At 67.5% G+C, this 56245-nt stretch carries 54 protein-coding genes and 1 tRNA gene (2 of these 55 running past the window's edge); 26 read left to right on the forward strand and 29 right to left on the reverse strand.

Annotation, left to right across the window (positions count from 1 at the left end):
* From ABIB29_RS08620 to ABIB29_RS08640, 5 genes are all read right to left on the reverse strand, one after another.
* Positions 1 to 468, reverse strand: partial view of a heavy metal translocating P-type ATPase gene (locus ABIB29_RS08620; protein ID WP_502915581.1) — the start only. The gene continues 1644 nt to the left of window position 1, outside the view; 468 of the gene's 2112 nt are visible here — the first part of the coding sequence; its start codon is at positions 466 to 468; the stop codon falls past the left edge of the window.
* An 87-nt stretch (positions 469 to 555) separates the two neighbouring features.
* Entirely contained in the window at positions 556 to 2058 is a 1503-nt protein-coding gene (locus tag ABIB29_RS08625; protein WP_354171872.1) for a multicopper oxidase family protein, read from the reverse strand.
* Entirely contained in the window at positions 2058 to 2348 is a 291-nt protein-coding gene (locus ABIB29_RS08630) for an SHOCT domain-containing protein (protein ID WP_354171873.1), read from the reverse strand. Before ABIB29_RS08630 ends, ABIB29_RS08625 begins: the two co-directional genes overlap by 1 nt.
* A 113-nt stretch (positions 2349 to 2461) precedes the next feature.
* Positions 2462 to 3835: a DNA repair protein RadA gene (gene radA / locus ABIB29_RS08635; protein ID WP_354171875.1), complete on the reverse strand. Its 1374-nt coding sequence runs from the start codon at positions 3833 to 3835 to the stop codon at positions 2462 to 2464.
* Positions 3836 to 3886: 51 nt separating this feature from the next.
* The gene (locus tag ABIB29_RS08640) at positions 3887 to 5014 is read right to left on the reverse strand and encodes an FUSC family protein (RefSeq protein ID WP_354171876.1); all 1128 of its coding nucleotides are present in this window, start codon (positions 5012 to 5014) and stop codon (positions 3887 to 3889) included.
* Between the two features lie 254 nt (positions 5015 to 5268).
* Between ABIB29_RS08640 and pstS the strand changes: the two genes are divergently transcribed.
* The 4 genes from pstS to pstB all read left to right on the forward strand — a co-directional run bounded on the left by pstS (position 5269) and on the right by pstB (position 9408).
* Complete coding sequence (pstS, locus tag ABIB29_RS08645; RefSeq protein WP_354171878.1) at positions 5269 to 6387, forward strand: phosphate ABC transporter substrate-binding protein PstS; 1119 nt, start codon at positions 5269 to 5271, stop codon at positions 6385 to 6387.
* A 142-nt stretch (positions 6388 to 6529) separates the two neighbouring features.
* A complete protein-coding gene (gene pstC / locus ABIB29_RS08650) occupies positions 6530 to 7462 on the forward strand; it encodes a phosphate ABC transporter permease subunit PstC (protein ID WP_354171880.1) in 933 nt (310 codons plus the stop codon).
* The gene (pstA, locus tag ABIB29_RS08655) at positions 7463 to 8572 is read left to right on the forward strand and encodes a phosphate ABC transporter permease PstA (RefSeq protein WP_354171881.1); all 1110 of its coding nucleotides are present in this window, start codon (positions 7463 to 7465) and stop codon (positions 8570 to 8572) included. It abuts the gene before it with no gap.
* Between the two features lie 56 nt (positions 8573 to 8628).
* A complete protein-coding gene (pstB, locus tag ABIB29_RS08660; protein WP_354171883.1) occupies positions 8629 to 9408 on the forward strand; it encodes a phosphate ABC transporter ATP-binding protein PstB in 780 nt (259 codons plus the stop codon).
* A 92-nt stretch (positions 9409 to 9500) separates the two neighbouring features.
* Here pstB and ABIB29_RS08665 read toward each other — a convergent pair whose 3' ends face one another.
* From ABIB29_RS08665 to ABIB29_RS08675, 3 genes are all read right to left on the reverse strand, one after another.
* Positions 9501 to 10514: an inorganic phosphate transporter gene (locus ABIB29_RS08665; RefSeq protein WP_354172036.1), complete on the reverse strand. Its 1014-nt coding sequence runs from the start codon at positions 10512 to 10514 to the stop codon at positions 9501 to 9503.
* Positions 10515 to 10518: 4 nt separating this feature from the next.
* Positions 10519 to 11136 carry a DUF47 domain-containing protein gene (locus tag ABIB29_RS08670; protein WP_354171885.1) on the reverse strand — a complete coding sequence of 206 codons (618 nt, stop codon included), beginning with the start codon at positions 11134 to 11136 and terminating at the stop codon, positions 10519 to 10521.
* Between the two features lie 408 nt (positions 11137 to 11544).
* Positions 11545 to 12201: a hypothetical protein gene (locus ABIB29_RS08675; protein WP_354171887.1), complete on the reverse strand. Its 657-nt coding sequence runs from the start codon at positions 12199 to 12201 to the stop codon at positions 11545 to 11547.
* 234 nt (positions 12202 to 12435) lie between these two features.
* Between ABIB29_RS08675 and ABIB29_RS08680 the strand changes: the two genes are divergently transcribed.
* Positions 12436 to 12508, forward strand: a tRNA-Lys gene (locus ABIB29_RS08680).
* 81 nt (positions 12509 to 12589) lie between these two features.
* Here the strand turns inward: ABIB29_RS08680 and ABIB29_RS08685 are convergent.
* From ABIB29_RS08685 to ABIB29_RS08695, 3 genes are read right to left on the reverse strand one after another with little or no spacing between them, the layout of a single operon-like run.
* Positions 12590 to 14119 (reverse strand): carboxyl transferase domain-containing protein, encoded by a 1530-nt coding sequence (locus tag ABIB29_RS08685; protein WP_354171889.1) that lies wholly within the window; start codon positions 14117 to 14119, stop codon positions 12590 to 12592.
* Between the two features lie 2 nt (positions 14120 to 14121).
* A complete protein-coding gene (locus ABIB29_RS08690; RefSeq protein ID WP_354171891.1) occupies positions 14122 to 15354 on the reverse strand; it encodes a CaiB/BaiF CoA transferase family protein in 1233 nt (410 codons plus the stop codon).
* Between the two features lie 47 nt (positions 15355 to 15401).
* Positions 15402 to 16814 carry an SLC13 family permease gene (locus tag ABIB29_RS08695; RefSeq protein ID WP_354171893.1) on the reverse strand — a complete coding sequence of 471 codons (1413 nt, stop codon included), beginning with the start codon at positions 16812 to 16814 and terminating at the stop codon, positions 15402 to 15404.
* Positions 16815 to 16938: 124 nt separating this feature from the next.
* Between ABIB29_RS08695 and ABIB29_RS08700 the strand changes: the two genes are divergently transcribed.
* From ABIB29_RS08700 to ABIB29_RS08710, 3 genes are read left to right on the forward strand one after another with little or no spacing between them, the layout of a single operon-like run.
* Positions 16939 to 17646 carry a FadR/GntR family transcriptional regulator gene (locus ABIB29_RS08700; protein WP_354171894.1) on the forward strand — a complete coding sequence of 236 codons (708 nt, stop codon included), beginning with the start codon at positions 16939 to 16941 and terminating at the stop codon, positions 17644 to 17646.
* A gap of 54 nt (positions 17647 to 17700) precedes the next feature.
* Entirely contained in the window at positions 17701 to 18210 is a 510-nt protein-coding gene (locus ABIB29_RS08705) for a MarR family winged helix-turn-helix transcriptional regulator (protein ID WP_354171895.1), read from the forward strand.
* Positions 18211 to 18260: 50 nt separating this feature from the next.
* Positions 18261 to 18521 carry a hypothetical protein gene (locus ABIB29_RS08710; RefSeq protein ID WP_354171897.1) on the forward strand — a complete coding sequence of 87 codons (261 nt, stop codon included), beginning with the start codon at positions 18261 to 18263 and terminating at the stop codon, positions 18519 to 18521.
* A 184-nt stretch (positions 18522 to 18705) separates the two neighbouring features.
* Here ABIB29_RS08710 and ABIB29_RS08715 read toward each other — a convergent pair whose 3' ends face one another.
* Positions 18706 to 19878 carry a GGDEF domain-containing protein gene (locus tag ABIB29_RS08715; protein ID WP_354171899.1) on the reverse strand — a complete coding sequence of 391 codons (1173 nt, stop codon included), beginning with the start codon at positions 19876 to 19878 and terminating at the stop codon, positions 18706 to 18708.
* A 180-nt stretch (positions 19879 to 20058) separates the two neighbouring features.
* On the opposite strand from ABIB29_RS08715, the gene ABIB29_RS08720 reads away from it, so the two are divergent.
* The gene (locus ABIB29_RS08720) at positions 20059 to 21081 is read left to right on the forward strand and encodes a PHP domain-containing protein (RefSeq protein ID WP_354171901.1); all 1023 of its coding nucleotides are present in this window, start codon (positions 20059 to 20061) and stop codon (positions 21079 to 21081) included.
* A 128-nt stretch (positions 21082 to 21209) separates the two neighbouring features.
* Here ABIB29_RS08720 and ABIB29_RS08725 read toward each other — a convergent pair whose 3' ends face one another.
* Both ABIB29_RS08725 and ABIB29_RS08730 read right to left on the reverse strand, forming a co-directional pair.
* The gene (locus ABIB29_RS08725; RefSeq protein WP_502915584.1) at positions 21210 to 24239 is read right to left on the reverse strand and encodes an alpha-amylase family glycosyl hydrolase; all 3030 of its coding nucleotides are present in this window, start codon (positions 24237 to 24239) and stop codon (positions 21210 to 21212) included.
* A 318-nt stretch (positions 24240 to 24557) separates the two neighbouring features.
* On the reverse strand, positions 24558 to 25655 hold the full coding sequence (locus ABIB29_RS08730) for a lactonase family protein (protein WP_354171903.1): 1098 nt from the start codon (positions 25653 to 25655) through the stop codon (positions 24558 to 24560).
* A 62-nt stretch (positions 25656 to 25717) separates the two neighbouring features.
* Here ABIB29_RS08730 and ABIB29_RS08735 point away from each other — a divergent pair, with 62 nt between their 5' ends.
* On the forward strand, positions 25718 to 26551 hold the full coding sequence (locus ABIB29_RS08735; protein WP_354171905.1) for a putative protein N(5)-glutamine methyltransferase: 834 nt from the start codon (positions 25718 to 25720) through the stop codon (positions 26549 to 26551).
* Here the strand turns inward: ABIB29_RS08735 and ABIB29_RS08740 are convergent, their stop codons facing one another.
* The 5 genes from ABIB29_RS08740 to ABIB29_RS08760 all read right to left on the reverse strand — a co-directional run bounded on the left by ABIB29_RS08740 (position 26552) and on the right by ABIB29_RS08760 (position 29722).
* Positions 26552 to 27040: a YtxH domain-containing protein gene (locus ABIB29_RS08740; RefSeq protein WP_354171906.1), complete on the reverse strand. Its 489-nt coding sequence runs from the start codon at positions 27038 to 27040 to the stop codon at positions 26552 to 26554.
* A gap of 122 nt (positions 27041 to 27162) precedes the next feature.
* Entirely contained in the window at positions 27163 to 27426 is a 264-nt protein-coding gene (locus ABIB29_RS08745; protein WP_307457956.1) for a GlsB/YeaQ/YmgE family stress response membrane protein, read from the reverse strand.
* A gap of 199 nt (positions 27427 to 27625) precedes the next feature.
* A complete protein-coding gene (locus ABIB29_RS08750) occupies positions 27626 to 28597 on the reverse strand; it encodes an aldo/keto reductase (RefSeq protein WP_354171908.1) in 972 nt (323 codons plus the stop codon).
* 18 nt (positions 28598 to 28615) lie between these two features.
* The gene (locus tag ABIB29_RS08755) at positions 28616 to 28825 is read right to left on the reverse strand and encodes a dodecin (protein ID WP_056428140.1); all 210 of its coding nucleotides are present in this window, start codon (positions 28823 to 28825) and stop codon (positions 28616 to 28618) included.
* Between the two features lie 96 nt (positions 28826 to 28921).
* Entirely contained in the window at positions 28922 to 29722 is an 801-nt protein-coding gene (locus ABIB29_RS08760) for an SGNH/GDSL hydrolase family protein (protein WP_354172040.1), read from the reverse strand.
* 271 nt (positions 29723 to 29993) lie between these two features.
* On the opposite strand from ABIB29_RS08760, the gene ABIB29_RS08765 reads away from it, so the two are divergent.
* Complete coding sequence (locus tag ABIB29_RS08765) at positions 29994 to 30251, forward strand: metal-sensitive transcriptional regulator (RefSeq protein ID WP_018774886.1); 258 nt, start codon at positions 29994 to 29996, stop codon at positions 30249 to 30251.
* Positions 30252 to 30306: 55 nt separating this feature from the next.
* Here the strand turns inward: ABIB29_RS08765 and ABIB29_RS08770 are convergent, their stop codons facing one another.
* Entirely contained in the window at positions 30307 to 31017 is a 711-nt protein-coding gene (locus ABIB29_RS08770) for a FadR/GntR family transcriptional regulator (protein WP_354171910.1), read from the reverse strand.
* Between the two features lie 144 nt (positions 31018 to 31161).
* Between ABIB29_RS08770 and ABIB29_RS08775 the strand changes: the two genes are divergently transcribed.
* From ABIB29_RS08775 to ABIB29_RS08810, 8 genes are all read left to right on the forward strand, one after another.
* A complete protein-coding gene (locus ABIB29_RS08775) occupies positions 31162 to 32685 on the forward strand; it encodes a four-carbon acid sugar kinase family protein (RefSeq protein ID WP_354171912.1) in 1524 nt (507 codons plus the stop codon).
* Positions 32686 to 32716: 31 nt separating this feature from the next.
* Complete coding sequence (locus ABIB29_RS08780; protein WP_354171914.1) at positions 32717 to 33610, forward strand: NAD(P)-dependent oxidoreductase; 894 nt, start codon at positions 32717 to 32719, stop codon at positions 33608 to 33610.
* 115 nt (positions 33611 to 33725) lie between these two features.
* Positions 33726 to 35144, forward strand: a complete 1419-nt coding sequence (locus ABIB29_RS08785; RefSeq protein ID WP_354171916.1) for a GntP family transporter — start codon at positions 33726 to 33728, stop codon at positions 35142 to 35144.
* Positions 35144 to 36037, forward strand: coding sequence for a class II fructose-bisphosphate aldolase (locus tag ABIB29_RS08790; RefSeq protein WP_354171918.1), 894 nt, complete (start codon positions 35144 to 35146; stop codon positions 36035 to 36037). The genes ABIB29_RS08785 and ABIB29_RS08790 overlap by 1 nt, the downstream gene beginning before the upstream one ends.
* 180 nt (positions 36038 to 36217) lie before the next feature.
* Positions 36218 to 37555, forward strand: a complete 1338-nt coding sequence (locus ABIB29_RS08795) for an acyltransferase family protein (RefSeq protein ID WP_354171919.1) — start codon at positions 36218 to 36220, stop codon at positions 37553 to 37555.
* Positions 37552 to 37896: a GNAT family N-acetyltransferase gene (locus ABIB29_RS08800; RefSeq protein WP_354171921.1), complete on the forward strand. Its 345-nt coding sequence runs from the start codon at positions 37552 to 37554 to the stop codon at positions 37894 to 37896. The genes ABIB29_RS08795 and ABIB29_RS08800 overlap by 4 nt, the downstream gene beginning before the upstream one ends.
* A gap of 119 nt (positions 37897 to 38015) precedes the next feature.
* Complete coding sequence (locus ABIB29_RS08805; RefSeq protein WP_354171923.1) at positions 38016 to 38762, forward strand: hypothetical protein; 747 nt, start codon at positions 38016 to 38018, stop codon at positions 38760 to 38762.
* A gap of 29 nt (positions 38763 to 38791) precedes the next feature.
* Positions 38792 to 39574, forward strand: coding sequence for an SDR family NAD(P)-dependent oxidoreductase (locus tag ABIB29_RS08810; protein WP_354171925.1), 783 nt, complete (start codon positions 38792 to 38794; stop codon positions 39572 to 39574).
* A 214-nt stretch (positions 39575 to 39788) separates the two neighbouring features.
* Here ABIB29_RS08810 and ABIB29_RS08815 read toward each other — a convergent pair whose 3' ends face one another.
* Positions 39789 to 41402, reverse strand: a complete 1614-nt coding sequence (locus ABIB29_RS08815) for an MFS transporter (protein WP_354171927.1) — start codon at positions 41400 to 41402, stop codon at positions 39789 to 39791.
* 399 nt (positions 41403 to 41801) lie between these two features.
* Here ABIB29_RS08815 and ABIB29_RS08820 point away from each other — a divergent pair, with 399 nt between their 5' ends.
* Both ABIB29_RS08820 and ABIB29_RS08825 read left to right on the forward strand, forming a co-directional pair.
* The gene (locus ABIB29_RS08820) at positions 41802 to 42035 is read left to right on the forward strand and encodes a hypothetical protein (RefSeq protein ID WP_354171929.1); all 234 of its coding nucleotides are present in this window, start codon (positions 41802 to 41804) and stop codon (positions 42033 to 42035) included.
* A 96-nt stretch (positions 42036 to 42131) separates the two neighbouring features.
* On the forward strand, positions 42132 to 42389 hold the full coding sequence (locus ABIB29_RS08825; RefSeq protein WP_354171931.1) for a hypothetical protein: 258 nt from the start codon (positions 42132 to 42134) through the stop codon (positions 42387 to 42389).
* A gap of 88 nt (positions 42390 to 42477) precedes the next feature.
* Here the strand turns inward: ABIB29_RS08825 and ABIB29_RS08830 are convergent, their stop codons facing one another.
* Positions 42478 to 45027: an ATP-dependent DNA ligase gene (locus ABIB29_RS08830; protein ID WP_502915585.1), complete on the reverse strand. Its 2550-nt coding sequence runs from the start codon at positions 45025 to 45027 to the stop codon at positions 42478 to 42480.
* A gap of 82 nt (positions 45028 to 45109) precedes the next feature.
* Between ABIB29_RS08830 and ku the strand changes: the two genes are divergently transcribed.
* Positions 45110 to 46102 (forward strand): non-homologous end joining protein Ku, encoded by a 993-nt coding sequence (ku, locus tag ABIB29_RS08835; RefSeq protein WP_354171935.1) that lies wholly within the window; start codon positions 45110 to 45112, stop codon positions 46100 to 46102.
* A 32-nt stretch (positions 46103 to 46134) separates the two neighbouring features.
* Here ku and ABIB29_RS08840 read toward each other — a convergent pair whose 3' ends face one another.
* The 7 genes from ABIB29_RS08840 to ABIB29_RS08870 form a co-directional block, all read right to left on the reverse strand.
* Positions 46135 to 46422, reverse strand: a complete 288-nt coding sequence (locus ABIB29_RS08840) for a DUF7218 family protein (RefSeq protein ID WP_354171936.1) — start codon at positions 46420 to 46422, stop codon at positions 46135 to 46137.
* 2 nt (positions 46423 to 46424) lie between these two features.
* On the reverse strand, positions 46425 to 46808 hold the full coding sequence (locus ABIB29_RS08845; RefSeq protein ID WP_354171938.1) for an SRPBCC family protein: 384 nt from the start codon (positions 46806 to 46808) through the stop codon (positions 46425 to 46427).
* A gap of 214 nt (positions 46809 to 47022) precedes the next feature.
* Complete coding sequence (locus ABIB29_RS08850) at positions 47023 to 47301, reverse strand: HPr family phosphocarrier protein (RefSeq protein ID WP_056428072.1); 279 nt, start codon at positions 47299 to 47301, stop codon at positions 47023 to 47025.
* A 56-nt stretch (positions 47302 to 47357) separates the two neighbouring features.
* The gene (locus tag ABIB29_RS08855; protein WP_354171940.1) at positions 47358 to 49406 is read right to left on the reverse strand and encodes a PTS fructose transporter subunit IIABC; all 2049 of its coding nucleotides are present in this window, start codon (positions 49404 to 49406) and stop codon (positions 47358 to 47360) included.
* A 2-nt stretch (positions 49407 to 49408) separates the two neighbouring features.
* Positions 49409 to 50395 (reverse strand): 1-phosphofructokinase family hexose kinase, encoded by a 987-nt coding sequence (locus ABIB29_RS08860; RefSeq protein WP_354171942.1) that lies wholly within the window; start codon positions 50393 to 50395, stop codon positions 49409 to 49411.
* Positions 50392 to 51195, reverse strand: a complete 804-nt coding sequence (locus ABIB29_RS08865; protein ID WP_354171944.1) for a DeoR/GlpR family DNA-binding transcription regulator — start codon at positions 51193 to 51195, stop codon at positions 50392 to 50394. Before ABIB29_RS08865 ends, ABIB29_RS08860 begins: the two co-directional genes overlap by 4 nt.
* 574 nt (positions 51196 to 51769) lie before the next feature.
* Complete coding sequence (locus ABIB29_RS08870; protein ID WP_354171945.1) at positions 51770 to 52033, reverse strand: DUF6458 family protein; 264 nt, start codon at positions 52031 to 52033, stop codon at positions 51770 to 51772.
* A 368-nt stretch (positions 52034 to 52401) separates the two neighbouring features.
* On the opposite strand from ABIB29_RS08870, the gene ABIB29_RS08875 reads away from it, so the two are divergent.
* The 4 genes from ABIB29_RS08875 to ABIB29_RS08890 all read left to right on the forward strand — a co-directional run.
* Positions 52402 to 53622 (forward strand): beta-ketoacyl-[acyl-carrier-protein] synthase family protein, encoded by a 1221-nt coding sequence (locus ABIB29_RS08875; RefSeq protein ID WP_354171947.1) that lies wholly within the window; start codon positions 52402 to 52404, stop codon positions 53620 to 53622.
* A 9-nt stretch (positions 53623 to 53631) separates the two neighbouring features.
* Positions 53632 to 54276: an alpha/beta hydrolase gene (locus ABIB29_RS08880; protein WP_354171949.1), complete on the forward strand. Its 645-nt coding sequence runs from the start codon at positions 53632 to 53634 to the stop codon at positions 54274 to 54276.
* Positions 54277 to 54790: 514 nt separating this feature from the next.
* Positions 54791 to 55528 (forward strand): HAD family hydrolase, encoded by a 738-nt coding sequence (locus tag ABIB29_RS08885; protein ID WP_354171951.1) that lies wholly within the window; start codon positions 54791 to 54793, stop codon positions 55526 to 55528.
* Positions 55529 to 55614: 86 nt separating this feature from the next.
* Positions 55615 to 56245, forward strand: partial view of a glycoside hydrolase family 65 protein gene (locus tag ABIB29_RS08890; protein ID WP_354171953.1) — the start only. The gene runs 1700 nt beyond the window's last position; 631 of the gene's 2331 nt are visible here — the first part of the coding sequence; its start codon is at positions 55615 to 55617; its stop codon lies off the right edge, out of view.

Genomic DNA, 56245 nt, shown 5'->3' on the forward strand with positions numbered 1-56245 from the left:
GGCCAGTTCCCACCAGAAGTCGAGGTCGAAGCCGCCGATCCCCAGGGTGGTCACCCAGGAGGCGGTGAAGGCGACGGTAATGGCCATGGCGATCAGCAGCATCATCCCTGGTTTGCGGCTTTTCAGCTCATGCAGGCCGCCCTTGAGGAACGGCTGGCCGCCGTAGAAGAAGATGACAGTTCCCAGTACCGGAGGGATCCAGGCGGAGCCGGGAAACACCGGTGGCTGGTAGCCGAGCAGGTGGCCGATCATGGGGCTGAAGAAGACCACCGGGACGGCCAGGGCAAGGGTCAGCCAGAACCTGTTCTTGAACATCGCGACGCTGTGCCCGGCATGCTGCCCGTCGCTGTGGACCATGTGCTCGTCGTCCTGCCGGGTTGTCCCGTGGGGCTGGGGGCCGCTGTGTTCCTCGTGCGGGTGGTTCATTTGCTGGCCGCCAACGGCCTGGCTGGTGTGCCGGTGTTCCATGATGTGCGCTCCTGGGCAGGGTCATCGATGTGTGGAGTCAACTTCACCATACCCCTGGGGGGTATGCTTTGCAAGGTGTTTCTCCGGTCAGCGGACCTCGATCACGCCCATCATGCCGAGGTCCTCGTGGTCCAGGATGTGGCAGTGGTAGACCGAGCGGCCGCTGAAGTCGCGGAAGGCGATCCTCACAGTGGCGCGGCCGTTCGCCGGCACGTTCACCACGTCCCGCATCGCCACGGAGCCGACGTCCTGCCCGTTGTCGCTGATCAGCTGCATCGGCCACACATGCAGGTGGAAGGGGTGGTCCATGGGGCTGGTGTTGACGAGTGTCCATTCCTCCACGGTTCCGGCCGCGGCGGTCGTGTCCGTGCGGGACTCGCTGTATTCGCGGCCGTTGATGGTGAACCGCATCATGCCGCCCATCCCCCCGCCCATGCGTCCCGATCCCGCGCCCATGGACAGGACAAGCTGCCGGCGTGCGGCAACGGCGGCAGTGCGCAGGTCCTCCGGGGCCGGCCGGGACGGGACGGAGCCCGGCGGTGCTGCGGAGGCGCCGCTGACCCGGAAGGTCGCCAGCGCGTCTGCTCCGCGGCCGGGGACCGGCCCGCGCCCCATCACTCCCGGCATGCCGCCGCGGTCATAGCGGAGGGCCTGCAACACGGATTCACCGGCGGCGGCGGTCACCAGCAGGTCCGCCCGGTTGCCCGGCGCCAGCAGGAGTTCGTCCACGGTTTCGGGTTGGGCGGACCGCCCCGAGTCCATGCCGAGCAACTGCAGCTGCTGGCCGTCCAGCCGGAGCCGGAGATAGCGGGCCACGCAGGTATTGATGATCCGCCACCGTTCCCGGGCGCCCGGCTGGGCCGTAAGGAGGGGGTTGCGCTGCCCGTTGAGCAGGAGCAGTTCACCCTCCCGGCCGGCCATGCGTTCCATCGGCGACACGGCGGCGATGTTCCCGGCGCTGTCCAGGGTGGTGTCCGAGACCAGCAGAACCCGTTCCGTGCCCACCGGGATGGCTTCAGGATCTTCGACGATGATTGCCCCGAAGAGCCCGGCGAAGAGCTGGTCTGCGACCATGCCATGGTGGTGCGGGTGGTACCAGTACACGCCCGGCGGGTGGTCCGAAGGCAGCTTGTAACGGTAGTCAAAACCTTGTCCGGGCAGGACCTCAACAAATACATTGTCGCCATCGGCCTGCGGGGACACGTGGAGGCCGTGGACGTGCAGGTTGGTCGGTTCGTTGAGGCTGTTCTCGAGCCGGACGCTGAGCTCATCGCCGGGCCGCAGACGCAGGGTGGGGCCAGGGACGGTGCCGTTGTAGCAGAGGGCCCTGGCCTGGCGGCCGCCGAGCTCCACCCGTCCGGGGGCGGCGTCCAGGGTGAGCTGCAGCCGGCCGTCTGCGCTGCGGAGTTCGGCGGGACCGTGCAGCTCGGGGCCCTGCGCGGGCGCAGCGCCCCCGCCGTTCCCCCCGCCCACGCCAGCCGGCTGCTGCGCGGAAGCCAGGGACCACCACAGCCCGGCGCCGCCCGCCACGGTGGCCGCCGCGCCCAGGCCGCCCACCAGCAGGGCGTTGCGGCGGCTGATCGGCCGCATTACGGCTCCTCGCCGAGTACTTTCACATTCTCGCGGTATTGTTCCGCGGTGAGCTCGCCCCTGGCGAACCGTTCATCGAGGATCAGCCGCGCCTGGCTCTTGCCGCCCGGTGGAGTTCCGGGTGGGCCATAGGGCGGGCCGCCGTAGGGTCCATAGTGGGCCGGACCGCCGCGGTTGGATCCGCCGGTGAAGAGGCGGACCGCGAGCAGCACCAGCACTGCGATCCCGACGAGCAACAGCAGCCCCCAAAGCCACATCCAGCCGAAGCCGTCTCCGTAGTAACCCATCATGGCCTGATCCCTTCGCCGGTAGCCGTTCCTGACCCCAATTTTCCGCCGGATACCCGGCCCGGGCTAGGGTCCTAAGTCGCCTTTCGGGCAGAACTCAGGGAACCAGGGCAGCCTCAGCTGATCAGCAGGCTCAGCGCTTCTGTCAGGTGACCCACTTCCCGCACCGAGAAGCCCGCCGGCACCGGGCCCGGGCCGTTCGGGCTGGCGGGCACCACGGCATGGGTGAACCCCAGCCGGTGGGCTTCATGGATCCGCTGGTTGATGCCGGGCACCGGGCGGACCTCACCGGCGAGCCCCACTTCGCCAAAGGCGATGAGCCGCTGCGGCAGGGGCTTTTTGGCCTTCGCCGAGGCCACGGCCAGTGCGACGGCGAGGTCTGTGGCAGGCTCGCTGAGCTTCACGCCGCCCACGGTTGCCACGTAGGAATCGTCCTTGTTCAGCAGGCAGCCGGCCCGCTGCTGGAGCACGGCCAGCAGCATGGCCACCCGGGAACTGTCCAGCCCGCTCGTGGCCCGGCGCGGCTGTGAGCTGGAACTTTCGGCCAGCAGGGACTGCACCTCGGCCAGCAGCGGGCGGCGCCCCTCCAGGGTCACCGTGATGCAGGTGCCGGAGACCGGCTCCTTGGTCCGGGAGACAAACAGCCCGCTCGGATCGGCCAGGCCCACAATCCCGTCCTCGTTCAGGTCGAAGCAGCCGACATCGTCCGTGGGGCCGTAACGGTTCTTGACCGCCCGCAGCAGGCGCAGCCGGGAGTGGCGTTCGCCTTCGAACTGGCACACCACATCCACCAGGTGCTCCAGCAGCCGGGGACCGGCGATGGAGCCGTCCTTGGTCACGTGCCCCACCAGCAGCGTGGTCATGTTGCGGCGTTTGGCCGCGGCGATCAGGGAGGCGGCGACCTCCCGGACCTGCGAGACGCCGCCGGCGCTGCCTTCCACGTCGGCGCTGCTCAGGGTCTGCACGGAGTCCACGATCAGCAGCCGCGGCTCGAGCTTCTCGACCTGGCCCAGGGCCTGGCCGAGGTCCGTTTCGGCGGAGAGGTACAGGGATTCCGCGACGGCGTCGATCCGGTCCGCGCGGAGCTTGACCTGCGCGGCGGACTCCTCGCCCGTGATGTAGAGGACGTCCTGCGCGGTGCGGGCAAACTTGGCGGCGACGTCCAGCAGCAGGGTGGACTTGCCGACCCCGGGTTCGCCCGCGAGCAGGATTACGGCGCCCGGGACCAGCCCGCCGCCGAGCACGCGGTCCAGTTCGTCCACGCCGGTGGGCAGGAACGCCGCCGTGGTGGCGTCGACCTCCGCGATCCGGCGGGCCGGCTCCAGTACCGTGGTGGCCGCCGTCGTGCGCGCTACGGCGCCGCCGGTTTCCTCCACGGTGCCCCAGGCCTGGCACTCACCGCAGCGGCCCACCCACTTGGCCGTGGTCCAGCCGCATTCGGCGCATTTGTAGCCCGGCGCCTTGGTAGCCCGGGAAGTCTTGGTAGCCATTGCTCCACCCTATCGGCGCCCGCCGACAGGCACGCTCCCGCGCCGCCGCAGCTACAGCGGAGGAAGGATGTCCCGGGCTTCCCGGGAGTCGACGCCGGCTGCCTCCAGCAGGTCCACCATCAGCGGGCGGAACAGCATGACCACGGTTTCGCCCTCGAGCCGCTGCACGTCCAGCAGCCGCGGGTGCAGCCGTCCGGCGATTTCGCGCAGTTCCGTCCGGGCCGTCCGCAGGTGCGCGCGGCGGACGCCGTCGTGCACTTCCGCCAGGCCCAGGGAGAGTTCGTCGACCGCGTCGGCCGTGTCCTGCAGGACGTCGGCGATGTTCTGGGTGGCGTCGTCGGACAGCGCCGCATGGTTGATGGCGCTGGTCAGGCGGCGGGCAAAGACGCGGCTGTTACGCAGGGCGAGGTCGATGTAGTCCAGCGACTGCTCCATCTGGTCCAGCTCGTCCCGGTGCCGGCGGTAGGCGGGCGCCAGGGTGGCGACTTCGCCGGAGGCCCGCAGGGACTGGCGCATGGCATCGATGAGGGGCTGGCAGTTCCGCCCGCGGATGAGCGCATGCCAGGCCTGGGTGGAGTCGCTGTAGCTCAGCGCTGAGGCGCATTCGCGCAGGACCTCGGCGAGCTCGTGCAGGATCTTCTTGACGTCGTTTCGGGGTTCCCGGCGCGGATCCTTCGGGATCAGGACCGTCACGAGCAGGGCGAACACGCCGCCCACGATGGCGTCAATGCTGCGGGTGAACGGCCCCCCGGCCGGCGCCGGCAGAAGGACCACCAGCAGGGACTGCAGCCCCAACTGGGTGGTAAAAATGGTGCCGCTGTCCAGGAACCTCGCCAGCAGGATCGAGAACAGCAGCACGACGGCGGCCTGCCACATCCCGGCGCCCAGCCAGTGCAGGAGCAGGTCCCCGACCACAATGCCGATGGTGCATCCCAGGCCAACCTCGATCACGCGGCGCAGCCGGGGGTCCCGGGAAAAGCCCAGGGAGATCAGGGAGGACGTGGCGGCGAAGAGCGGGCCGCTGTGGCCCAGCACGTACTCGGCGAACGCGTAGGCGCCGACGGCGCAGGCGGTCATCTGGATGGCCGGCACGAGGGAGTTCCGGCTCCGGACCAGGCCGGTGCGGACGCGGCCGCGCAGGAATCGGGCGCTTGCGGAAAGTCCAATAGCGGGGGCCATGCGCTTTAGTCTATTGGCCGTTGCGCCGGCGGCTCGTCTGCGGGATCCACTACGGCTGTGACGTGCCTAACGCAATGGCGCCCCGGCGCATGTAAGCCAATGTCCCGGCGTCGTTAACCCTTCGTTCATCTTGGTCGGACATTCTCTTCATCTGGGGCACCTAGATTCAATGAAGGTACAAACCGTACGCATCCATGCCCGGTCTTCTCCGGCCCGGCACGCATTCAGAAAATCCCTGGAAGGGGTACATCTAAGTGAAGGCACTCCGCTTCGGCCGCCACGCGGCTATCGCTGTCATCTCAGCCGGCGCTCTCGCGCTGACCGCCTGTGGCTCGGACAACGCAACGGGCACCGCTCCTGCCGCCCCCGCGGCGTCCGGTGCACAGGTTTCGGGCACGCTGACTGGCATCGGCTCCTCCGCACAGGGTGCCGCCATGGACGCATGGAAGACCAACTTCGCCTCCGCGAACCAGGGCGCCACCGTGCAGTACTCCCCGGACGGTTCCGGTGCAGGCCGCAAGGCACTCCTGGACGGATCCGCCCAGTTCGGCGGCTCCGATGCCTACCTCAAGGACGAAGAGTACGCCAGCTCCACCACCCAGTGCGGCCCCGACGGCGCCGTCAACCTCCCGGTCTACATCTCCCCGATCGCCGTGGCCTTCAACCTGCCCGACGTCAAGGAACTGAACCTCGACGCCGTCACGGTCGCCAAGATCTTCCGCGGCGAGATCGCCACCTGGAACGACCCCGCGATCGCTGCCCTGAACCCCGACGCCACGCTCCCGGACCTCGCGGTCACCCCGGTGAACCGCTCGGATGACTCCGGCACCACCACCAACTTCACCGAGTACCTGGCCGCCGCAGCCCCCGAGGCATGGACCGACAAGGCCTCCGGTGTATGGCCGGCCGCCCTCCAGGGCGAGAACGCCAAGGGCACCTCCGGTGTGGTCAAGACCGTCACCGACACCCCGGGCGCCGTGACCTACGCCGATGACTCCGCCGTGAGCGGCAAGCTGGGCGTCGCGCAGATCAAGGTGGGCGAAACCTTCACGAAGATCTCGGCCGAGGCTGCCGCCAAGGCAGTCGATGCCGGCAAGCCGGTTGAAGGCCGCAACGCCAACGACCTCTCCATCAAGCTGGACCGCACCACCACCATTGAAGGCGCGTACCCGATCGTGCTGGTTTCCTTCCACGTCGTCTGCAGCACCTACGCCGACCAGAAGACCGTGGACCTCGTGAAGGCTTTCGAGAGCTACGTCGTCTCCGACGCCGGCCAGACCGCGGCCGCTGATGCCGCCAAGTCCGCTCCGCTGTCCAAGACCCTGCAGGACAAGGCCCTCAAGTCCATTGAATCCATCAAGGTAAAGTCCTAGGGATCCCTAACGCTGACAGGCATAGTGGAAACACTCGCCTGTTACTGGTTCCCTGTCCCGGTCCGGCTGTCACCGACGGCCACACCGGGGCAGGGAACCAATGTGTTTGTCCGAAGTACACAAAGATCTGAAGGATCGTGAAGTGACCACCACCTCCCTGACCACGTCCCGGGGCGCAGGCCGCGCCGGCGATAAGGTCTTTTCCGCAGCCACCTTGGCCGCTGGGTGCCTGATCCTGGCCGTGCTCTTCGGAGTAGCGCTCTTTCTCCTCATCCAGGCATTCCCCGCCCTTGTGGCCTCCCCGGACGAGATCCAGGGCGGCGAAGGCTTCTTCGCCTACATCTGGCCGATCGTCATTGGCACCCTGATCGCGGCCGTCATCGCCCTCGTGATCGCGACGCCGGTCGCGATCGGCGTCGCGCTCTTCATCTCGCACTTCGCCCCGCGCAAGCTCGCTTCCGGCCTGGGCTACGTGATCGACCTGCTGGCCGCGATCCCCTCCGTGGTCTACGGTGCCTGGGGCGCCGCTTTCCTGGCCAAGGAGATCTCACCTGCCTACAACTGGCTGGCCAACAACATGGGCTGGCTGCCGATCTTCCAGGGCCCGGCCTCGGCCACGGGAAAGACCATCCTGACCGCGGGAATCGTGCTGTCCGTCATGATCCTGCCCATCATCACGTCGCTGAGCCGGGAGATCTTCCTGCAGACCCCCAAGCTGCACGAAGAAGCCGCCCTGGCCCTCGGGGCAACCCGCTGGGAAATGATCCGGATGGCCGTGCTGCCCTTCGGCCGCCCCGGAATCATCAGTGCCGTCATGCTGGGCCTGGGCCGCGCCCTCGGCGAGACCATGGCCGTCGCGCTCGTGCTGTCCTCGGGCGCGCTGACCGCGAGCCTCATCCAGTCCGGCAACCAGACCATCGCCGCCGAAATCGCACTGAACTTCCCTGAGGCCAGCGGCCTGAAGGTCAACACGCTGATTGCCGCCGGCCTGGTCCTGTTCGTCATCACCCTCGGCGTAAACATGGTCGCGCGCTGGATCATCAGCCGGCACAAAGAATTCTCGGGAGCCAACTAAATGACCGCCACCCTGACCCCCGTCAAGAAGCGCTCGGCCCTCACCAAGGGCCAGCTCCCGAAGTGGGCCCCCTACCTGGTTCTCGGCATCGCCCTGGTGCTCGGCGCAGCGGTCCTGGCGCTGATCGGCTTCAACGCCCTCGGCTGGGGACTCGTCTCGGCGATCATCTTCGCCGTCGGCCTCGTCGGCTGGAGCGCCGCCGTGGAGGGCTCACGCCGCGCCAAGGACAAACTGGCCACCTGCCTTGTGGTGGGCGCGTTCCTCGTTGCGCTGCTGCCCCTGTTCTCCGTGATCTGGACGGTCCTGGTCAACGGCCTGCCGGGACTCACGGACCCCGGCTTCCTTTCCACCTCGATGAACGGCGTCACTGGGGCCTTTGACAACAAAACCGTCGAGGAGGGCGCCCCGGTGGTCGGCGGCATCTTCCACGCCCTGATCGGCACGATGCTGATCACCGCGATGGCGACCGTAATCTCGGTGCCGGTGGGCCTGCTCACCGCCATCTACCTCGTGGAGTACGGCAACGACCGCCCGCTGTCCCGCGCCATCACGTTCTTCGTGGACGTCATGACCGGCATCCCCTCGATCGTGGCCGGCCTGTTTGCGGCGGCGTTCTTCTTCGCCGTCGTCGGACCGGGCACCAAAACCGGTGCCGTCGCCGCTGTCGCGCTCTCTGTGCTGATGATCCCCGTGGTGGTCCGCTCCAGCGAGGAAATGCTCAAGATCGTCCCGAACGAACTCCGCGAGGCGGCCTACGCCCTGGGCGTGCGCAAGTGGCGGACCATCCTCAAGGTGGTCATCCCGACGGCGATCTCCGGCATCGCTTCCGGCGTCACCCTCGCGATCGCCCGGGTGATCGGCGAAACGGCCCCGATCCTGGTCACCGCGGGCTTCGCCACCTCGATCAACTACAACGTGTTCAGCGGCTGGATGGCCTCATTGCCTACCTTCATCTACACGCAGATCCTCAACCCCACCTCGCCGTCCAACCCGGACCCGTCCTCCCAGCGGGCCTGGGGAGCCGCCCTGGTCCTCATCATCCTGGTGATGCTGCTCAACCTCGGCGCCCGCCTTATTGCCCGCATGTTCGCCCCCAAGACCGGCCGCTAACCCGGTACCGGGGACCCAAATCTTCAGCCCGTACCTCCAGCAAGTGAAGGAACATCATGTCTAAGCGCATCGACGTCAAGGACCTGAACGTCTACTACGGAAAATTCCTGGCCGTCGAAGACGTCAACATCAACATCGACGCCAAGTCCGTCACGGCCTTCATCGGGCCCTCCGGCTGCGGCAAGTCCACCTTTTTGCGCACCCTGAACCGGATGCATGAGGTGATCCCCGGCGCCCGCGTCGAGGGTGAAGTGCTGCTCGACGGCGACAACCTGTACGGCCCCGGCGTGGACCCGGTCACCGTCCGTGCGCAGATCGGAATGGTGTTCCAGCGTCCCAACCCGTTCCCCACGATGTCCATCCGCGACAACGTGCTGGCCGGCGTGAAGCTCAACAACCAGAAAATCTCCAAGGGTGAGGCCGACGTGCTGGTGGAACGCTCCCTGCAGGGCGCCAACCTCTGGAACGAGGTCAAGGACCGGCTGGCCAAGCCGGGCTCCGGGTTGTCCGGCGGCCAGCAGCAGCGGCTGTGCATCGCCCGGGCCATCGCCGTGGAGCCGCAGGTCATCCTGATGGACGAGCCGTGCTCCGCGCTGGACCCGATCTCCACGCTGGCCATTGAGGACCTCATCAACGAGCTCAAGGACCAGTACACCGTGGTGATCGTGACCCACAACATGCAGCAGGCCGCCCGTGTGTCGAGCAAGACGGCGTTCTTCAACATCGCGGGCACCGGAAAGCCGGGCCGGCTGATCGAATACGGTGACACCCACACCATGTTCAGCAACCCGACCCAGAAGGCCACCGAGGACTACGTCTCCGGCCGCTTCGGATAATCCCTCTGCCCATCGGTTGCTCCGCAACTGCCGTTTTGAGCCCTAAAAAGGGGCACTTGTGGAGCAGTCGATGGGGTCAACCGGCGGGGCCGCTAGAGCTCCGCGAGCGGTGACAGGGACAGTCCCAGTACAAACGCCACTGCCGCGGTGACCGCCGGCGTGATCACCCAGAACGTCAGCACGCGGATCACCACCTTCCGGTTGGTGGCGGGGAAACCCTGGTTGGCGCCTGCACCCAGCACGGCTGACGTGACCGTGTGCGTTGTGGAGATGGGCCAGTGCAGTCCGATGGCGCCCACCAGCAGGATGACCGAGCTGAACAGCTGGGCCACCGAGCCGCGAAGGGGATCCATCCGGATCATCCGGTAGCCGATGGTGTAGGAGATCCGCCAGCCGCCGGCCAGGGTCCCGGCGGTCAGCAGGACCGCGGTGAACAGCGCCACCCAGATGGGCATCTCGCTGCCATCGGACAGCCCGGACGCCAGCAGCGCCAGGATCAGGACGGCGCTGGTGCGCTGGCCGTCCTGCAGGCCGTGGGCCAGCGCCACGGCGCCCACGGCGATGCTCTGGGCCCGCCGCGAGCGGCTGTTGACGACGTTGGGCGGTGTGTACCGGGCCGCCCAGGTCGCGGGCCAGACCAGCAGATAGGCGCCGATGAACGCGATCAGCGGGGAGAGCAGCAGCGGAAGCACCACTTGGACGAGCAGGGATGAGTCAACGCCCCCGACGGCGTTCCCGCCGACCGCTATGCTTGCGATGCCGCCGCCGGCCAGCCCGCCAACGAGGGCGTGCGTCGAGGACGAAGGGATGCCACGCCACCAGGTGTAGATTCCCCAGACCACCGCGCTGACCAGTCCCGCCACCAGGATAGTCAGTCCGTTTTGCCCCGGGGGGAGCTGTACCCAGGTCTGGCTGATGGCAAGGGCCAGGCCCGCGCTCAGCCCGGCGCCGACGAAGTTGAAGAACCCGGCCAGCAGCACGGCGACGGTGGGGGTGAGGGCCCGGGTCCGTACGGCCAGCGCCACGGCCGCCGAGGCGTCCCTGAAGCCGTTCAGGAAGGCGAATGCCCCGGCGAAGACCACCACCAGGGCAAACAGGAAGATCATCACGTCAGGATTCCTTGACGATGATGCTGCCCACCTGGGTCGCGACCTTTCGCAGGTCCCTGGTGACGTCGACCAGCTGCTCGGCGATGTCCCGGGTACGTGCGTACCGGGTCGACTTCATTTCGTTGAGCATGTCCGCCACCCAGACCCGGTGCGAGCGCTCGGCGCGTTTGGACAGGCGGAGGACCTCGATCCAGTAGTCCTCGAGATCGTCCAGGTTGTCCAGCCGCCGCATGGCGTCCACGGTGAGTTCGGCCTGCCTGCTGATGATTTCCAGCTGGTCCGCGGCGCGTTTGGGCAGCCGGTCCAGTTTGTAGAGGGACACCATGTCCGCGGCGGCATTGAGTTTTTCCATCGCCTCGTTGAGGTACCGGGAAAGGGCATACATGTCCTCGCGGGGGAGCGGGTTCACGAAGGAAGTCCGCATGTGGGTCAGCAGCGCGAAGTGCAGCTCCGCGGACTTCGCCTCATGGTTGTGCATGTCCTCCACCAGCCGGGCGTTCTCACTGGCCGGGGCGCCAAGGATCTCCGAAAGGGTGCCCGTGGCCAGGACAATCTGGCTCGCCAGCTGGGCAAGGAGGTTCAGCCCGGCGGGCTCCTGGGGGAAAAGGCGCAGCTTCACGTGTGATTACCGGTCTTCGGGAGGGAGGTGCACGGGTGGTGGCTGCCGGGCGTGTGTGGTGAGGGTGACCCGCGCATGAGGATTACTTTACCGTCCGGCCTGAAAGCGCCGGGAAAGCGCTCCGGCGGCCCCCGGATTTATGACGGGGCGCGGTGAACACGGCCGGAACGGGAGGCTGCTGACCCGGAACGGGGCGGGGACACGGCCGGCCCGCGGGTTGTGCCGCAGCGGGCATGAAAATGGTGCCGAACCGGATACGCCTCTCGGCGGTAGGCCGCTCTAGGCGGCTAAATGTTGAAGCCCGGGGGTTTCGCGGTTCGGCACCGCCTTTAGTTTTCTACGAGGTACGGCACAAGTCAACATTGACAGTCCGTGGGTGGCGTGCCTACCGGGTGGCGTGCGGGGAACTCAGTCGAGCTCGCCCAGGCGCCAGGCGTTGGCGGCATGCTCGAGGTCCTCGGCGGTCTTGACCAGGAGGTGCGAATTGCGCGTGAGCTTGCTCGCATGGGTCTCATTGCTGTGTTCGGCGCCGTCCGCCAGGGTGGCCTGGCCCAGCGCCACCACGCGGCAGAACGCGGCGGAACGTTCCAGCGCGACGTCGAACTCGCCGTCGAACGCTCCGGACAGGATGGCGTCCGCCATCGACTTCATCTCGTCCGCTCCGGGCGGCTCGGCGGCACCGGCCACCACGTGCGATACCTGCGCGGTGTCCTTGCCGGCCTTGAAATAGACGGAGATCCGCTCGGGATCCTGGATGGTGGCGGCGCGGATGGCGTAGAGGCGCCAGAGTGCTCCGGGGAGGGAACGCGCCGGGCTTTCGGCCCACATCTCGGCGATGGCTTCCAGGCCCTGTTCATCGGCGAGCTTCACCAGCCGTTTGGTCACGACGGGGTCGTCGCTGTCGCGTCCGCGGCGCACGAGGGCCTGGGCGGCGAGGTGGGCGGCTTCGGAGATGCGGGCAGGATCGGCCCCGCCGGCGAAGGGCTCAAATTCAATGGGCGCGAAGGGCTTCGGCTTGTGGTGCCGGTGCGGTCCGGGGGCGCTGGATCCTGCTTGCTCGCTCATGCCACCACGCTACTCCAGTGCTGTCGGGGAATCGAGCGTGCGGATTGTCAGCGCCTTGGCGGCGCCTCAGCGGGCGCGGGCCGGCGCAGGACCCGTGGCCCGGCGCCCGACGTCGGCCTCCGTGCCCGGTGCAAAAACCCGCCCCGGTCTGGGGTACAGTATTAACGTCCAGAAATGGACTGGGCTGATCGGCCCTTGAACAGCGGTTTTTCCGTTGTTTCAGGGCTTCGGCTGGGGCCTTTAGCTCAGTTGGTAGAGCATCGGACTTTTAATCCGTGGGTCGTGGGTTCGATCCCCACAGGGCCCACCCGCGGAGCAGGCCAGAGGCGTATTGCCTCTGGCCTGCTTCTTTTTTAGGCGCTGTGCGGGCCGGGCTCCTGGCAACCCCCTAGATAACGCTGTTGCTGACGACGAGACCGCCAAGGTGCCGGTACTTGTGCAGCCGTCTGGGGAGGAGCTCGGCCACGGGAGCCAAGGAGAGGGTAGAGAGTTCGTATTCGATGGCCTGCCCGAGGCGCTGGCAGAACGCCTTGGCCTCGAGCGCAGCGTCGCTGCGTTCGTCTACGACGTGGTCAACGAGTCCGTTGGCGTAGAGCGATGCCACGTTGACGCCTTGGGCCTCGGACATTGCTGGGGCAAAGTCGGTGCTCCGGTGGACGATCGCGCTGGCGCCTTCTGGCGGCAGCGGGGAGAGCCAGGCATGCTGGGCCGCGATGGTGCGATCTGCCGGCAGGAGGGCAAGGGCGCCACCGCCGGCACCCTGGCCGAGCAGCACTGACACTGTGGGCGTTTGCAGCCCAATCAGATCGTGCAGTGACCTCGCGATTTCACCAGCCAGGCCGCCTTCCTCGGCTTCCTTAGACAATGCTGCTCCTCCGGTGTCGATGACGGTGAGCAGCGGCAGGCCGAGTTCCTCTGCGAGCCGCATTCCCCGCCGGGCCTCCCGGAGCGACGCCGGTCCCATTGCAGTCTTCCGGGAGGGCCGGGGCCGGGTGTGCCCGATGACCACGCAGGACTTTTGGCCGAAGCGGGCCAGTGCCAACAGCAGGCCCGGGTCCTTCTCCCCCTGCCCGGTGCCGTTGAGCGGCAGCACATCGCGCTCGCCGTAGGCGAGCAATTGGCGCAGGTCGGGGCGGTGCGGATTGCGGGAGATCTGGATGGACTCCCAGGCGCTGGCGCCGGAGGGCTTCACGGTGAGGGTGCGCGGCGGGACGACGCGGGAGTCCGGGCCGGTTACCAGGATGCTGAGCGCGCGGTCGACGACGTCGGACAGCTGCGACGGCGGCACCACCGCGTCGATGAGTCCCTTGTCGAAGAGGTTTTCAGCCACTTGGACGTTCTCCGGAAAGGGTGTGCCGTGGAGGGCCTCATAGACGCGGGGGCCGAGGAAGCCAAGCAGGGCACCGGGCTCGGCCACGGTGATGTGGCCAAGCGATCCCCATGACGCCATGACGCCACCGGTGGTGGGGTGCCGTAAGTAGACGAGGTACGGCAGCCCGGCCTGCCGGTGGGCGCGGACGGCCGCACTGATCTTGACCATGGACAGGAAGGCCAAGGTTCCTTCCTGCATGCGGGTGCCTCCGGAGGCAGGGCCGGCCAGCAGCGGGAGCCCTTCGCCGGTGGCGCGTTCGACGGCGCTGGCGATGCGTTCGGCTGCAGCCAGCCCGATGGAACCGGCGAGGAAGCGGAACTCGCTGACGATCACGGCAACACGGCGGCCGCGGATGAGGCCTTCGCCGGTGAGGACGGACTCGTCGAGGCCTGTCTTTTCGCGGGCGGCCGTCAGTTCCGCGCCGTACTCCGGACTCGGATCAGGGTCCGATACCGGAATATCCCAACTCCGGTAGGAGCCTGGATCCAACACGGCGGCGATGAGTTGCGTCGCGTCCAGATGCCGGGCCTTTTGTTCTGCACGCACGTTCAGTGACCCTCCTGGTCCGGGAAAGAGGCCTTGGTGGGTAAAAGCCCGAGCCACTGCCGGATCTGATCTCCGTCCTGGTTCAGCAGGGGCGGCGCGATGTGCGTTTTGAGTGTGGTTTCTGCGGTGTCGGCCGCTGCGAAGAACCGCAGGGGCGGACCGGGAAGGCTTACGGTGCCCAGGATTTTGTGTTCTACGTCGATCACGAGCCCCTGGGAATGGACCTGCTCCCACTCATAGACCTCGTCCAGGCTGCGGACTTTTCCGGCCGGGATGCCGGCGTCGTTGAGCTTGGCCAGCAGGGGTTCGGCCTCGAAGTCGGAGAATGCGTGCTCGATTTCTTCGATGACTTTCTCGCGGTTGCGAACCCGGTCCGCGTTGGTGGCAAATTCCGGCCGGGAGGCGTCAATTCCAAAGGTGGAGGCGAATGTGTTCCACAGCTTTTCGCTGCCCACACTGATCTGCACGCGGCCCTGCCGGCAGTGGAACAACCCGTAAGGTGCGATGGAGGGGTGATGGTTCCCTTGGGCCTTGGGGACCTCACCGGCGACCGTGGCCCTGGTGCCTTGGAAAGCGTGGACCCCGATCAGCGCCGCCAGCAGGGACGTGCGGACGATCTGGCCCTGCCCGGTCCGTTCGCGCTGCAGCAGTGCGGCCAGGGTCCCGAACGCGCCGTACATGCCGGACAGCAGGTCGGCGATGGGAACGCCCACCCGCTGGGGATCGTCCGGGCCGGACCCGGTCAGGGACATCAGCCCAGCCTCGCCTTGCAGGATCTGGTCGTAGCCGCTGCGCCGGGATTCCGGGCCGTCGTGGCCGAAGCCGGTGATGGACAGGACGACCAGCGCCGGGTTCAGCGCGTGCATTTCCGCGGCGGAGAAGCCCAGCCGGTCCAGAACGCCGGGGCGGAAGTTCTCGATGACGACGTCCGCGCGTTCCAGCAGTTCGCGCAGGACGGTCCTCCCGTCATCATTCTTCAAATCCAGGGCGATGGATTCCTTGTTGCGGTTGCAGGACAAGAAGTACGTGGCCTGGGGATCGTCTTCGGGACCGACGAACGGCGGCCCCCAGCCGCGGGTGTCGTCCCCTGTGCCGGGGTTCTCGACCTTGATCACCCGGGCGCCGAGGTCGGCCAGCATCATGCCGGCGTGCGGTCCGGCGAGGGCGCGGCTCAGGTCCACTACAAGGTAGCCCGACAGCGGGCCTTCGGCGCGGGAAGTGGATTCAGTGCTCATAGTGGTAGTCCTCTATTTTGCGTTGTGGGGCGGGCTGAGTGAGCGAGCTACATCCAGCCCGGGACCACCATGACCAGCCAGGCGATAGCGGGTCCGACAGCGACGACGATCCCGCTGTAAGCCAGAATCTGCTTGTAGAACTTGTCCTTGTCCACGTCGTCCGGGGCGTTGGCGAGAACCAGGGCGCCGTTGGTGGAGAACGGGGAGACATCGACGATCGTGGAGGCCACGGCCAGGGCGGCGATGACCCCTACGGCGCCGATATCACCGGTGGCCAGGAACGGCACGGCCAGCGGGATCAGGGCCGCGAGGATGGCGGTGGAGGACGCGAACGCGGACACCACGGCTCCGACGTAGCAGATCAGCAGTGCCGCCAACAGCGGCATGCCCAGTTGGGCCACGCCGTCGGACACGAACTTGATGGTGCCGGCTTCTTCCAGGACGCCCACGAAAGTGAGCATGCCGCAGATAAGGAGCACAGTGGACCAGCTGATCTTGTTGACGGCGCCCTTCTGGGCTGCCGGGGACACCAGGGCCAGGATGATGGCGATAGTAATGGAGACGAAGCCGACGTCCACTTTGAAACCGAGGGAGATGACCGCCAGGGCGATCAGCCCCAGGACGGTGACCAGTTGCGGCATGGAAGCGCGGGAACCGTCGGCTGCCCGTGATTCGGCCGAGGAAGAACCGGTCGCCGTCAGCTCCCCGGAGCCGCCCGAGGTGCCCTTCGACGAAACGCCGGCCGCGGAAATGTCCGATCCGGAGCCCTGCAGCGTGACGCCCGCCACGCGGGCGCCAATGCTGACGGACATGCGCTTTTCAGCAGCCTGCTCCACGAGGCGGCCGCCGGTGCTGGACAGCAGTTTGCTTCCCCCGAGGACGATGAACAGAACGAGGGCTATGGCGAGGTTGAAGATGAAGCTCGCCAGGAAGATCGCCATAGGGTTGGCTTCCAGCTCGGTCTTGGCGATGATGCCGTTGACGGTGACGCCGTAGACGGCGATAGGGGAGAACCCGCCTGCCTGCGCGCCGTGGATCACCATCATGCCCATCATGAGCGGATTTATTTTGTGCTTGGCGGCGAAGCTTAGGGCGATTGGAGCGATGATGGCGACGGCGGCGGGCGAGAGCGCACCAACTGCGGTTATCACCGCGGTGATGGCGAACATTACCCAGGGGATGAGAGCCACCTTGCTGCCCACCATCCGCACCGCACCACGGACCAACAGGTCAATGGTGCCGTTGTTCTGGGCAATCGCGAACAGGTACGTCACGCCGACGATTGTGAGGAACAGCCCGCCGGGGAAGTTGGCAAGGATGTCGTTGGTGGACATTCCGAGTACGACCGAACCGAGCAGGAAGGCCCCCACGAAGGCCAGGGCGCCCATGTTGAGGGGCAGCACCGTGGCCAGGAGGAACATCACCGCCAGAATGATGATGGAAAGGACTGGAGCGGACATCTTCGTTCCTCCGGATAGAAAGTTATTGTGAATTGGATCACTGGCCTAGCCTCCTAGACACTAAGTGTCCTTGTCAATAGTTCTCCGGTAGTCTAGGTGTCAAGCCCTTGCCGAAAGGAAGCTCATGCCGAAGATGCCAGCACCTCACCAGATTTCCAGGGTTTCGCGCCCTCGTCTCTATGAACAGCTTGTGGAACAGATCATGGAGTACATTGAGGCTGCGCAGATGGGCCCCGGCGATACCCTGCCCCCTGAGCGTGAACTTGCCGAGCGGCTCGGCGTTTCGCGGGCCACGCTGGCCCAGGCCCTCGTGGCACTGGAAGTGCTCGGCGTGATCGACGTCCAGCACGGCACGGGCGCGGTGCTGGTGTACCGTCCGAATGTTCCGTCGGTGATCAAGGGCCTGCGTGAGCACCGAAACCGGCTGCCGGAGATCGTTGAGGCGCGGAGCACGCTCGAGGTGAAGCTTGCCGAGCTTGCCGCCGCGAGGCGGAGCAAGGACGACATGAAGGCCATCGACAAGGCGCTCGATGCCATGGCGGAAGAAGTGGCCTCCGGCGCCAAGGGCGCGCGGGGCGACGAGCTATTTCACCAGGCCGTGACCGCTGCTGCGCACTCGGCCGTGCTTGCCCAACTGATGACCTTCATTGCAGGCATGATTTTGGAGACGCGCCTCGAATCGCTCGGGCAGCCTGGCCGTCCTGAGCAGTCGCTCGCTTCGCACCGCAAGATCGCCGACGCAATCCGGGAACAAAATTCCGCGGGGGCTGCTGCGGCAATGCTTGAGCACATCGATCTGGTTTCCGACGTCGCCCTTTTGAAGAACGGCTAAAGGCTTTGCGAAACCGCACGATGGACTAGTAATCAGGTCAGCTAGGATTGCCGGATGAATGCGCACAGCCCCTCCGGTTCCGGGTACTGGTATGGACCCGACGACAGGCTCGACCCGCCCGGTGCAGTGCTGCAGGCGTTGCGCGAATACCGCAACGTGGAAGTCGCCCGGCGGCGCTCCACGAGGGATTCCATGGGGATGGGCGAGACGGACCTGCTGGCGCTGAGGTACCTGCTGCGGGCCCAGACCGGTGGCGAACAGGTCGGGCCCAAGGACCTCAGCCGCGTCCTGGGCATCACCACGGCCTCCACCACCTCGCTGATCGACCGCCTTGTGAGCAGCGGCCACGTCCGCCGCGAGCCACACCCCACGGACCGGCGCTCCCTGGTGATCGTTCCCACGGTGGCCACGGATGCGGAAGTTCGGGCCACGCTGGGGGACATGCACCGCAGCATGATGGCCGTCGCGGAGGGGCTGAGTGCCGAAGAGGCGCGGATCGTGGTGAGCTTCCTGCGGCGGATGAGTGAAGCCATTGCCGAACTCCCGAACCGCCCCAGTGAATAATCAGGCCGGTAATTAGCTAGTCTGTCTAGTTATATGTAGGCTTACTAACTATGTCTGATACGCGTTTTTCCGGCTGCTCCGTGGCTGAGCTGGCATCCGCCTCCGTGACTCCCGTGCAGTCCCAGGCCGCGCCGGTCCACTGCGGAATGCCCATGGAGTGGAAGACGCCGATGTCGGCCACCATGTCCGTATACTCCTTCACGCCGGCCGACGCCGCGGCAGAGCTGCCGCCGCTCTGGCGCTGCGGTTGTGGTTTCCAGCTGGATGGGATGGTGCACACGTCCAGCATCCTGTCCGAGCTCAGCCGTTGACGCTGCCCGCCGCGGTGGCACTGGCCGAACGGCCCGCCGGCACTACGTGAGCCCGCAGCAGGCGGCCGGCCGGCAGCCCGGTGAGCCTGGCGACGTCTATTCCCCCCGGCCTGGTGCTGCTGGAGGGCCTCACCGGGCCAAGGCGTTCCCGGGTGACCCGCGCGCGCTGACTGCTGCGGACAGCTCAGCTCGTCTGCGTCCCCGCGGCAGTGAATCCGACCGCGGCCCGGTTGCGCCCGTCCGCCTTGGCGTTGTACAAGGCCCGGTCGGCTTCCCGAAGAAGACGCTGCAGCCCCGCGTGCCGGTCACGAGCGTCGACGACGCCGAAGCTCGCCGTCGGCACGTCCACGCCAGCGGGCAGGGAACTGTGCTCGGCCAGCGAGGCATTGATCCGGCCGGCGATCCGGACGCCCTCTTCGGCGTCGACGCCGTCGAGCAGCAGCGCAAATTCCTCCCCGCCGTAGCGGCCCACAAGGTCCGCGTCCCGCACGGCCGAGCGGCAGGCGTCGGCGAACGCCCGCATGACGCCGTCGCCCGCGTCATGCCCAAAGCGGTCATTGATGGCTTTGAAACGGTCCAGGTCCGCCATCACAATCACGGTGTTGACGCCGGCTGCGAGATTGGCCCGGAGCCTGCGCTGGGCCTGGTACGTGAATTCCACTCGGTTCAGCAGCCCGGTCAGCCCGTCACGGTAGGCCATTTCCTGCAGGTCCTCGGTCCGGCGGGCGTAGTTCAGCGAGGTGATGCTGGAAGACACGACTACCAGCAGGACCATGGCCATCAGCAGGGTTACGCCGGTGCCGAACGGCCCCTGGGACAGCGGATCCTCCGGGCCGAGCACTGCCAGCCCCACCGTCCGGCTCAGGTAATAGGCGGCACAGCCGGCAGTTGCAACGGCGAGGGACCGGACAAGGTGCCAGGAATCTGCCCGCTCACGCCACAGTTCCAGAGACGCAAGGCCGATCGCGGCCCCCATCATCGCGAGGAGGGCGATGCTGCCCATGCGGGCGTTGTCGGTGGAGCGGACGGCGGCGTCGATGGCGACGGCCGCCGTCGCCGCGACCCCCAACAGCCAGGGCCGGATCCGCCGGCCGGCCAGCGAGCGGGTCCCGGCCCAGACACAGCCGGAGCCCAGCACCATCACACCGTTCCCCGCACTGGGCGCCCAGGTCGCGGACTGCACCTCACCCATGAAGTAGAACGTGGCGGCCAGGAAAAAGGAGGCGACAGCCCCGCACCACCAGCCGGCAAAGGGAGCCCGGCTCTGGCGGTAGGTGTCGAAATAGAAAAGGACCAGCATGGTCAGCGTCATCACGGCGAAGACCACCATGAGCGTAGACCGGTCGAGAAGCACCATCACTTGAAGTTTCCCTGCTGCCGGAGCTGCCCGCCCCACGGACCGCCGGCGTAGTTCCCCACCGGATCAAGCCCCGGCCGGGACAAGTCTCTCAGAACGCGGCCCCCGCTGCCCCGAACGGCATGGCAACGGGGCGGCGCAGGGGTCCCCGAGCGGCGGCGGGAGGTGCAAGATGGTGCCATGGATGCCGTCGACGCCCTCAACGAGATTGCCTTCTGGCTCGAACGCGAGCTTGCCCCGACCTTCAAGATCCAGGCGTTCCGAAAAGCCGCTGGAATCATTGCCGGACTGGCGCCAGAGGATCTGGCAGCCCGGGCTGCGGACGGCCGGCTCAGGAGGACCAAGGGGATCGGCGACCGGACCTATCAGGTCATCCGGGAAGCGCTCGACGGCGGGGTGCCGGAGTACCTGGGCGGACTGCGCAGCCGGGGAGCCCAGCCGCTGGTGCCGGGAGGGCATGAGTTGCTTGCCTCGCTGCGCGGCGATCTGCACAGCCACAGCGACTGGTCCGACGGCGGATCCCCGATCGAGGCCATGGTGGGCGCCGCCCGGCTGCTGGGCCGCGAGTACCTCGCGCTGACCGACCATTCGCCCAACCTCAAGATCGCCAACGGGCTCAGCGCCGAGCGGCTGGCGGAGCAGCTCGAGATCGTCGCGGAGATCAATGCCCGCAACGACGGCGGGTTCCGCCTCCTGCGCGGCATCGAGGCTGACATCCTCGAGGACGGCAGCCTGGACCAGACCCCGGAGATACTGGACCAGCTGGATATCGTGGTCGCGAGCGTGCACTCGAAGCTTCGCGCGGACAAGCGCACCATGACCCGGCGGATGCTCGGCGCGATCGCGGACCCGCACATGAACGTGCTCGGCCACTGCACCGGACGTCTCATCCAGGGGGGCCGGGGAACGCGTCCGCCGTCGGAGTTCGACGCCCGGAAGGTCTTCGCCGCCTGCGCGGAGCACAACGTCGCCGTCGAAATCAATGCCCGGCCCGAACGCCAGGACCCGCCGGGAGCCCTCATCGAGGTGGCCCTCGACGCCGGCTGCCTGTTCAGCATCGACAGCGACGCCCACGCCCCGGGCCAGCTCGATTTCCTGCAGTACGGGGCCGAGCGCGCGGAACGCAACGGCGTGCCGGTGGAGCGGATCGTTACCAGCTGGTCCCTGGACCGGCTGCTGGAATGGGCCGCGTCCAGGCGCTGACTGCCGGTGCGCGGTCCCGCCCCGGAGGGACATGCCCTCCGGGTGCGGGGAAGTGTGGACATAGTGCTGTTATGCCCAGTCTTCGGCGCGGGGACTGGGCATGTCCCGCGGCCCCCTTGGAGTGCTGGTTAGTCGGCGCGGATCAGGTGGCTGACGTGGTCGTAACGGAAGGTGATCTGCCCGCCGTCGTGCGTGAAGTTGACGTTCCCGCCGCCCGGGACGCCGCCGGCGCCGTAGTTCTCCGTCCAGGAGCGGTTGAGGGCCGCTTTGAACCCGTAGCTGCCGGCCGGCAGCGTGGTGGTCAGCTTCCAGACCAGGTCCGTGGGGTCGAGGGTCAACTGGGCCATGTCACAGTCCGGCATCCAGTCACCCGCGCAGCCCAGTTCCGAGTTCATGTCGCCGGCGGCCGCGACGGCCCCCGGCTGCTGCGAGTCGTACCCGGCGCTCAGCAGGTGCGTGCTGTTGTCGTAGCGGAAGGTGACCGGGCCGCCGGGGTGGCTCAGGGTGATGTTGTTGCCGTTCAGCGCTCCGCCCGCGCCATAGTTCTCGGTCCACGATCCGTTGAGCGCGGCTTTGAACTCGTAGCTGCCGGCAGGCAGGTCCGCGGTCAGCCGCCAGATCCTGTCGGCCGGATCCAGGGACATGAAGGCGCTCGGGCATTCGGGCTGCCAGTCACCCGGGCATCCCATTTCCGAGTTGAGACTGCCGGCCACGGTAACCGAAGCGGGCTGCGGAAGCTCACCGGCCACAACGGTGCGGGTCTCGCTGGCCACGTCGCCCGCGCCCGGGACGTTCATCAGCGCCCGGTAGCGGAGCTGGGTGCCGTCCGGCAGGCCCAGCGCGCCCAGATCGTCGACGGTGGTGTAGGCGGGGGAGGAGCTGTCCTCACCGATTTTCGACCATTCGCCACCGCTGATGCTGCGCTCGAAGCGGACGAGGTAGTCGGCCTTTTCCGGGCTGGCGACCGCGCTGACCTCGACCTTGCCGTTGACGCTGCTTCCCTCTTTGGGGGCCACCAGGTTCAGGACGGGGGCCGGGACGGTACCCGTGCGGGGCTGGCTCACGGAGGTGTGGCCGCCGTTGTCCAGCACCACCGCGCGGTACTCCACGGCAGTTCCGGCGTTCAGGCCGGCGACGTCGTGGAAGACCTGGTAGGGGGCGGTGTCATCGGTGCCGATCGACGCCCAGGCGCCGCCGGCGGTGCGTGCCTGGAAGGTCACCTCGTAGAACGAACTGCCGCCGACGTCGGCCCCGATCCGCAGGCGTCCGTTGTCCCCGGGGGCGGGTGCCGGATCCTGGAGCGCGACGGCGGGGGCCGCCTTGGAGCGCGGGATGCGGCCGGAGGATTCGTACACGACGGCGGAGAGCGGCGGCACCGTCACGGTGAGGTTGCCGTCCGAGTCGGTCCTGGATTCCGCCGGGGCATCCCCGTAGATCCGGCTGAATGTCCGCTTGCCGACATAGGTCGGCACGGCCGCTGTCTGGGGCTGTCCGCTGTTGTTGACCGAAACCACGTACTCGCGCTGGTCACGGGCATCGATCCTGGTGAAGGCGTAAATGCCTGACTCTTCGGAGGCGTAGCGGTTCTGGTGGGCGCCGTTCCGCAGTGCCGGGTGTTCCGCCGTCAGCGCGGCGAGGGTGCTGATGCCGGTGTACAGCGGGTGGGCCGGGTCGAAGTTGTCCGTCGCGTGGGTGGCGTCGGTGCCGAGAAGGTCGTCGTCGAGATAGTCCGCCACCTGGCTCGCGAACAGCGTCTGGCGGGCATCCTGGTCCCCGCCCGGGCCGGTGAATCCCTGTTCGTCACCGTAGTAGACCACCGGGTTGCCGCGGGAAAAGTACATCAGCTCATGGGCGAGCCGGTCGCGGGCGACGCGTTCGGCGTCGTCCGCCTGGGGGTTGTCGGCCGTGATGAAGCTGCCGATCCGGCCCATATCGTGGTTCCCCAGGAAGGTGGGCAGTTGGTAGGCGTTGGAGTCCGCATCGGTGTACCAATCGTCCCCGGCAAAAAAGGTCTCCAGGCCTTTCGCGGCCTGGCCCCGGGAGGCGAAGTTGCGTGCGGCGTCCTGGAACGGGAAATCCAGCACGGCCTGCATCTTGTTGCGGGTCGTGAACTGCGAGGTGAAGCTCTTTGACGTGTCGAAGACCTCGCCAAACATAAAGAACTCGTCCTTGCCGTGGGCTTTGGCGTAGTCGAGGACTTCCGGGCCGAACTTCTGCCAGAACTCGTCGTTGACGTGCTTCATGGTGTCGATCCGGAAGCCGTCCACGCCGAAGTCCCGGATCCAGTCCTTGTAGATGTTGGCCATTCCGTCGACCACCCGGGGGTGCTCCGTGAACAGGTCATCGAGGCCGAAGAAGTCCCCGTAGAACGAGTTCTCGCCTTCAAAGGTGGTGTCGCCGCGGTTGTGATAGAGCGTCGGATCGTTGAGCCATTCGGGGACCTTGAGGTTCTCTTCCCCGGGCGCCAGTTCCGGCGTATAGGGAAAGGACGTCGCCGCATCCAGGGCCGGGAAGCCCTCCGTGCCGGCATAGTCGCGGTCGTCAAAGGGGACCCCGGCGGCGGTCAGGTAGGGGTCGGCGTCCTTGGAAATGTAGGCGGCGCGGCCCGCCTCGCCCGCGTAGCCGATGACGTCCGCGGTGTGGTTGGTGATGATGTCGAAGTAGACCTTCATGCCGCGGGAATGGGCCTCGTCGATGAGCATCTTCAGCTCCTCGTTGGTGCCCAGGTGCGGATCGATCTGGGTGAAGTCGGTGATCCAGTAGCCGTGGTAGCCGGCCGACTTGTCCTCCGGCTGGACCGCTTTGTTCTTGAAGCTCGGGGTCAGCCAGATGGACGTGGTGCCCAGGCCCTGGATGTAGTCGATCTTCTCCCGCAGTCCTTTGAGGTCTCCGCCGTTGTAGAAACCCTTCCGGGTCGGGTCAAAGCCGGAAACCATCGGATCCGCGCCGAGGCCGCCGTCGTCGTTGGCGGTGCTGCCGTTGTTGAAGCGGTCCGCCATCACAAAGTAGAAGCGCTCGTCCGTCACCGGTCCGCGGAGCGAATGGACGGCCGCCGGGTCGTTCGGGGCGGGTGCCGCCTGGGCCGGGTGCATCGGGATGACGACGGCTGCCGCGGTCACGAGCGCCGCCGTCACGGCGGCTCCGCCGCGGAGGAACATGGCACGCCACTGCCGACGGCTGGGCGCGGGCGCTTTGCCCCTGCTGGTACTGCGGAATAACACGATGGAGACCTTCCGGTTAGCGACGTTGCCTCTGTGAAGGGAGATGCGGAGAGAGGCTACTGAGAGCCAAGTCACAACTGTAAGCGCTTGCACGGAAGTTATTCCAGCGAATGGTCAGAAAATCTTCGGGTCATGGGGTCATGGGGTCATGGGGTCACTAGGCGCCGGGACATGCCCTCCGGGTGCAGGGAAGGCTGGACATAGTGCCGTTGTGCCCAGTCCTCGGCGTGAGGGTTGGGCATGTCCCCCCTAGGGCTACCGGGTGGGTAAGGGGTGCCCGCCCGCCGGGACCAGCGCGGTGGGGGAAGCCACGTCCAGCCTGCCCACGGCTTCGCCGGGGAGTCCGCTCTCCGGATCCAGCGGGTACGTCACCACATCCCCGGAGCGTTCGTGCGCCACATGCAGCCAGCCGTCCCGGACCAGATGATGCCGCGGCCAGTCGCCGCCGCTGGGGACGTCGGCCACCGGCCGGACGACGCTGCCGCCCTCATCCAGCTCAAGCACGCTGATCCGGTTGGAACCCCGCACGCCGACGTAGGCGTGCCTGCCGTCCGCGGCGAGGGCAATCTCAGCCGCGGAGTCCCCGGGAAGGGCACCCGCTGCCGTCGCCGGGACCATGCCGGCCAGGCGGAATGTCCCGGATTCCCGGGACCGCTGCACCACCACGGCAACGTCAATCGAGTACTCGGTCACCACCAGCACAGTGCCCTTGGGGTGCTGGACAAGGTGCCGGGGGCCGCTGTCCCGGGGGAGGGCCAGTTCGTGGTCCAGCCGCAGCCCCTGCACGGGCACGTAGTTCCAGACCCGCAGGAGGTCGTGCCCGAGGTCGGTGGTCATCACCCTGCCGTCGTCGAGCATCAGGCTGGCGTGGGCGCGGCTGGGACGCCCGGCCAGCGTCGAGGCGGCCGCCGCGTACCGTGCCGAGATGCCGCCGTCGTCGTTCAGTTCGTACAGCAGGACCTGGCCGTCGCCCCAACAGGCCACCACCAGGAAGCGTCCCTGCGGGTCGACGGCGACATGGCAGGCGGCGTCTCCGGCCGGCCAGCCTGGGCCCAGGGGTTCCAGGCCGAAGTCGCCGGACCGGCGGTATGCCGTGACGGTCTGCGCCGCCTCGCCCACGGCATAGACCACGTCGAGGGCGGGGTGCACCGCGAGGAACGACGGCGAGCCCGCCGCGGCGGCGACCCCCAGCCAGCGCAGCGTTCCGTCAGTGCCGGCGCGCAGGGCCCCGATTCCGGTGCCGCGGCCGCCGCCATCGGCGGTGTAACAACCGGTCCAGATCAGCTCGTCCGCGGGGACGGCGTCCGGCGGAACTGGCAGGGAAGCTGCGGTGGCGATTCGTAGGGTGGCCATGGTGCCATCCTGCCACTTCGATAGCATGAGATTCCGGCACCATCAGCGGAAAAGGGGGGCGCATGACAGCTCTGCCTGCGCCCCGGCCCGCGGTTATTCTGCGGCTGCGGGCGGCCGGATGCGTCTTCGCGGAGGAGGAAGCGGGGCTGCTGTCCGCCGCCGCCGCGACCCCGGATCAGCTCGATGCCCTTGTGGAGCGGCGCGTTTCCGGACTGCCGCTCGAGCACATCCTGGGCTGGGCGGAGTTTTGCGAATGTCGGATCGAAGTGGAGGAGGGTGTCTTTGTGCCCCGCCGCCGCACCGGGCATCTGGTCCAGCAGGCCGCGCGGCTCCTGGCCGATGCCGGCAGCACCGGCCGCGCGCCGGTTGTCGTCGACTTGTGCTGCGGATCAGGGGCGGTCGGCACCGCGCTGGCGGCGCTGGTGGGCCCCCTGGAGCTCCACGCGTCAGACATCGACCCCGCAGCGGTGCGGTGCGCGGTCCGCAACATCGTTCCGCTCGGCGGCGCCGTCCACGAAGGGGACCTCTACGACGCCCTCCCCGCGCGGCTGCGCCGGCAGGTCAATCTTCTTGCCGTCAACGCCCCGTACGTTCCTACCGCGGAAATCGGCACGATGCCGCAGGAAGCCCGCCTGCACGAGCCGCGGGTTTCCCTCGACGGCGGCACAGACGGGCTGCAGATCCAGCAGCGGGTGGCCGCCGCGGCGCCGCACTGGCTGGCGCCGGGCGGCCATCTGCTGATCGAGACGAGCCGGCGGCAGGCATCGCGGACCGTCGAGCTGTTCATCCGCAACGGACTCACGGCCCGGGTGTCCAGCTCCGCGGAGCTGGACGCCACGGTGGTGATCGGAACAGCCGCGGTTGGCGCAACGGCGCGGCCTGCAGGCCCGGTGTAGCTAGGAAACCTTGTCGGGATCCACGTTGGTCGCGGCTCCGGCCGGGGTGGCCCCGCCTTCGTCGGACCAGTCCTGCCCGTACTGGTCGTTCAGCGCCGGGTCGGACTCGACGTCGGCGGCAGCGGAAGCAGCAGACGCGGACGAAGTCCCAAGGTTCACGGTCTCCGGATGCGTGCTGTGCGCGGGGATGCCCGCAGCCGCGTCGTCAGGCTTTCCAACGCCTGCAGTCCCGGTGGGGGTGTTGTCACGGCGGACGGCTGAACCGATGACCGTCCCGGCGCGCCGGGCCGCCTCGCCGAGCTGTTCAGAGACCTCGGGTGCTTTTTCCTTTACTGCTTCGGTCGCCGCCGTCACTTTGTCCTGGACCGGCTGGCTTTCCCAAAGGGCTGACGCCCGTGCCTTGAGCTTCTCGTAGGCTTCCCGCCCGGACCGTGACCCAAGAACGTAGCCTGCGGCGATTCCGGCTCCAAAAAGAACTTTGCCTTTCATGCTGTACTCCTGCTCCTCGGTGGTGCTCAAAAAATGTGGTGGTTGTTAAAACGTGGTGATGCCGTGTGCCAAAAAACCGGCCCCAGGAAGAATCCCGGGACCGGTTTTCGGTCGCGTCAGCTTTAGCGGGCCGAGCGCTTGGTGATCATGCCGTAAACGAGCAGGACGATGATCGCACCGCCGATGGCCAGGAGCCAGGTCGACAGCGAGAAGAACTCGTTGATGCCAGTGCCGAACAGCAGTCCGCCAATCCAGCCACCCAGGATGGCGCCGACGACGCCGAGCAGCAAGGTGATGAAAATGCCACCGCCCTGCTTGCCGGGGAGGATTGCCTTAGCGATTGCGCCGGCGATGAGGCCCAGAATCAGAAATGCAAAAAAACCCATTTTTGTTGTTCCTTCTTCTTTCATTGAGGAGACACCCGGGTTGCCGGGTGCGCTTCATCCTTCTTCCCTAATACTAATCATGCTTAGCATAAAAGAGCCACTCGGTGGAGGAAAGCATTCCGCGGCGCGACTCTTTTTAAGCCGTCCGGACCGGCCGGGACGGGTTCATTCCGTGGCCGGTACTGGCCGCCGCGCACCGTCACCACGCATAATCCTCCGGCGCGGTCCGGTACCCAGGGAAGATATGGTCCAACTGCTCGAGCGCGCCGGCGTCGAGCACCAGGTCCAGGGCGCGGAGGGCCGACTCGAGCTGCTCCCGGGTGCGGGGGCCCACAATCGGCGCGGTCACGGCGGGCTGGTGCAGCAGCCAGGCCAGCGCGACGTCCCCGGGATCCCGGGCCAGCTCACTGGCGAAATCCTCGAACTGGCGGATCTGTTCCTGGTGCTGCTTGAGGGTCGCGAGGGAACGGCCCTCGGCGCGGCGCACGCCGTCGTGCCCTTTCTTCAGCACCCCGCCCAGCAGTCCACCCTGCAGGGGCGACCACGGGATAAGACCCAGCCCGTATTGCTGTGCGGCCGGAATGACCTCCAGTTCCACGTTGCGGGTCAGCAGGTTGTAGATGGACTGTTCGCTGACGAGTCCGTAGCTGTGCCGGCGTGCGGCAGCTTCTTGCGCCTGGGCGATGTGCCAGCCGGCGAAGTTGCTGCTGCCCGAATACAGGATCTTGCCCTGCTGGACAGCGACGTCGATCGCCTGCCAGATTTCATCCCACGGCGTCATCCGGTCCACGTGGTGGAACTGGTAGAGGTCGATGTAGTCCGTCTGCAGCCGTTTCAGGCTCGCGTCCAGGGCACGGCGGATGCTCAGTGCGGAAAGCCTGGACTCGTTGGGCCGGTCCGCCATGGTGCCGTAGAGCTTCGTCGCCAGCACAGTCCGCTCCCGGCGCTCGCCGCCCGTGGCGAACCAGCGGCCCAGGATTTCCTCGGTACGGCCCCGGTGACCGGAGCCGCCATAGACGTTTGCGGTGTCGAAGAAATTGATGCCCGACTCCAGCGCTGAGTCCATGATGGAACGGGCATCGGATTCCTCGGTCTGCGGCCCGAAGTTCATGGTTCCCAGGCAAAGCCGGGAGACTTTCAGGCCGGACCGGCCCAATTGCGTGTACTGCACGCGGTGGTCCTTCTCGGCTTAGCGCTCCAGGCGGAACCCGAGCTTGATGGTGACCTGCCAGTCGGCGACCGCGCCGTTTTCGAGGTGTCCGCGGATTTCCTTGACCTCAAACCAGTCGAGGTTCCGCAGGGTCTTGGCCGCCTCGGCGATGCCGTTGCGGACGGCGGCGTCAACGCCTTCGTTCGACGTGCCGACAATTTCAGAAATGCTGTAAGTGTGATTAGACAACTTCGCTCCTCGTGATCACCATCGGTACCCGGCGGTGGGCCGTTCCTGCAGATTAGCCGACAGATCGCCGCGGGACTAGGGGCCGGAGGCCATGCCTCAGGATCCGGAGACCGGCCCCGGCTCGGGACGCTTGGGCGTCAGCGGCGGGGCGTCAGCGCGCTTCCGGACCCGGCTGACCATCCAGGGAAGCAGGTAGTTGCTGAACCAGGCGAGGTCTCCGGCCTTGCTTTCCCGCCAGCTTCCGGCCGGCATGGGCTTGGGCTCCAGTGGGCTCAGGCTGTGGGGGACGCTCAGGGACTCGAGCACCATGGCCGCGATGGTGTGGTGCCCCATCGGCGAGAAGTGCAGGCGGTCCGGGTCCCACATTCGCGGATCCGAGAGCTGCCGCAGGGCCCAGAGATCAGCGATCACACCGTGATGGCGCATGGCGATGGTCCGGATGTTCTCGTTGAACACGGCGACCCGTCCGCGGTTATGGCCCAGCAGCGGTGTGTCGCCCCAGTCGGGGCCGGTGAACAGCACGATGGTGGCGCCGGTGGCACTGAGCCTGCCCACTGCGGCGTCGAGAGTGGCAGCCAGCCGGTCGGGATCGCTCCGGTGGAAGACAATGTCGTTTCCGCCGGCCGAGAGTGTGACCAGGTCCGGCTGCAGCGCAATCGCGGGCCCGAGCTGCCGGTCCAGGATCTCGCGCAGGAGCAGGCCGCTGACGGCGAGGTTCGCGTACCGGAAATCGGGTCTTCCCTCGCTGAGTTCTTCGGCAATCCGGTCCGCCCAGCCCCTCATGCCGCCTGGACTCAGCGGTTCCGGGTCCCCGAGCCCCGAGGTGAATGAGTCTCCCAACGCGACGTAGCGGCTCCACGGCCCCGTATTCCAGGACCCCGGGGCCGGGCCCCAGATCCGGTCCGGGCCCCGTCGGGGGGCGGGGCCGCCTGCGCCGGCCTGCCCGGCGCCAGAATCGAGGAAACCGGCGGCGTTCACACCCCCAGCAATACGCTGAAAATGCAGGCTTCACTAGGTACTTAGGTCCCTAACCGCGGCGGCGCATCCGTCGGTGCCAGCCTGACAGGCCGCGGCGGTGGGAGCGAGGGAGATCATACCCTGCAGGGCATCGCTGATACATAGGGGGGTATATCATGGAAAGTAGCCCTGTTGATCCCGGAGGAACAAAATGGAACTCGATCCCACCGACATGAAGCCCGTCATCAATCGTCTTCGCCGTGCCCAGGGGCAGCTTGCCGCCGTCACGCGGATGATCGAAGAGGGCCGCGACTGCAAGAGCGTCGTCACCCAGCTGGCCGCGGTTTCCAGCGCGCTGGACAAGGCCGGATTCTCGATCATTGCCACCGGCCTGCAGCAGTGCATGCAGCAGGAGGACCCCAGCCTGGACCGGGCCGAACTCGAGAAGCTCTTCCTCTCGCTCGCCTGAGATCAGCCTGAGCCCCGCCCGCTCACGGCCCGCGGGCCGGTGACCGGCCGGAAAGTCAGGCCGGACGGTCTGCCAGGACGTAGGTCTTGAGGTCATCCAGTGTCTGCTGCATGTGCGCGTCCATGGCGTCGCGGGCCTGGTGCGGATCCCGTGTGGCCAGCGCATCCGCGATCTTCTGGTGATGGCCGATCGCGTGCGCCTGGATTTCGCGCACCTCGGAGGTCTGGGTCCGCCGCTTTTCCAGCACCCGGTGCAGCGGCGCGAACAGGACAGCCACAAAAACGTTTTCCGAGGCGCGCAGGATGAGGTCGTGGAAGGCCAGGTCCGCCGCCACGAACGAGGCGACGTCGTGCTGGTCATGGGCCTCGCGCATCGATTCCAGCTCCCCGTAAAGGGTGGTGAGCTCGGAGTCGCTGATCCGGCCCGCCGCGAGCTCGCAGGCGCCCGACTCCAGCATCCGGCGCAGCTCGATCAGCTGCACGGCGGCCGCCGCGTCGTTCTTCCCCTCTGAGGCCGCCCGGAGGACTGCCTCGAGCGAGGCCCAGCGGCTTAGCGGGTTCACGAAGGTCCCGCGGCCGCGCTCGACGCTGAGGATCTGCTGGGCTTCGAGGGTCTTCATCGCCTCTCGGACCGTCATCCGGCTTACTTCGTGGCGGGCACTCAGCTCCAGTTCGCCGGGGACGGCGGCTCCGGGCGGGAATTCGCCGGCGATGATGCGGTCCAGCAGTTCGTCGGCGACAACGCCGACCAGCGATTTCCTAGCCAATTTTCCCCATTCGCTGTCTCCGACATGCCTGATGGACAAGTCTACTTGCGCGTCTTTGTGCCGTATGCCACACTAGCATTCAAATGTTAGATGTCAGACATCTTACAAATCCTTTAGCAGCTGAGTTTCCACAATGGAGTGCACGTGCCTTTTGAATCAGAGCTTTTCGAAGCAGAAGTGCTGGCCGCCTTCCCGGCGGAGGTCCGGATTCCCGCCCGGACTGTCGCCGACGCCCTCGCGGCCTCGTCCGAGTCGTCCCCCAGGATGCTGGTGGTGCTCGACGACGACCCGACGGGCACCCAGTCCGTCGCGGACCTGCCGGTCCTCACCCGCTGGGACGTCGCCGACTTCACCTGGGCCTTCAACCACCGCATCAACGGCCGCCGCCAGGACGCCGTCTACGTCCTGACCAACACCCGGAGCCTGGACCCCGCCGAGGCGGCCGCCCGCAACGAGGAGGTGGTCCGCAACGCCCTTGCGGCAGCCGCCCTCGAGGCCGGCGGCGCCGGTTCCAGGCTGCGCCTGGGGTTCGTCAGCCGCAGCGACTCCACCCTCCGCGGCCACTACCCGCTGGAACCTGACACGATTTCGGCAACCGTTGCCGCCGTCAGCGGCGAGGTGACGGACGGCGTTGTGATCGTCCCTGCCTTCCCCGACGCCGGACGCGTGACGATCGGCGGCGTGCACTTCATGCGCGGCACCGGCGACGACGCAGGCAAGCTCACCCCGGTGGCTGACACCGAATTCGCCCGGGATGCGAGCTTCGGCTTCGCGAACTCCGAACTGGCCAAGTACGTCGAGGAGAAGTCCAAGGGCCGCTTCCGGGCCGACTCGGTGATCGTGCTGACCCTGGACGTCATCCGCGCCGCGGGTCCGGACGGCGATCCCCAGATCTCAGCGAAAGCCATCGCGGACGCCATCGACTCCGCCACGGACTCCACCCCGATCGTGGCCGACATCGTGAGCGAAAACGATCTCCGGGCCCTCGCGCTGGGCCTCGATGAAGCCGAACGCCGCGGCAAGAAGCTGCTCTACCGGGTGGGTCCGCCGTTCGTCCGCGGCCGCATCGGCCAGGAAATCCGCACCGAGCTCAGCGGCGAGGAGGCCTACGCGGGCAACACACCCTCCGGCGCCGGCGGCCTCATCGTGGTGGGCTCGCACGTCGGTGTTACGACCCGCCAGCTCAAGGCCCTCGTCGAACAGCACAGCGCCGCGCGCATCGTGGAAATCGACGTCGAAAAGCTGCTCGGCGGAAATTCCGCGGGCTACCTGGGCGACATTGTCCGGGACGTCGTGGAGTCCCTGCACAGCGCCGACGTCATCCTCCACACCAGCCGCCTGCTGATCAAGACGGACGACGCCGCCGAGAGCCTGCGGATTGCCCGCACGGTGTCCGCCGCCGTCGTCGCAGTGGTAAACCGGACCCTGAAGACGTTCCCGCCGCGCTTTGTTATCGCCAAGGGAGGCATCACCTCCTCGGACGTGGCCGCCCACGGCCTGGAAATCCGCCATGCGATCGTCCGCGGTCCCATGCTGCCGGGCATCGTCAGCCTGTGGGAGCCGGTGGACGGACCCGCGAAGGGCATCCCGTTCGTCGTCTTCGCCGGCAACGTGGGCGACGACGAGTCGCTGGCCCAGGTCACCCGCAAGCTCAGCAACACCTTCTGACGCCCAAACCCACATTTCAACGGAGAAAACCTTGAACTACAAAGTCACCGTCCTCGGCCTGGGTGCCATGGGACTGCCCATGGCCACCCGGCTGGCAAGCCAGCTGACCGTCCACGGCTTCGACATTGCCGAGCCCCGGCTGCGGCTCGCCGAGGCCGCGGGGGTCCTCACCTTCGCCTCCGCCCGTGAAGCGGCCGAGGGCGCCGACGCGCTGCTGCTGGCCGTGCGCAACGGCGAGCAGCTGGACGACGTCCTCTTCGGCGAGAACGGCGTCGCCTCCGTGCTGAAGCCGGGCGCCGTCGTGATCCTCGGCAGCACCGTGGGCACCGAGGCCATTCCCGCCACCGTCGCCCGGCTCGCGGAATTCGGCGTCGGCCTCGTTGACGCCCCGCTCTCCGGCGGACCGAAGCGCGCCGGCGAAGGAGACCTGCTGATCGTGGTCGGCGCCGAACCCCAGGCGCTGGAAGCGGCCCGCCCGGTCCTGGACCTGCTGGCCTCCACCCTCACCGTCGTGGGGGACAAGCCCGGCGACGGACAGGCGCTCAAGACCGTCAACCAGCTGCTCTGCGGGATCCACATTGCCGCGGCAGCCGAGGCAATGGCCCTGGCCGACGCCCTCGGGCTGGACCAGGCCAAGACCCTCGCCGCCCTGGAAGCCGGCGCCGCCGGGTCCTTCATGCTGTCCAACCGCGGCCCCCGCATCCTCGAGGCCTACACGGAAAGCGGCGCGGAGGTCCTCAGCCGCCTGGACATCTTCGTCAAGGACATGGGTATCGTCGGCAAGGCCACCCGCGCCGCCGGCCTCGCCGCGCCGGTGGCCGCCGCCGCCGAGCAGCTTTACCTCATCGGCCAGGCCCAGGGCCTCGCCGCCGCCGACGATTCCGCCGTGATCAAGGTCGTCGCGCCCACGAAGCGCACCGCCTAGTTCCTCCGCAGCGCCGCCAGATCCCACAAGCCCGACGACGGCGGTTCCCCCCTCCGCCGTCGTCGTACCAACCCTCCGGTCCTTCCCGGGACCGGCCCGTCAAAGGAGACACCCGATGAGCGCTCTCGCTCTCCTGGCCATAGCCGCAGCAGGCGTTGCCCTGCTGCTCGTGGCCGTCATCAAATTCAAGATCCCGGCCTTCCTGGCGCTGCTGGTTGTCAGCGTCGCCGTGGCCCTGGTGGCGGGAATCCCGCTGCCGGACATCGTCAAGACCGTCACCGAAGGCATGGGCGGCACCCTGGGTTCCGTCGCCATCCTCGTCGGCCTCGGCGCCATGCTCGGAAAGATGATTGAGGTTTCCGGCGGCGCCCAGGCGCTGGCTGGAAAGTTCACCCAGCTGCTGGGTCCCCGCCGCGTCATCGCCGCCCTGACCTCCGCGGCCTTCCTGCTGGCCATCCCCGTCTTCTTCGACGTCGGATTCATCATCCTGATCCCGATCATCTACGGCTTCTCCAAGGCCGCCGGGGTCAACCCGGTCAAGATCGGCCTGCCGGTCGGCGCGATCATGCTGGCGATCCACGTGGTTGTTCCGCCGCACCCGGGCGTTGTTGGCGGTGCCGGCATCCTCAAAGCGGATATCGGCTGGACCACCATCATCGGTCTCCTGATCTGCATCCCTGTGGGGGTGCTCGGTTACTTTGTTGCCAAGCGGCTCAACCGCCGCGACTACGCGATGATCCCCGGCACGGCGGAGCAGTTCCGCCTCTTCGGCACCGGCACATCAGAGGTCGAGCGGGACGCGGCGCCCGGCAGCGGCGGCGTTGCTGTCAAGACCGCCGCCAAGACCGCTCCCAGCCCGGCCATGATCATTACCCTGATTGTGTTGCCGATCCTGATGATCATGGTGGGCACCGTTGGCGCCGTGGTGCTGCCCAAGGGCAGCCCGGCCGCCGACATTGCAGCCTTCGTGGGCTCACCCCTGATCGCCCTCCTGACCGCCCTCGGCTTGGCGTACTACTTCCTCGGTATCCGCCGGGGCTGGTCCTCGCAGCACACCGGTGAGGTCATGGACTCCGCCCTCGCCCCGACCGCCATTGTGATCCTGGTGACCGGCGCCGGCGGCGTCTTCGGAAAAGTCCTCACCGTCTCGGGCATCGGCAAGGCGCTCGCAGAGGGACTACAGAGCGTGGGGCTTCCGCTGATCCTCATGGCGTTCGTCCTGGCCGCGGTTCTCCGCGCCTCCCAGGGTTCGGCCACCGTGGCCATCATCACCACCGCAGGCCTGCTGGCGACCTCCGTTGCCGACGGCGGATACTCGCCCGTGCAGACCGCACTGATCCTGGTGGCCATCGGCTTCGGAGCCTTCGGCCTCAGCCACATCAATGACTCCGGATTCTGGATTGTCACCCGGTACCTGGGGCTGTCGGTCGCCGACGGACTGCGCACCTGGACGGTCCTCACGACCATCCTTGGTGTGGCGGGCTTCGCGCTGACGTTCCTCGTCTGGACCCTGGTGGGAGGCCTGAGCGTCTGATGCGCGTCCGTCTCGACCAGCTAGTGGTTTCCGCCCTTCAGCAGGGATCGGCCGTCCCGGCCTTCACCTGCTACGACTTCACCACGGCGCTCGCCGTGGTGGGGGCGGCGGAGGCGGCCGGCCGCGGCACCATCCTGCTCGTCTCGCCCAGCACGGCGGCCACGCCGAACGGCCTCCGGCTGATCGCTGCGCTGCGCGGCCTGGCCGACGGCGCCGGCGTTCCGGTCGCCGTGCAGCTCGACCACGCCTCGAACCTCCGCGTGATTGCCGACGCCGTTACCGCCGGAGCGGACTCCGTCCTGGTGGACGGATCATCGCTGGACTACGAGGACAACATCGCCCTGGTCCGGGCGGCGCGCGCCGTCCTGGATGTGCTGGCATCCGGTGGCTCCGGCGCCAACCCGGAGGTCGTGATCGAAGCCGAACTCGGCGGCCTGGCCGGCGACGAGGACAGGGCTTTTGGATCCGATGCCACGGGCAACGCCCCGGCGGCCGGGACGGCCGGGCTCACCGACTCTGCCCAGGTGGAGGACTTCGTGGCACGGACCGGCGCCCAATTGCTCGCCGTTGCCGTGGGCAACGTCCACGGCAAGTACAAGGGGGAGCCGGAGTTGCGCTGGGACGTGCTGCAGGACATTGCAGTACGGACCCGCGTTCCCCTGGTGCTGCATGGGGCCTCCGGAATCCCTGCCGCCGAGCTTGTGAAGGCCGCCGCCATGAACGTGGGCAAGGTCAACTTCAACACTGAGCTGCGCACCGGGGTTCTTGAAACCCTCGAGGCACGCACGGCGGTGCACCGGACGGACGGCGAGAACCTTCAGGGGCTGCTGGCCGACTGGGACGCCTCCGCCGGGACTTTCGCGGCCACGGCCCTGGCGACGCTCTCGCGCTAGTCATCAACAGGCAGGAAAACGGGGGAGGCCAGGATCAGACCATGATCCTGGCTTCCCCCGTTTTTGCGGGACCGGCGGCACTGGCCGCCGGCCCGGACAAGGCCGACAATGGGGGCAAACACCGCAACGATCACGCGAACCCGCCCATGCGGTCGCGTCGGCAGGTCCCGAGGGGGCTCCATGGTTCCACGGCAGTATGCAGGGGCAGGCCAAGCCCTGCGGCCGGACCGTGACCCGGTAATAGATCTCGCCCGGTTCTTCTGCCTTGCACTCGTGGTGGTGGCGCACACCATGATGGTGAGTCCCGTGCTGCACCCGGACGGCACCGTGACCTCCCACAACACCCTCGGCAACCAGCGCTGGTTCGAACCGGTGGTCTGGGTCCTGCAGGTCATGCCGCTCTTTTTCGTGGCCGGGGGCATCACCGGGCTGCAGTCCTGGCGCCGCCTCCGTGCCCGGGGCGGCAGCGCCTTCGACTTCATGCAGGCGCGGATGCTGCGGCTCCTCCGCCCCGCCGCTGTGCTGCTCGCGCTCATGTTTGCCGGGCTCTGGGCTGCGCGGTTGACCGGGGTGGACCCGCAGGTCATCCAGTTGCTGGCCTCCGGAGCCGGCATGCCGCTGTGGTTCCTGGCGGCCTATCTTGCGGCGCAGCTGAATCTTCCGCTGCTGGCGCGCCTGCACGCCCGGGCGCCCTGGCTGACCCTGGCGGTTCTCACCTCGCTGGTGGTGACGGTGGACTGCCTGCGGGGGGCCATGCCGCCACTGGCGTACCTGAACATGGTCTTCCTGTGGTGCGCCGTGCAGCAGCTCGGGTTCTTCCTCGCAGACGGCAGACGGGTGACCCCCGGACGTCCCGCGCTGGCGGGCATAATCCTGGGCAGCAACCTTGTCCTGGGCCTGCTCGTGTGGCTGGGACTGTACTCCGGGAACATGCTGGTGAACCTCAACCCTCCCAATCTGACCCTGTTGCTGCTGGGGGTCTCGCAGGCCGCGGCCCTGCTGCTCTTCCGGCCCGGGCTGGCGGAACTGGGGTCCCTCGCGTGGGTGCGGCGGTTCCTTGGAGTCGCCGGACGGTGGTCGATGACCGTCTACCTCTGGCATTTGCCCCTGCTGGCAGCAATGTCCGGGCTCCTGCTGCTGACCGACTTTCCGCAGGCTGCGGGGGGAACGGCCGCCTGGTGGTGGGGGCGGCCGCTCGTGCTGCTGGCCTTGATCGGCCTGCTGCTGCCCGTACTGGCGGTCTTCGGCCGGCTCGAGGAACGCCCGACGGCGCCCGCCACCGTCCCGTCCCGCCCGGCGGCCGCTGTGGTGGCGGCCGCCGTCGTCGTCTATGTTCCGGTAGCCGACGCCGCACTGAACGGACTTACGCTGGGAGTGCTCGGCGGGGGAACGTTATGCTTCACGCTGGCGGTCTTGCTGCTGGGCCGGATCCCGGCCCGGCTCTGGGCCGATTCGGGCCGCGGCGGATCGGGTCCGCCATTGCCACGCCCGCCTTTAAGTGCCAATGTCGAACCATGACGGAGAACTCGGCAGCCACTGAAGACACGTTCAGCCCGAACGTAGCCACCACCCGGAATGATGAGCTGCACCGCTACGAGCTCCACGTCGGCGAAAAACTGGCCGTCGAGATCCGCTTCATCGACGAGCCCGGCCACATCGACTTCATCCACACCGATACAGCGGAGCAATTCCAGGGCCAGGGACTCGCCAAGGTGCTGGCCCACTTCGCGCTGGACGATGTTGTAGCGTCCGGCAAGAGGATCATCCCGAATTGCCCCTTCATGTACCGTTACCTGCGCCGGCACGACTCCTACACCCAGTACATCGACTGGCCGGAGCAGCCCCCCGCCGGAGCCTGATCCCCTGGCCGGCGGCCGGCCTGGACGGTCGGGTCCGCTTGTGACCGGGGCTACAACCTAATAGAGTCGTTAGCAGAGTTATGCAGTTGGCTCTTGGACGTGTGCCTTTGGAGAACCCCGTGAACCATAAACTGCGTGTGCTTGTCCGTGTGGATGTCAATCCCGGACTCGTGACCCTCGAAGTCACCGGCTGCCTCACCCAATCAGACTTTCCCGCGCTGCTGCACATCATGCGGCGCGCGAGGCGCCTCGGCGCTGGGACCGATGTCCTTGTTGACCTGCACAGTTCGTCCCATTTGGACCCCGAAATCCTCCTGCAGCTGCGGTCCATCGCTGACGCCAGCGTCGCCGTCGCGCCCGGCGCCGGAGCTGGAGAAGAGCCGTTCCGTGTCAGGTTGGCGGAACCAGCGGACCTGCCGATCTGCCTGCTGCACGTGGGCTCGGAAGGCGAGGTCCTCGCCGGTCTTGAGGTGAAGCTCGCGGCGGTACCGCCGCTTGACGTCGCTGGATCCCTCCCGAACGGCCTGACTGACCTCTCCACAGGCATCCCGGCCGGGGAGCAGCTGGATTCGGGGCTGGACGAGGCCTGCAGCCCGATTCCCGCCGAGCTGAACACCATCAACGGCCTGGAACTCTCCGAGTACTTCGAGGGAACCCTTGACCCTGCCGCCACCGTCCGGGCACTGTCCGATGCGGCCCTGGGCCAGCTGGCCGATGCCCTGTACCGGCACCTCGACACGGCCAGCCCGTCCTTCGGCGCGCACACCTGGTACGAGCTGGCCACCGAAGAGCTTCAGAACCGCCACCTGGGCGGTGCGGCCGATCCCGCGGAGGATGAACTGGCCGCAGGCACGGCCCTGGCCTGAGGCCAGGGGAGCCGGACTAAGCTGGCGCCATGACTGAACAAGCGGCGACGCCGGCTGGCACCACGGCCTTGGTCACCGGAGCAACTGCCGGGATCGGTGCCGAATTCGCCCGCCAGCTCGCCGAGCAAGGCCACAATGTGGTCCTTGTGGCCCGCGACACTGCCCGGCTGCAGGCGAATGCGCAGGAACTGGAGAATCACTACGGCGTGCGCGCCGAGGTACTCGCCGCCGATCTCGCGGACGACGCCGGGGTGGCGGCCGTCGTCGCCCGGCTTGCGGATCCGGCCCGTCCGCTGGACATCCTGGTCAACAACGCCGGGATGGGCCTGCTGCACCCGTTCGAGGACAACGACATTGAGGAGGAAGCCAGGCACCTCAAGCTGCACGTCGAGACCGCCATGCGGTTGACGCACGCCGCCCTGCCGGGGATGCTCAGCCGGCACTCCGGCAGGATCATCAACGTCGCCAGCGTGGCTGCGTTCCTCCTACGCGGAAGCTACTCGGCGGCGAAGGCGTGGCTGGTCAGCTTCTCCCGCTGGGCCAACCTCGCCTACTCCAACCGGGGCGTTAACGTGACCGCGGTCTGTCCCGGGTTCACCCACACCGAGTTCCACGACCGGATGGGCATGGACAAAACGGTGACTCCGCGTTGGATGTGGCTGCGGGCTGAGCGCGTGGTGCGTGAAGGCCTCGCCGACAACGCAAAGGGAAAGGCCGTCTCCATCCCGACCAAGCGTTACAAGGTACTGACCGCCGCAGGCCGAGTCCTCCCGGACCGGCTCGTGGCAGGGCCGCCCCGCCGCGCCAAATAGCCAGGGGGAGCGGGCCGCGGCCCGTGGCTGGCGCGGCGGTGGGCGGCCAGGACAGACGAGGAATGCCGCCGGACACGCCTAAGGCCTGCCCTGCGTGCTTCCCCCAATGGGTAATCACGCAAGGCAGGCCTCGATGGGCGGGACTTCGCTACAGAATCCGGACTAGCCGGCTGGGCTCAGGATGAAACCCGGCCGGGCTGCCAGAGGGGCAAACTCAGGCTCCGGCCGGAACCTTGTCGGTGTCTCGGGCCGCCGTCGAACCAGCGACGGCATCCGCCGGCGCCGAGGTAAACGGCATGTCCATTTCCGCCAGGTCGATCAGCGGGTTCTCGTCCTGGGTCGCAACGATTTCCTTGGCCTCGGCCTGGGTGTCCACGCTGGGCATGGAGCCCGGCAGCGGGCGCTGGGCCGATTCCTTAAGGAAGTAGATCGCAACGGCACCGATCGCCGAGGTGGCCATCAGGTAGTAGGCCGGCATCATGTCATCGCCGGTAACGCCGATGAGGGCGGCAACGATAAAGGGTGTGGTGCCGCCGAAGATGGCCACGGAGAAGTTGTACGCGATGCCCATGGCGCCGTAACGGCTCGCCGTCGGGAACTGCGCCGGAAGGGCCGAAGCCAGGTTGGCCACGTAGAAGGTCACCGGGAAGGCGATCAGGCCAAGGCCCAGGAGGGTGGACCAGATTTCTCCGATGCCGATCAGCATAAACGCCGGGGTAGCCAGGACCACGGTGCTGAGTGCGCCGATCCACAGCACGGGGCGGCGTCCGATCCTGTCGGAAAGCTTGCCGGTCAGCGGAATGCACAGGCTCATGATGACCAGCACGGGGATGGTCAGCAGGGTGCCGTGCACGGGATCGTAGCCCTTGGACTCGGTGAGGTACGTCGGCATGTAGGACGTCAGGGCGTAGCCTGCGGTATTCGCGGCTGCCACGAGGATCATGGCGACGATGAGGGAACGCCAGTAAGCCTTGACGATGCCCACGGGGCCCTTGGAAGCTGCGGCGTCGGAGGACGTGGCATCCTTCGCGTTTTCCTCCTGGGCGTCCAGGGTGGCCTGGAACTGCGGGGATTCCTCGATCTTATTCCGGAAGTAGACCGCGATCAGGCCCAGCGGACCGGCAATGAGGAACGGGATCCGCCAGCCCCACTCCTCCATGGCGCTTTGGCCAAGGGTGAGCTGCAGGACCGAGACGAGGGCGGCGCCGAGGGCGAAGCCGAGGTAGCTGCCCATGTCCAGGAAGCTGGCGAAGAAGCCGCGGCGCTTGTCCGGGGAATATTCGCTCACGAAGGTTGTGGCACCAGCGTACTCGCCGCCGGTGGAGAACCCCTGGACGACCTTGAGCAGCACCAGCAAGGCAGCAGCCCACATGCCGATCTGCGCGTAGCCCGGCAGCAGGCCGACGGCGAACGTGCTCGCAGCCATCAGCATCAGGGTCCAGGCGAGGACCTTCTGGCGGCCCACCTTGTCGCCGAGCCAGCCGAAGATGACTCCACCCAGCGGGCGGGCAATGAAGGTGGCGGCGAAGGTTCCCAGCAGGAACAGGGTCTGCACGGACTTGTCCGCTTCGGGCAGGAACACCGGACCCATGGTGGTGATCAGGTAGCCGAACACACCGACGTCGTACCACTCCATGGTGTTACCCACGATGGTGCCGCCGAGGGCTTTCTTGAGCATCGGCTTGTTGACGACGTTGACGTCGGACTCTTTGAGTCGACGGCGCGTCCGCAGCTTTGGTTTCTTCGCACCGCTGGGTGCAGCTTGGTAGGTTCCGCTGGCGTTCACCACGCCTGCTGAAGAGTCGGTCGTGCTTCGGTCTTTGGGCATTTGGGCCGCTCCTAAGGGGGTCATTTGCTTGTGACTTGTAGCTGCCCCGCTCTGGGCAGGCCTTCAATTTTACGCGATTTCTATGGTGTTTCCGAGTTTGGTGCCGTATGATCCCATATTTCGACCCCAATAGGGCCCTTGCCGACGGGTTTCTTTCCGCGGTTTCACCGCGCCATTGCAGGGAAACCCCGGTCTCCACCGGGGGCTGCGGAAACTTTTTCCGCGCAGGGCCCCCAGCAGCCGGAAAACCGGGCCAAACCGCACCAGCGGGGCAGGCCCGCATCGCCCGCCGGACGGCCCCGCCGCACCGTGAAAAAGGGGGTACCCAAGGGATCCGGAAAGCGCTTAGGGTTGACATCAGCGCAGTGCTGATGACGAGCCCCACAAGGAGAACAGTCCATGACTGGCAAAGAGACCAAGAAGAGCGGCAGCAGCGGGGCCGAAGGGGACGACAAGTCCCAGGACAAGCAGGGGCAAGGGAAAGGCATCAAGTCGCGCCTCACCGATGCCCAGAAGGAGATGCTCGCGAGCAAGTCGCGGGGCGGCGCTGCCTCACAGAGTGTCGGCCACAGCCACAAGCCCACGCATGTCAGCGGCAAGCAGGGCCCGGCGGAGAAGAAAGTCCGCTGGTAGTCCTACAGACATCGCTCGCCGGCAGACCTACGATAGTTGGACACTTCGTTTCACAGCTTATTTCGACGACGTAATTCGACAGCGGAAGGAAGAGCAATGGCGGAACACCAGTTCGGAGACGGGATCGATCCTGAGGTTGCCAGTCATCTGGCGGAGTCCATAGACGAGGCGCCCGGGCCGGAAACGAAACGCCCCGCCCCGCCCACCGCAGCCGAGGGTAAGCAGTGGCCGGACGGGAGCGGCAAGCACCGCCATCCGAAGGAGCACGACCTCCAGCATGGCCGGCTGGGTCACGAGGCCGCGGTGAACGCGGTTCACCGGATCACCCCGCCGGACACCCCGCACTCCTCCTGAACCAACGCCGGCGTCCTGCGCCGGGCGGCCGGGAGCCCGGGATGGCCTGAAACGGCCGCCCGGGCTTTTCACTGCCTGCTCACCGCCGTCAGTCCGGCTCCATTACCACGTCCTCCGGATTCTTATCCAGCCGCCAGCCGCGCCACACCGGGTGCCGGAGCTTTCCGCTGCCGGTCCATTCCCCATAGGTGACCTCTCCGACGAGCTTGGCGCTCACCCAGTGCGCATCCGAGGCGTCGGCCGCCGGCACCTCCTCGAACGGAGAGGTCTTCCGGGGCATGGCATCGAGCTGCTGGCGCAGTTCCTTGAGTTCCCGGGCGCTGAATCCGCTGCCGACGCGTCCGACGTAGCGCAGCCTGGAACCGGCCGGGATCCCCAACAGAAGTGAGCCGACGGATTGCCCGCGCTCGCCTTTGCCCGGCCTCCAGCCGCCGACCACCACCTCCTGGGTGCGCTCGAACTTGAGCTTGAGCCAGGACCTGCTGCGCTGCCCGACGTAGCGGCCGTCCACACGCTTGGCCATCACGCCCTCCAGACCCAGCTCCTCTGCGCTTTCCAGGATGTGCCGGACATCGCCGTCGATCAGCTGGGAGAGCTCCACCGGGCAGCCGGACGTGGTGAAGAACGACTCCAGCCGGTCCCTGCGCTTGTGGAGCGGGAGACGGCGCAGGTCCGTGCCATTCTCCGACAGGAGGTCGAACAACATCAGCCGCACGGGCGTGGCCGACTGTGCCTTCACGACGTCGGCGGCCTTGGTGAGTTTCATCCGCCCCTGCAACAGCCCGAAGTCGGGCCGCCCCGAGGGGCCGACGGCGATGATCTCGCCGTCGGCGATGAAATCCCGCTCCGGCCAGCAGGAACGGTCCGTCAGTTCCGGATACGCGGCGGACATGTCGTTGCCGTTGCGGCTGATCAGGCGGATCTTCTTCGCGTCCCCGAGGACCAGGGCGCGCACCCCGTCCCATTTGAGCTCGAACTGCCAGTCCTTGTCCGGCAGGTCGGCGGTGGTTCCGGAGCTGGCAAGCATCGGCATAAAGTCCGCAGGGTCCGGGGCGTCGGGCTGCTCACTCTCGGTCGCCACGGCGTCGGAATCCTGCCCCGACGCCGCCTTCGCCGTCTCCGACGCCGTCTCCCTCTCCGTCTCCGCCCTCTCCGTCTCTCTCTCCGCGGGTGGCGGCGCCTGCCCCTTCTTTGCACCCGGCGGGTCCATCAGGTGGATGAGCCACTGGTCGTCGCCCCGGCCGGTGTGGATCAGGGCGAACCGGCGGGCGCCGCCCAGACCGCCGTCGTCCTGGCCGGTGAGGGTGGCGATGACCTCTTTTCCGGCAATCCACTTCTCGCACTCGTAGTAGCCGTGGTCCCAGATGCTGATCGTTCCGGCGCCGTACTGGCCCTTGGGAATGGTGCCTTCGAAGCCCGCGTAGTCCATCGGGTGGTCTTCGGTCTGGACTGCCAGGTGGTTTTTGGTCTTGCTGGTGGGGACACCCTTGGGCAGCGCCCAGGAGACCAGCACGCCGTCGCGCTCCAGCCTGAAGTCATAGTGCAGCCGGCTGGCGTGGTGTTCCTGGATGACGAATTTCTCCCGGAGGGTGCCGCTGTCCGTCTCCGCGCTGCCAGTCTCCGTACGGTGCCTTTCCGCCGTAAACGGCTCCGGCGTTATGGCCGCGTCCCGTTTGGCACGGTAGCTCTCCAGCCGCGGGTCGGTGGCGCCGCCGTCGCCGGGTGATTCCCCGGCGGCGGCGCCCGGACGGCCGTCCGGCCGGGCCCCCGGCTGCCCCCTGCCGGAGATGGTCGCGAAAGGATCCTTGCCGGACTTCACCCGCTGCAGGACCTCCTGGTAGTCGAGCTGGTGGAGGGACGGCGAGCTGAGTTCGCGCCAGGTCCGGGGCGCCGCCACGGTGGGCCGGAGCCGCCCGCGCAGGGAATAGGGGACGATAGTGGTTTTTGCGGCGCTGTTCTGGCTCCAGTCCACCAGGACCTTGCCGGTGCGCAGGGTCTTCTTCATGTCGCTCACGGCCAGCTCCGGGTGGTCGGCTTCCAGCGACCGTGCCAGTTCGTGGGCGAACTCGGAGATCTGTTCGGAGCTCTGCGTGCCGTCGAGGGCAGCGTACAGGTGGATGCCCTTGCTGCCGCTGGTCACGGGCACAGGATCCAGGCCCACGTCCTGCAGGATGGTGCGGGCAAGCTTGGCGACCTCGACGCACTCGGCCAGCCCCGCCCCCTCGCCGGGATCCAGGTCCAGCACCAGCCGGTCCGGCGGCAAGGCGTCCCCGTGCGAGTCGACGCGCCACTGCGGCACGTGGATCTCCAGGGCCGCGATTTGCGCGAGCCAGGCCAGCGTGGCCGGGTCGTTGACCAGCGGGTACTGGATGGTCCGTTCCTTGTGCGTGATGGAGGCCCGCGGTACCCATCCCGGCGTCGAATGGTCCAGGTTCTTCTGGAAAAACATCTCGCCGGGAGCCTCGGCCGTCCCGACGCCGTGCACCCAGCGTTTCCGGGTGGCCGGGCGGTTCGCAGCGGCCGGGATCAGGACCGGCGCCACCGCGGCGTAGTAGGCCAGCACATCGGCCTTGGTGGTGCCGGTCTCCGGATACATGACCTTGTCCAGGTTGGTGACCACCAGTTCGCGGCCCCCCACCCGGACCCGCTCCCTGGTGTTGGCCGGTGTCCGTTCAGCCAAGGGGCTTCACCTCCACGCAACTGTGATGTTCACTTGATCCATGAGAGCCATCTGGAAAGGCGCGATCGCGTTCGGGCTGGTCAACGTGCCCGTCAAGGTCTACAGCGCAACGGAGGACCATGACATCAGCCTGCACCAGGTCCACAATGCCGACGGCGGACGGATCCGCTACCAGCGCCGCTGTGAGGTCTGCAGCAAGATCGTGGACTACGAGGACATCGACAAGGCCTACGAGGACGACGGCCGCACGGTGGTCCTCAGCCGCGAGGAGCTCAAGTCCATTCCGGCCGAGAACAGCCACGAGATCGACGTGGTGCAGTTTGTGCCGGCCGAGCAGCTCGACCCGATGATGTTCGAAAAGAGCTATTACCTTGAGCCGGACTCCAAGTCGCCCAAGGCCTATGTCCTGCTGCGCCGGGCGCTCGAGGACACCGACCGGGTGGCAATCGTCCAGTTCGCTTTGCGGGACAAGACCCGGCTGGGAGCCCTGCGGATCCGCGGTGACGTGCTGGTGCTGCAGTCCCTGCTGTGGGCCGACGAGGTGCGGGAGGCCAGCTTCCCCTCGCTCGAAACAACCATCCGCATCTCCGCCCAGGAGCGTGAAATGTCCGCGGCGCTGGTCGATTCGATGGCGGCGGACTTCGAACCGGACCAGTTCACCGACGACTACCAGCTGCAGCTGCGCCAGCTCATCGAGGCGAAGCTGGAGAAGGGCGAATCCCTGGACACCGAGGAGACGTTTGGTGTCCCGGCTGCCGAGGCCGGCAGTGGCGAGGTGATTGACCTGATGGAAGCACTCAAACGGAGCCTCGAGAAGAAGCGCGGGGGAGGGGCAGCTGACGCGGACGAACCCGCCAAGTCGACCGCGGCCAAGACCGCGCCGAAGACCGCGCCGAAGACGGCTTCCCGGACCGCAACGAAGACGACCGCGGCCAAGGCAGCGCCCAAGACCGCGACAAAGGCCGCAACCAAGCCCGCGCCGAAGACGGCCGCCCCTAAGACGGCTGTGCGGAGCGCGCGGAAAGAGGCCTGAGCGGTCGGCTGGACGGCACGTGGCCACCGGGATCAGGAGTTCCGGAGCGCGGAAATGAGCTCGCTTTTCTTCTTGGCCGAGTAGCCCTTGAGACCGATCTCCTTGGCGCGTTCCTTGAGCTGCGGGACGGTCCAGTCCTCGTAGTCGCCGGCCTTCCCGCCCCTGCGGCCCACCGCTGACCTGCCGTTCTTGGCTGCGGCATTGGAGATGCGGGCGGCCTTCTGCTTCGACGCGCCGTCCTCCAGCAGCTCTTCGTAGAGTTCCGGGTCCTTGATGCTGGGGCTTTCGGAGCCGCGTGGTGCGGTCTTCTTCGTTGGCATGGCTACTCCGGCAGCTGGTGGTCAGAGCCGCCGGGGGCGTCGTCGACTTCGCCCCGGGCGACCGAGGATCGCCATTCGCCCGTCTCAATCCCGCGGGATTCGATGAACTCCTTGAAGCGGCCCAGATCCGCCGTGATCTGCCGGCTGTCCGCCCCGACGGCCGACCCGGCTTTTTCCAGGAGTCCCTCGGGCTCCCATTCCAGTTCCACGTTGACCCTGGCGCGTTCGGCGCCGAGCGATTCGAAGCTCACGGTTCCCGCGTTGCGCGGCTTATCCGTGCTGACCCAGGCGATCATCCGGTCGGGGGTCTGTTCCATGATCTGGGCGAGGTACTCGCGCCAGACGCCGGCGACGTCGGTGCGGATGCTTTCCTGCACGCTTGCCACGGGGTTGCCTCCTTCGGCCGGGAACCGTCCTGCGGCAGGCCACCGTGAGTGGTGCCGCGGATTCCAAACTAGCGGCGCCGCCGGGCCGTGACAAGCTTTTACTAAGTTTGCTGAGGGGTTTCCGGGGAGCCCGGAAACGCAGAGGCCCGGCCGTACCCTGTTCGGGTGCGGCCGGGCCTCTGCGTTCCGGCGGCGGTACCGCCGGTGGGTGACGCTATTCGGCGTCGTGGTCCGTTTCGAGGATCTGGACCAGGCGTTCCAGGGCGGCGTCAGCGCCGTCGCCCTCGGCGCGCAGAACCACGACCTCGCCGTGGGACGCACCCAGGCTCATGAGGGAAAGGATGCTGGCGGCATCCATGGCCTCGTCTACGGGTTCGCCCAGCCGCGCGATGGTGATTTCGAGATCGAACTCGCCTGCAGCCTCGGCAAAGATGGCGGCCGGGCGGGCGTGCAGCCCTACGCGGCTGGCAATGGTGGCGTTACGTTCGGTCATTTTTGCTCCTTGGTTTTAGCTTGGGGAATGTCAGCTAGGAAGGTTTCCTGGACGGCTCAGGCGGCTACGGGAACCTGTTCCACCGTATCAACCGGCTTCTTGACTGCCCAGCGCTTGAGCCCGATGACGGCGAAGGCCGTGACGACGGTGCCGACCGCGATGGCGACGACGAACATCAGGAAGTTGTCGATGGCGAAGAAGACGAAGATGCCGCCGTGCGGGGCCTTCGATCCCACCCCGGCTGCCATCGAGATGGCACCCGTCACGGCGCCGCCGAGCATGCTGGCGGGGATGACGCGCAGCGGGTCGGCTGCGGCGAAGGGGATGGCGCCTTCAGAGATGAAGGAGGCTCCCAGCAGCCAGGCGGCTTTGCCGTTTTCCTGCTCCGCCAGGCTGAAGAGGCGCTTGTTCAGCACGGTGGAGGCGAGGGCCATGGCCAGCGGCGGGACCATGCCGGCGGCCATAACGGCCGCCATGATCTGCCACGGTGCCTGGTTGTCGATTGTTGCTGCGCCGAGGCCGGCGACGGCGAAGGCGTAGGCAACCTTGTTGACCGGTCCGCCGAGGTCGAAGCACATCATCAGGCCGAGGATAACGCCTAGGGCAATGGCGCTGGCGCCGGTGAGGCTGGACAGCCAGTCGTTGAGGCCCACGGTGATCGCGGCGATCGGCCCGCCCAGGACCAGGAACATCAGTCCGGACGCAACGAGGGATGCCACCAGCGGAATAATGACCACCGGCATCAGGCCGCGCAGCCAGCGGGGAACGCTGATCTGGCCGATGGCATGTGCCACGTAGCCTGCCAGCAGGCCGCCCACAATGCCGCCGAGGAAGCCTGCGCCCATGAACCCGGCAACGGCGCCAGCGACGAAGCCCGGCGCGATGCCCGGCCGGTCAGCCAAGGCGAAAGCGATGTAGCCGGCCAGTGCCGGGACGAGGAAGCCCAGGGACAAGGCGCCGATCTTGAAGAGCACCGCGCCGAGGTAGGCGCCCAGCGGGCCCCAGGCCAGTTCCGGGTACTCAGTCGGCAGATTGCCGATGGTGTTCTCCGCCAGGATCTTGTCCGCGAAGCCGGTGATGTCATAGCCGCCCACCAGGAAGCCGAGGGCGATCAGCAGACCGCCGCCTGCCACGAACGGGATCATGTAGCTGACACCCGTGAGGAGGGCCTTCTTCAGCTTCGTGCCGATATGCTCGCCCTTTTCCTCGGCCTCCTGCTGGGCCTGTTCCTCGGCACCATAGTGCGGGACACGGCGGGCGTTCGGGTTGTCCGCGGCAGCGAGGGCCTCCCGGACCATCTTCTCCGGCTCGTCGATTCCGCGCTTGACCGGGGCGTTGATGACGGGCATGCCGGCGAAGCGCTCCTTGCCGCGCACGTCCACGTCCACGGCGAAGATCACGGCGTCGGCCGCGGCGATCACGGCCGGATCCAGTGCCTTGGCGCCGGAGGACCCCTGGGTCTCCACCTGCAGGTCGATGCCGGCTTCCTTGGCCGCGGCCACGAGCGAATCGGCGGCCATGTAGGTGTGGGCGATGCCGGTGGGGCAGGCGGTGACAGCGACGAGGCGCTTGGGGCGGGGTGCCCCCGAGGTCGCAGGCTCGGTGGTTGAACCGGCGGCCGTTGCGCCGGCAGCCGGGGCTGCGGCGGCGGGCTTGTCCGCGAGGGCGCCTTCGACGAGCTCGACGACCTCGGCCTCGGAGCCCGCGGCACGCAGGGAAGCGGTGAAGTCCTTCTTAATCAATGAGCGGGCCAGCTTGGAGAGCAGTTTGAGGTGCTCCTGGTCCGCGCCTTCCGGGGCCGCGATGAAGAAGATCAGGTCCGCGGGGCCGTCCTTGGCGCCGAAGTCGACCGGCTGGGAGAGCCGGGCCATGGCCAGCGTCGGCTGGGTGACCGCCGTCGAACGGCAGTGCGGGATGGCGATGCCGCCGGGGACGCCGGTGGCGGTCTTCTGTTCCCGGGCGAAGGCGTCGGCGAAGAGGCCTTCAACTTCGGTGGCGCGTCCGTTGGCTGCAACTTTGCCTGCCAGGTGCCGGATCACGTCCTCGGGCGAGCTGCCCAGGTTCTGGTCGAGCTCGACCAGTTCGGTCGTAATGAGCTGAGTCACTGTCAATCCTTCCGGAGGGCCGTGATGGTTACGGCATCAGGGGTGGTTTGGTGGACTGCCGGGACTGTGGAGCCCGGCAGCGAAGCGGCGGCGGCACCATGTGCCACAGCCTGTCGGAGGCAATCGGCCGGGGCGGCGCCCTGGCTGGAGGCGAGCAGGTAGCCGGCCAGTGAGGAATCACCGGCGCCGACAGTACTCACCGCAGTAACCGGCGGGTGCGTGGCGAGCCACGCGCCGTCGGCCGTCACAAGCACCGCACCCTTGGAGCCGAGCGTTGCAAGCACGGCCCCCACCCCGGATCGCACGACGGCGGAAGCGGCCACTGCGGCAGCCTCCGGGTCTGCTTCGAGTTCCTCGGCGGACTTGTGCGTGGCGAACCCGGCTGCGGCAGCCAGTTCCACCAGTTCCTCGGCGTTGGGTTTGATGAGATCCGGTTTCCCCAGCGCGTCGCCGGAGATCGCGGCGGCGAGCGGTTCGCCGGAGGAGTCGACGGCGATGAGGGGGGCCTCGTTGCCGTGATCCATGGAACGCAGCCGCCGGGTGACGGTGGCGTAGAAGTCGGCCGGAACCCCGGGTGGGAGCGATCCGGCCAGGACAACCCAACTGGCTCCGCGGGCGTGGTCCAGGAGCAGCCCGATCAGGGCTTCCTGCTGGTCCGCACTCAGCACCGGGCCGGGTTCGTTGATCTTGGTGGTGACGCCGCCGGGTTCGGTGAGCGCCACATTGCTGCGCAGCGGCTCGCCGATCGGGAGCGCCGCGAACGGGACGTCGCCGTCGCGGAGGCCGGCGAGGACGGGGTCCGCCTCGGCTCCGGGGAGGACGGCGACCGTCGTCAGGCCGGAGGCGACGAGGGCGCGGGAGACGTTGACTCCCTTGCCTCCGGATTCCTGCCGGACGGAGACGGCCCGCTGCACTTCGCCGCGGAGCAACGGGCCCGGCAGTGCCACGGTGCGGTCCAGGCTCGGGTTGGCGGTCAGGGTGACAATCATGCGACCACCACCTCGACTCCGGCGTCCGCGAGGGCGTCGGCCAGGTCCTGGCTGGGTTTCGTGTCAGTGATCAAGGTGTCCAGATCTTTCAACGAGGCGAACTGGACCAGGGTTTCGGAATCCAGCTTGGAGGAATCAGCCAGCACCACAATGCGGCGGGCTGATTGGACGAAGGCAGCCTTGACAGCGGCTTCTTCAGGATCGGGAGTGCTCAGCCCGAAGGCTGCGTGGATGCCGTTGGTGCCGATGAAGGCGATGTCCGGGCGGATCCGGCGGGCGGCTTCCACAGTGGACTGGCCAACGGCGGCCTGCGTGATGCCGCGGACCTTTCCGCCCAGCAGGTGCAGGGCGATGCCGGGTTCCCGGGACAGCTTGGTTGCGACGGGCAGCGAGTGGGTGATGACCACGAGTTCCGCGGCGGACCCTGAGATGGCGGCGGTTGCTGCCGTCCGGGCGGCCAGGAGTTCGGCGAGGGCCTCGGTGGTGGATCCGGCGTCGATCAGGATGCTGCCGGTGCGGTCCAGCGGGATGAGCGCCAGGGCGGCCTCTGCAATCCGGGTCTTTTCCGGCTGCCGCTGGTCGGTGCGGACCAGGATGCTTTCCTCGTTGGTGCTGAAGCGGTCCGGGGACACCGCGCCGCCGTGGACCCGGCGCACACTGCCGGCGGCTTCGAGGGAGGCCAGGTCGCGGCGGACAGTTTCGGTGGTGATGCTGAAACGCTCGGCAAGGTCCGTGACGCTGGCGCGGCCGCTGGCCGTAATGAGCCCGACGATCAGCTGTTGGCGTTCTTCGGCGAACACTGGCTCTCCCTTGCGTCAGTACTACGGACCTTCCCGCCACTTCCGTGATAGTCATCACAGGTAGTGGAGTTGATTGACTTTATCTTTGAATCTGTGGCTTTGTCAATGGAAAACAACATGAACACAGAAATTTCACCCGCCTCCCCGGGGGGACATGTCCAGTCTTAGTGCCGGGGAGTGGGCAGGTAGGGACTATGTCCGTCCGTGGCGCCGCAGGCTGGGCATGCCCGGGTTTCCGGTTGGTTAGCCGGGGGACATGTCCAGTCTTTGTGCCGGGGAGTGGGCAGGTAGGGATTATGTCCGTCCGTGGCGCCGCAGGCTGGGCATGCCCGGGTTTCGGGGTGGTTAGCCGGGGGACATGTCCAGTCTTTGTGCCGGGGAGTGGGCATATTCGGACTATGTCCACTGGCGGCCTCGCAAGTGGGGCATGTCCGGTGGGGCGGGCCGGGCGGGGCGGGGCGGGGCGGGGCGGGGCGGGTGGCCGGAAATGCCGGACGCCGGGCCAGACCTTAGGTCCGGCCCGGCGTCCGGGTCGTTCGGGTGGCGCGCCGTGGTGCAACGTAGCGCCCTGGGGCTAGAGGCCGGCGTCGCGGCTCTCATTGCGGGTGATGGTCTCGCCGGTGTTGGGGTCGACGACGGAGCGGGTTTCGCTGACCCGGCGGCTGCGGCTGCGGCCCGGGGCGGCCAGGACCAGGGAAGCGATCAGTCCGATCACACCCACAGCCATCAGGATGTAGCCGATCATGGTCTGGTCAACGTTGGGGATCAGCCCGGGGGTGATGGCCCAGGCCAGAATGGCGCCGAGGGCAATGAGGAAGATGGAGGAACCGATTCTCATGACTTGCTCCTTGTGTCCGGTGGGACGGATTGGTAGTGCTAAGCATGCTGTCCAGCGTCAGGCTACAGCCCGGAAAGTGTTGTTTCAACGATCCGCGCGGCGCCACTCCGGTCAGTTTTCCCGCGGCAGTGCTTGCCGCGGCGGCTCCGGACAAGCGGCGCCGCGGAGTTGGGATGAGGTGGTCCGGGTCCGCGGCGGAGGAAACCGGGGCGGCAGGGGGCGGGGGATCGCACGTACTCTTAAAGCGTGGATCGCGGCAGCCACCATTCCTGCCGACCCCCGCTTGCCCCCCGCCACACCCGTCCCGCCGCACTGCCCCCGCACTGCCCGCGGGTCCTTGGGCGGGCCTCACAGAAATGCCGGTACCCATGCCTGAAGCTTCCCCCAGAGTCGTTGTTACCGGACTGGGCGCCGTGACCCCTGTAGGCGGGACTGCTGCCGAGACGCGGGCGGCGCTGCTGGCCGGGCGCTCCGGAATTGCGGCGCTCGACGAGGACTGGGCGCAGGCGCTGCCCGTCCGCATGGCCGGCCGGGTGAAGGTTGACGTCGCCTCGCTGCTCACCACCCCCGAATACAAGAGGATGGACCGGTGCGGGCATTTGGCGCTGGTTGCCGCCCGGGAAGCGTGGGAGCAGGCCGGCCGCCCGGCGGCCGATCCGGAGCGCCTGGCGGTGGTGATCGGTTCCGGCTACGGCGGCCTGGACACCACTCTTGAGCAGACCCGGACGCTGGATTCCAGCGGCCCGCGCCGGGTTTCCCCGCATACGCTCACCCGGATCATGACCAACGCCCCTGCCGCCTGGGTCTCCATCGACGTAGGTGCCAAGGGAGGGGCGCGCACTCCGGTGAGCGCCTGCGCCTCCGGTGCGGAAGCCATCTCCCAGGCCGCCGATATGATCCGGGCCGGGGCGGCGGACGTGGTGATCGCGGGCGGCGTGGATTCTTGCATCAATGGCCTGATCATCAGCGGTTTCGCGCAGATCCGTGCCCTGTCCACCCGCAACGAGGACCCGCAGTCCGCATCGCGGCCCTTCGACCGGGACCGGGACGGATTCGTGATGGCCGAAGGCGCCGCGATCCTGGTCCTGGAACGTGAGGACCACGCCCGGGCCCGCGGGGCGGAAATCCTGGGCGTCGTGGCCGGAACCGCGGTGACGTCCGACGCCGTCGACATCGTCGCTGCTGATCCGGCCATGCAGCGCCGGGTAATGGAAAAGGCAATCGCGGCCGCCGGACTTGGCGCCGGGGACATCGGCCTCGTCCACGCCCACGCGACGTCCACACCGGTCGGCGACCGCCTGGAAGCAGAAGCGATCCGGGCTGTGCTCGGCAACCAGGTTCCCGTCACTTCCACGAAATCCCTCACCGGGCACCTCCTCGGCGGGGCCGGCGCGCTCGGCGCCATCGTGATGATCCAGGCCCTGAAGTCCGGGGAAGTCCCCGGCACCGGCAACCTGGACCAGCCCGACGACGGCATCGACCTCAACCTCCTCCGCGAAACCGTGGCAGGACAGCCGGCCAGGGCGGGGATCGCCAACGCTTTCGGATTCGGCGGGCACAGCACCGCGCTGGTGATCACCGAAAGCTAGGCTGTTCCGATGGAGACAGTCGTCTGGTCCAGGCCGGAACACGAACGTGCCGGCACGCCGCTGCTGGTGATGCTGCATGGCTATGGCCGGGACGAATCCCGGATGGTCAAGCTCTTTGAGAGCCTGCCGTCCGGGTTCAGCTGCGCCGCGCTGCGTGGTCCCAAGGAGATCGGGGACGGCCACGGCTGGTTCCTGCTGGACTACTTCCTGACCCACGACTTCGCCGACGTCATCTCCTCCACCAACGCCGTCTTCAGCTGGATCGAATCCGTCAAAGCCCAGCACAGCAGTGTCAGCTTGTTCGGCTACTCGCAGGGCATGGCCATGGCCACCACCCTGCTGCGGCTGCGGCCGGGGCAGTTCCGGGCCGTCGTCGGGCTGTCCGGCTTTGTCCTGGAAAACGAACTCCTGGCGATGAGTGAATCGTTCGAGGCGCGCCCGCCCTTCTTCTGGGGCCGGGACCGGGACGACCTGGTGATCAACGACGCCGCCACGGAGCACACCGAGGCATGGCTCCACGAACACACCCAGCTCACAGCGCGGACCTACCCAGGAATGGGCCACTCGATCTCGGCGGCGGAACTGGTGGACGTCAGTGCATTCCTGCGCCACTACGTGCTGCGCCCGGACGGCCGGACGCAGGACGCAACTTAGTACGCGGGGCTCCTGTGTAACAGGGCCAAACGGCCTTTCTTCATTTATCCACTTGCGCGCCAATTTTGTAAGCGCTTACACTCAACCGTTGGCCATGTTCACGGCCCACTACTTCAGGGGGAAGAAAGGGCTGAGCCCTGTGCTGCAGGCCAAGACGCCGCGCGTCACCAACCAAGACGTCGCCGCCCTCTCCGGACTCTCCCGAACGTCTCCGTTAAGGCCTCCCCGGCAGCCTCCCGGCTGGCCGGCGGAAGCACCGGTTCCGTGAGCTGGTTCCTGGGGTTTGAGCACCATCTCCCAGCCGGTAGCCGGTCAGGGCGCGTTCGCATGCTGGAAACCAAACTGACAGAGCGCAAGAGCACCCGCCGGCGCTGAGCGGGGCGGCCTCACCCCTCCAGCGTTTGCCTTCCAGTATTTCCCCGCCACCGGGCCTTCCCCTGCCGGCGTCCACTGCCCACCCGGCGGGTGGCCCCCCACCGATTTTGTTACCGCCGTCTGAAAGGACAACCGATCCATGACTGAGCATTCCAACAGCACCCCTTCGAGCTGGACCGGGGCCTCCGCCATCCTCTTTGACCTCGACGGCGTCCTGACCCCCACCGCGATCGTGCACGAACGCGCCTGGCAGGAGCTCTTCGACGGCTTCCTCCAGACGGTGCCCGAGGCGCCCGGCTACCGTGAAAGCGACTACTTCGACCACATCGACGGCAAGCCGCGGTTCGACGGCGTCCGCGACTTCCTTGCCTCCCGCAACATCGTCCTGCCCGAAGGCCCGCTGGATGACGACCCGGCGAACAACACCGTCCACGGCCTGGGCAACCGCAAGAACAAGGTCTTCAACGACATTGTCGAGGCCGGAGGGGTCAAGCCCTATGCCGGCTCCGTGCGGTTCATCGACGCCGCACTGGCCCGCGGGCTCAAGGTCGCCGTCGTCTCCTCGTCCCGCAACGCCCCGGCAGTGCTCAAGGCCGCCGGACTCTCTGACTACTTCCCGGTGGTGGTCGACGGCGTCGTCGCCGTCGCCGAAGGCCTGCCCGGCAAGCCCAGCCCGGCGACCTACGAGTATGCCGCCCGGCTGCTGGGCCTGCCCAGTGAGGCGTGCGTCGTCGTCGAGGACGCTGTCTCCGGGGTCCAGGCCGGACGCGCGGGAAGCTTCCACTCGGTGATCGGCGTGGACCGCGGTGCCGGCCGGCAGACCCTGCTGGATGCCGGCGCCACGCTGGTGGTCAACGACCTCGACGAGCTCCTCTAGCCGCCCTCCGCTGCCGCGCGGGTTCCGCTCGCGCGGCCCCGCACCGACTTTCACCACCTGATTCTTTACCGCCTGAAGGAAAAACCATGGCCCTCATCACCTCGGACCGCGCACGGTTCCCCAACGACCCCTGGCAGCTGGTCGAGACCGTCCACCTGCCCGGCAACGCCGGCACGCTTGAGACCCTCTTCAGCCTGGGTAACGGCCACCTCGGCATCCGCGGAGCGCACTGGGCGGCCGCCGACGCCGAGCTGCCGGGCAGCTTCATTAACGGCTTCCACGAGACCTGGGACATCAAGCACGCGGAGAACGCCTACGGATTCGCCCGAACCGGCCAGCGGATCCTGTACATCCCGGACGCCAACAACTTCACCGTGATCATCGACGGCGAAACCCTGAGCCTGGACGAATCCACCGTGCTGGATTACCGGCGCAGCGTCGATTTCGCCACCGGCGTCTACGAATGCCGGATCACCTGGCAGTGCCGTTCCGGCGCCACCGTGACCACCACCGAACGCCGCGCCGTCGGCTACCAGTCCCGCGGTGCGCTCGGCATCTCGCTGGAACTGGCCGCGGACCGGGACATCTCCGCGGACGTGACCTCCTCGGTAATCAACCGCCAGGACCAGCCGGTCGAGGACCACACGGTCCATGACCCGCGCCGCGCCGGCCGGCACGCCGGGCGGGTCCTGCTTCCCGTGCGGCTCGACGGCGGCG

The organism is Arthrobacter sp. UYEF36, from assembly GCF_040547025.1.
GTDB lineage: Bacteria > Actinomycetota > Actinomycetes > Actinomycetales > Micrococcaceae > Arthrobacter.

Excerpts from the sequence above, each read along its gene's own strand:
- pstA (WP_354171881.1), top strand. The coding sequence starts at position 7,463 with ATGACCGCCACCCTGACCCCCGTCAAGAAGCGCTCGGCCCTCACCAAG.
- ABIB29_RS08875 (WP_354171947.1), top strand. The coding sequence starts at position 52,402 with ATGCCTGAAGCTTCCCCCAGAGTCGTTGTTACCGGACTGGGCGCCGTG.
- ABIB29_RS08715 (WP_354171899.1), bottom strand. The coding sequence starts at position 19,878 with ATGGTGCTTCTCGACCGGTCTACGCTCATGGTGGTCTTCGCCGTGATG.
- ABIB29_RS08690 (WP_354171891.1), bottom strand. The coding sequence starts at position 15,354 with ATGAGCACTGAATCCACTTCCCGCGCCGAAGGCCCGCTGTCGGGCTAC.
- ABIB29_RS08870 (WP_354171945.1), bottom strand. The coding sequence starts at position 52,033 with ATGAGAATCGGTTCCTCCATCTTCCTCATTGCCCTCGGCGCCATTCTG.
- ABIB29_RS08795 (WP_354171919.1), top strand. The coding sequence starts at position 36,218 with ATGGTTCCACGGCAGTATGCAGGGGCAGGCCAAGCCCTGCGGCCGGAC.
- ABIB29_RS08785 (WP_354171916.1), top strand. The coding sequence starts at position 33,726 with ATGAGCGCTCTCGCTCTCCTGGCCATAGCCGCAGCAGGCGTTGCCCTG.
- ABIB29_RS08880 (WP_354171949.1), top strand. The coding sequence starts at position 53,632 with ATGGAGACAGTCGTCTGGTCCAGGCCGGAACACGAACGTGCCGGCACG.
- ABIB29_RS08665 (WP_354172036.1), bottom strand. The coding sequence starts at position 10,514 with ATGATCTTCCTGTTTGCCCTGGTGGTGGTCTTCGCCGGGGCATTCGCC.
- ABIB29_RS08840 (WP_354171936.1), bottom strand. The coding sequence starts at position 46,422 with ATGCCAACGAAGAAGACCGCACCACGCGGCTCCGAAAGCCCCAGCATC.
- ABIB29_RS08810 (WP_354171925.1), top strand. The coding sequence starts at position 38,792 with ATGACTGAACAAGCGGCGACGCCGGCTGGCACCACGGCCTTGGTCACC.
- ABIB29_RS08735 (WP_354171905.1), top strand. The coding sequence starts at position 25,718 with ATGACAGCTCTGCCTGCGCCCCGGCCCGCGGTTATTCTGCGGCTGCGG.
- ABIB29_RS08885 (WP_354171951.1), top strand. The coding sequence starts at position 54,791 with ATGACTGAGCATTCCAACAGCACCCCTTCGAGCTGGACCGGGGCCTCC.
- ABIB29_RS08790 (WP_354171918.1), top strand. The coding sequence starts at position 35,144 with ATGCGCGTCCGTCTCGACCAGCTAGTGGTTTCCGCCCTTCAGCAGGGA.
- ABIB29_RS08705 (WP_354171895.1), top strand. The coding sequence starts at position 17,701 with ATGAATGCGCACAGCCCCTCCGGTTCCGGGTACTGGTATGGACCCGAC.
- ABIB29_RS08710 (WP_354171897.1), top strand. The coding sequence starts at position 18,261 with ATGTCTGATACGCGTTTTTCCGGCTGCTCCGTGGCTGAGCTGGCATCC.
- ABIB29_RS08765 (WP_018774886.1), top strand. The coding sequence starts at position 29,994 with ATGGAACTCGATCCCACCGACATGAAGCCCGTCATCAATCGTCTTCGC.
- ABIB29_RS08730 (WP_354171903.1), bottom strand. The coding sequence starts at position 25,655 with ATGGCCACCCTACGAATCGCCACCGCAGCTTCCCTGCCAGTTCCGCCG.
- ABIB29_RS08630 (WP_354171873.1), bottom strand. The coding sequence starts at position 2,348 with ATGATGGGTTACTACGGAGACGGCTTCGGCTGGATGTGGCTTTGGGGG.
- ABIB29_RS08725 (WP_502915584.1), bottom strand. The coding sequence starts at position 24,239 with ATGTTCCTCCGCGGCGGAGCCGCCGTGACGGCGGCGCTCGTGACCGCG.
- ABIB29_RS08850 (WP_056428072.1), bottom strand. The coding sequence starts at position 47,301 with ATGACCGAACGTAACGCCACCATTGCCAGCCGCGTAGGGCTGCACGCC.
- radA (WP_354171875.1), bottom strand. The coding sequence starts at position 3,835 with ATGGCTACCAAGACTTCCCGGGCTACCAAGGCGCCGGGCTACAAATGC.
- ABIB29_RS08825 (WP_354171931.1), top strand. The coding sequence starts at position 42,132 with ATGGCGGAACACCAGTTCGGAGACGGGATCGATCCTGAGGTTGCCAGT.
- ABIB29_RS08740 (WP_354171906.1), bottom strand. The coding sequence starts at position 27,040 with ATGAAAGGCAAAGTTCTTTTTGGAGCCGGAATCGCCGCAGGCTACGTT.
- ABIB29_RS08625 (WP_354171872.1), bottom strand. The coding sequence starts at position 2,058 with ATGCGGCCGATCAGCCGCCGCAACGCCCTGCTGGTGGGCGGCCTGGGC.
- ABIB29_RS08720 (WP_354171901.1), top strand. The coding sequence starts at position 20,059 with ATGGATGCCGTCGACGCCCTCAACGAGATTGCCTTCTGGCTCGAACGC.
- ABIB29_RS08675 (WP_354171887.1), bottom strand. The coding sequence starts at position 12,201 with ATGAGCGAGCAAGCAGGATCCAGCGCCCCCGGACCGCACCGGCACCAC.
- ABIB29_RS08800 (WP_354171921.1), top strand. The coding sequence starts at position 37,552 with ATGACGGAGAACTCGGCAGCCACTGAAGACACGTTCAGCCCGAACGTA.
- ku (WP_354171935.1), top strand. The coding sequence starts at position 45,110 with ATGAGAGCCATCTGGAAAGGCGCGATCGCGTTCGGGCTGGTCAACGTG.
- ABIB29_RS08695 (WP_354171893.1), bottom strand. The coding sequence starts at position 16,814 with ATGTCCGCTCCAGTCCTTTCCATCATCATTCTGGCGGTGATGTTCCTC.
- ABIB29_RS08640 (WP_354171876.1), bottom strand. The coding sequence starts at position 5,014 with ATGGCCCCCGCTATTGGACTTTCCGCAAGCGCCCGATTCCTGCGCGGC.
- ABIB29_RS08700 (WP_354171894.1), top strand. The coding sequence starts at position 16,939 with ATGCCGAAGATGCCAGCACCTCACCAGATTTCCAGGGTTTCGCGCCCT.
- ABIB29_RS08815 (WP_354171927.1), bottom strand. The coding sequence starts at position 41,402 with ATGCCCAAAGACCGAAGCACGACCGACTCTTCAGCAGGCGTGGTGAAC.
- ABIB29_RS08860 (WP_354171942.1), bottom strand. The coding sequence starts at position 50,395 with ATGATTGTCACCCTGACCGCCAACCCGAGCCTGGACCGCACCGTGGCA.
- ABIB29_RS08745 (WP_307457956.1), bottom strand. The coding sequence starts at position 27,426 with ATGGGTTTTTTTGCATTTCTGATTCTGGGCCTCATCGCCGGCGCAATC.
- pstB (WP_354171883.1), top strand. The coding sequence starts at position 8,629 with ATGTCTAAGCGCATCGACGTCAAGGACCTGAACGTCTACTACGGAAAA.
- ABIB29_RS08820 (WP_354171929.1), top strand. The coding sequence starts at position 41,802 with ATGACTGGCAAAGAGACCAAGAAGAGCGGCAGCAGCGGGGCCGAAGGG.